Genomic DNA, 57,671 nt, shown 5'->3' with positions numbered 1-57,671 from the left:
TGGTCGGATACATATAATTCATTGAAAAATGGTTGTTCATCAAACGGGCCATTTTATGCAATTATGGGAGTGATAATGTGTCTACAAAAACAAAGGAATATTTAAAAGCGAGTATAATTGTTTTGATTCTTATATCATTAATATTCGTCCTAAATTTACCCAAAAATATACTTTCTACTCTCGTAATAATTATTCCAATCGCTATATTTTCCAATGAAGTATTTCCCCGTCAGAATAAAGAAGGGAGAACAAAGGAGTACATCATAGCTATTTTGTTTTTCTTGATTTTTGCAACTCCTATTTATATCCTTGATCTGCCGAAGAAACTCTATCTTTTTATTGGTGTTATGTCTGTTTCATTTATTATACTTTATGAAATATTTAATTTGATACCGAACAAAAGGGATGAAAAATAAAAAAAAACTGCAATCGGGCGCGATTGTTGAAGAAGTAAAATTAAGAGTGGCTGCGGCTACTCTTAATTGAGCGGTCGCCTTTTTTTATTTGTCGAATTACAGAGGTATTCAAATGAATAAGGACGAATAGAGAATAATGCCCTGTTCTTGTTCAACTAACAGGTAGTATATTAGAGCTTAATTGGAGAATTTAAAATTAACAAGATAAGGAGTGGTGTATTTTGGAACACGAATTAAAGGAGTTTATCGAGAAGTGTGATAAAGCAATAAAACAGGAAGATTTTGATACTCTGAAGAACTACTATACTGATGATGCGATTCTGGTAGTGAAACCAGAAATGATTGCCCGAGGAAAAGAAGAAATCAAACAAGCATTTATTGAAATTGCGAAATATTTTAATAATAGTCTTGTCCCAGCACAGGGAGAAATGATTATTCTAGAAGCCGGAGATACTGCATTAGTTATTTCTCAAACACTACTTGATGCCGATAAAAATGAAACGGAATATTCTATGGATAGAAGGGCGACATATGTATTTAAGAAAAATTCGCAAGGCGAATGGCTTTGTGCAATCGATAATTCATATGGTACAGACTTAATCAATAAGTAGACTTTTGTTATATAGGACCAAAGCAAAATCGGCTCCTCCACAGATTGGATTGTGGATGGGCCACTTTTTTTGTTTAAGCGAGTTTGCAAGGTTCCAACTTTACCCATAGAATAAAGGCTAAAGAATTGAATAATAAATTAATAGTAGGGGCGTCTTTATTGGTATTTTAAATAATCCTGTAACTACAAATAAAGAAGATGCAGGAATCTTGGAAGGACGGACAATTATGAAGGAAAAGAGTGAGATTTTTTAAAAGTTATATTCTTTATTATTTGGGTCAGGGATGGCCAAAGATTTGAGACCTGTAAATTGCACGACACTGCTTGCGATAGCGTCATTCATAGACGACAAGGGAAACTGTTGCCCGACACAAATACACATTGCCGAAGTCACAGGCATGTCTACAGCTACTGTGAATAAGGTCGTTAATGCTTTACTAGAGTTCAAAGTAAATGGGAAATCAATAATTACTCGTGAATTTGTTCAGCAAGCACAATTTACATACTCCTACTACACTTTTCACCTGATTTGACGCTTTACATAGGTAACATAGGGGGAAACAGGACGCACAGGACTTCAGATTAAAAAGATAATATATTTCTTATTAAACCAAAGGGTCAGGTTAGTTGAACAAGTAATAAGATTTTAGAATAGATAAAACTATGACTGGAGGGTAAAAATGAAAAGAATAATGTTAATGGTTTTAATCCTAATAGCAATTATTACTGCTTTAATTATTCCCTTTTTAAACAGGGCAGATTTTCATGGGGAAATATGGGGTATAGAAGAAAGTAAATTTGTATTGTATCCAATTAACATTGATCCTACAGAACAGTATGATGTTCCTGAAATTCACTTCTCTAAAGACACTGAAGTTGCAGGGGAAATCAAGAGTATCGTGAATTTAAAAAAAGGACAAGAAGTGAAATTGTGGGTAGAAGTTATCGAAGGTCAGAAGGTTGCAAGCAAAATTAAGGTTATTAAAGAGTAATCTTATTAAACTAACGAATGCTTTAGTTCAACAACAGGAAATCGTCAATTGACGGTCTTTTTTATATGCCCAAATATCTAACTTGTACCGTTACAAATGTTAATTGGTAATATTTTTTAATTTCTGGTTTATGGTTGTAATGAGAACCTGTGTTCTTTATACTTGTGAAAAAGGGGGATATTTATGAGTGGAAAACGTGATTTGGTACTGTTTATTGCTACGAGTTTAGATGGTTACATAGCTACAAAAGATGAGTCTTTAGAATGGCTATTTAATGTTGAAGGGGAAGGTGATAATGGATATTCAGATTTTTATGAGTCGGTAGATACAGTTTTAATGGGCAAAAAAACATATGATTGGATAATGAAACATGAAACAGGGGAATTCCCATATAAAAACAAGGCGTGTTATGTGTTTACAAGGTCGCCAATTGAAGATACGGTCGATGTAAAGTTTACAAATGAAGATATCATTAGTTTTACTAATAAACTGAAAAGTCAAGAAGGGAAAAACATTTGGATTGTTGGTGGAGGAGAATTGTTACAATCTTTTATAAAAGAAAAATTAGTTGATGAACTAATAATAACAGTTGCCCCAAGCATAATCGGAAAAGGAATACCGTTATTTAAAGAAGGAGATTATCAACTAGACCTTTCTTTAAAAGGTACAAGGAACTTCAATCAATTTGTTGAACTACATTATGGAGTTCAAAATTAATAACGTGTTCTTGAACTAACGTGATAACAGGAGGTCGTCTATTGGCGGCCTTTTTATTTGGTTAAAATTAACATTTTATTTTAGTTGTAATGAGAACATTCATTCTCTATGCTGGAGGTAGAAGAGGGAACAAGTGTACGCAATCGATTAGTCAAGTCAGTGGAATACAGCGAACACCTAGATATGCTGTACATGGCTGCAGACGGTTCAATCAGTAAAAGAAGAATCAACGTACTACAAGTCGGCGAGGTATCGTTCCGTGCATACTGTTTTCTACGTAAATCCAAACGAACTTTTACAATTGATAACGTGCTCGCGCTTGTTCCCGTCGTACATAAAGAAAGAATGGTGATCTAATGCCGTTAATCCCAGGAGATGCATTACCTGTAACCGCTATACTAAAAGAGACAGTTTTCGCTCGAATGCCTTGAACACTTTCGCCAACAATCATGCCATCTAGTAAGCTAGGATTATTAGTTTACTGGAGGTAAGGACTTGGAGGAAAAGTTAGTGTTATACATCGAAATTCAGCAACTATACAAACGGAAAATGAAGATTGCACAGATTGCAAAACATTTGAAAGTAACGCGTGGAACTGTTTATAAGTATTTGAATATGTCATTTGAGGAAGCACAAGAATATTTGGGGAATCCTTTGAAGAAACCTAAGAAATTGGATCCCTACAAGGATTGGGTTGTCGCATGGCTAGAAGAATACCCACATTTAAGTGCAGCACAAATTCAAGATTGGTTAATCGAGCGCTATCCTGATTTGGTAATCGGAGAAAGCACAGTTCGTACCTATGTAAAAGAGATCCGTGAGATTTATCAAATTGAGAAAAAAGCGATTGTTAGGCAATATGAGGCCGTTCCTGAACAGCCGATGGGCAAACAGATACAGGTGGATTGGGGAGAAACAAGACAGAAAACGACGACGAAAAAAGAAGTGAAATTATACTTCATTGCCTTTGTTTTAGCACATTCGCGGTATAAGTACATGGAGTGGCAAGACCGACCTTTCACTACGAAGGATGCCATTCGTTGTCATGAAAATGCCTTTCGCTTTTTGGGTGGTCGTACGGAAGAAATTGTGTATGACCAAGATCACTTACTATCAGTCAGCGAAAACGCTGGGGATATCGTGTTAACAGCAGAATTCCAAGCGTATGTAAAAGATCAAAAGTTCCGTGTTCATTTATGTCGAAAAGCCGATCCTGAATCAAAAGGAATGATTGAAAATGTAGTGAAATACATAAAGGGAAATTTCGCAGACAGCCGTGTTTTTAAAGATATTGAGGACTGGAATGAACGTGCGCTCCAGTGGTTGGAACGCACAGGAAATAAAAATGTGCATAACACAACAAAAAAGAGCCCAGTCGAAGTGTTTCTCGTCGAAAAGCAACACTTAGAACCAGTCTCTTCACTACTTTCAAATGAAAGTACACATGCATATATTATAACAAGAAATGTAGGCAAGGACAATACGATTCGCTTTGCGTCCAACCGTTACTCAGTTCCATTAGGAACTTATGGAGTATCACCAGAGAATCAGGTTGTTTTAGACATACAAGGTGAGCAACAAGATACGTTGGTTATTCGTAAGCAGTCAAACGGTGAAGTGCTGGCCGAACATCAAATTAGTAGCGAAAAAGGAAAGCTTATTCAAAATCGTAATCATACCCGAGACCGTTCTAAAGGAATTGAAGAGTTAAAGAAAACCGTCATTTCATATTTTGAAGAACAAGAAGACGCATTGATGTATGTGGACGAAATTTGTATGAAATACGTGCGTTATCGTAGAGATCAATTAATAATTCTACAAAAGGTGATTAAAGAAGAACCCGAATGGATTGATTCAGCACTTCAAAAGTGTATGCGTGAAAAATTATATAGTGCGAATGACTTTAGAGACGTAGTGCGTTACTTGAAGCAATCGAATCTAGAGGAATCAGCCCTACTCCATGAGCAACAGAATGTTTCAATGACTCCAACGAATATTCAAGTAGAAACACGCCCCTTAGAAACGTATACACGAATTCTAGGAGGGATTGTCTCATGAATAAAACGGTGAAAGACTTACAGAATCATTTTCGTCAGCTACGGCTGTCAGAAACGGCAGAGGAGCTCCCGCAGCTCCTTCGCGAAGCTGAAAAAGAATCATGGACTTACTTAGAATTTTTGGAAGCTATCACATCATTTGAGCTAGGCAAACGCGAGGAAAAAAGTATAGGATTCGTATTAAATGGGCGCGCTTCCCCTACATTAAAACGTTACAAGAATTTCAAGTAGAGGAGCAAACAGCTCTTACATCTCGTCAACTGACACAGTTACAAGAGTTCAGCTGGTTAGAGCAGCAATACAACTTAATCTTATTAGGCCCACCTGGTGTTGGCAAAACATTTCTAGCGATAGGGTTAGGCTTAGAGGCTATTCATAAAGGGTTCCAAGTGTACTTTGTGACAATGGGAGAATTAATTCAGCTTCTGAAAACCCAAGAATTTGCGCATAAATCGCAGGTTCAAATGAAACGACTTCAAACATCTGATTTAGTGATTATTGATGATTTAATGTACATGGCAATGGATCAGCGTGAGGCAAATCTATTCTTCCAGCTCATCAATTATCTATACGAACGAAGTTCGATTATTCTAACGTCGAATAAGAGCCCAGAACAATGGACGGAGTTAATGGGGGATCAAGGGATTATGACAGCCATTCTAGATCGGCTGTTACATCGTGTCGAAGTGATTCACATGAATAGTGATAGCTATCGAATGAAAAATAGGCAGCATATATTTTAAGCGAAAGTGTTCATTTCAAACGAGCAGAAACTGTCGTTTTGACCTTGACGGTTACATTACCCTATTTCGAGAATATGATTTACCTACCGATGATTATAAGTATCTTGGAGAGAGACCGAGAAGTGATTGAAACAAGTACATTCAAATTAAAAGGGCCTTATATCAATATCGTCGAAAATTCATTAAAGACTGTTCGAGCTGAATCGAAAGATACAAATACTTATGCAAGAAACAGAAATTTGAAGTTGGTTAAAAAGGGGAAAGACGGTTCCTTCACCGAATATGCATTTATCCATAATGGCTACGAAGACATAAGGCGCTACATGAACATACGGCTACGCAACAGGACGGAAGAACTGATTAATGAGTACTTCGCTAAGTCGGAAAACCTAAATCTGAAAGGATGATGAAATTGACAGCAATTCCGAAACCTAAATCAAAGTCAACTGCAGTGGCAGGACCTAAACTATCTGAAACCGATTTTCTTGAAATTGGCGAGAGGATTGGCGAATCAAAAGAATTCAATGTAGAGGTAGATGTTACGGTTTATGCTCAAAAGCGGTATGAGGCAGTTACCGGAGTCGTTAAAGAAGTTGATGGACAACAAGGTAAATTGACTATGCAAGTTGGTTACGACAATGTAAAAATCAATATGAATAATATTGTGAGCGTGAAATGATACTGGATAACAATCGCGATAGAGGCATGCAGAAGTGGCAAGGCTTGATGTTAACAGAACATGTAAAGTTGATCCGTGAGTTGAGTGAAAATAATAACTACATACAGCAGTCATTACTCGATGATTGGGAGCTGCAGCAAATTCAAGAGGAATTGGAAGTCGCATATAAACGACAATGTGCAGCACAGGTTACCGTTTGGCGAAAAGGGGAGCATGTAACTTACATCGGGAAAATATCGGAACTTGACCATCGGCTTAATATAATTTCAATCGAGGGACCGTTTGGCGAGGACAGGGTGCCAGTTGTGGATGTTGTTAAAGTGGAGTGTATGGATTAAAAAACAACGACCAATCCGATTAGGGAAAGGTCTTTTTTAAAAGGATAACTGTTTTGTATTATTTTTTTGCAGCATTAGCTTTCTTAATTGCTTGATATGAATAAGCTTTAGCTGTGCTTTGGTTGAACTTTACATCAGTTGCTTTGAAAGTTGTTTTCATAACTTTGATATCTTGTGCGCGTTCAGACTGTGTCATAAGCAGGTACTTAGTAGTTTTACCAGAAAGGTTGTCATTCCAAGTAGAGTCAGTATGGTACCATTTTCCACCGACTTTTACCGCGTTCCAAGAATGAGTATCTCCTGCTACTAATCTAGACTCTAGACCAAAGCGATGATGCAACTCAGCTACTAAATCAGTATAACCATTACAAGTAGTTCCGTTTTCACCGAAGACTAATAGAACATGAGCATCTGTCACTTGCTCTCCGTAAGCCATACGTTTGATGATGAAATCATTAACTGCTTAAACTACATCGTATTCAGTCTTTAAAGAATAGTTTGCTACAATGAATTTTTCAGCATCGTCCATACGTTTGTTCCAAGCAAGTTCGTCAGCTGCATCACGATGATTTACCACACTCAAAGTAGTATTGTAAACATCATCTTTTACTTTTACAGTATCTATATCAATATTTCTACCATAGAATGTGTACCCAGAAGCTATCTCGCTAAAGTCACTTGTGCTAAAATAGTAATCAACAAAAGTCCAAGTTAAATCAGTTTTGGTTTTAACAACTACATTTTTAGGTTGATGGGCAGGACTGTTGTATAAATCTTTAGCAATAACTTTTAACTCAGCTAATGTTTTAAACTCAGATACTTTTACTTCAGGTGCTTTAGCTACTGCTGCTTTCTTGACTGGAGCAACAACTTTCACAGCAGGTTTTGCTACAGGCTTCTTAGCTTCCACAGAACTAGCTGGAACCCAGTAACCTTCTGGAGTTTGTACTAGACCAGTACCTGAAGCTTGTACAGTTGTATGGGCAGGAAGGAGTACAAGCAATCCTGTTGCTAGAACTACTCCAGCTGTTAGTGTTTTTAGTGTTTGACTCACTTTCATTCGAATCTCCTCTTTCTCATTTTGTTCTCTATAAAAAACCTACTCCTTTCTCATCATCAACCTATTTGTTCATTCTCCTCGATGTACTCGTCCGACTCGCCCCGTTTATACAGCTTTAGATAATCTTTTTCTGATAGTTTAATAGTAAGACATTATTGTGGAATTAGCTATATGGAGAGGGAAAGAAAGCAGCCACCAACTCGATTGAGAAGGTGGCTGTTGTTATTTGAGTATCTTCTATAACTAATTTACGAGAGAACAAGCTCACTCCTGATTATATTAATGCGCATCATATGTGGGTCTATAAATTTAAATAAATTATAAAAACCACAGAGAGTAATAATATGAATACTGCGTAAACCTTCGAGGCTTTCCAAAGGGAAATCATAGTAAATACACTAGCAATGAATATTAGAGCCTGGCCGAAATAAAAAATAGTACTCACGTCTATTAATACACTCAAAATAAGTAGAAATAATCCTACAAGGAAAAAAACAGTCGTAGTGATTGTTCTTAGCACTGGATGACTATCAAGCTCTTCATTGTTTTTCTTTGCCTTAGAGTGGCTAGTGAAGACACCAACAACCATTAAGATGAAAAATATTATGTATAGTGTTATGTTTTCAGAATTCAAAACTCACCCTCCTAAAATAAATAAAAACCACGTTAGAAACTCATAACGTGGTTTTATTTAACTGTCTAGTTACTAATTGCGCACTGTACATAATAATAACCTAATGAAATTCCAAGAGCGTTGGCATTAGTTTTAGCTCCATTTTTAATGAGTACATCTGCAGCAACTCTGTATCGTGCAGATTTAACTGCCTCCCACACAGTAGCGACTGCATTAAGGCCTAGATAGTCCTTGTAATTATTTACTAATTTTTTCTCGAAGCATGCCTTTTGCTTACGCACCGTTTCTTGCATATCCGGAAACTCTCCGCCAGGATTTAACATAATAGTCATTTCAGGCTCTACATAACATTCTGTACCATGCTGTTCCAATTGAAGTTGTAATTCATCTAATTCGGCAGATGAACCAAAGTTTTCTTTTAATACTTCAAAATCAAAAGATTTGATATTTCCTGCCTCATCATAAATTATAGCTTGTTCTATTACAGAGTCAAATGTTTCATCTAGTTCGTTTGTGAGTTCTCCACCATTTACGAGCTTGTCCATGTTTATGTCATTCGCAGGATTTTTGAAGTTTGCCTCTGCAACGTGTGAAGAAATTGTGGTTAGAGTTAATACAGCTAACAAGAATGTAATGATAATTTTTCTCAAAAATTTACTCTCCTTTCAAATATTGGGAATTGTAGCTGATTCTTAATATTTACAATACTACCAATAATTCGACTATTGTAAAATGATACCATTATTTTAATAGAAATAATATATATTCATTTTTCATATTTTAGTATCTATAAATCAACCATAGTCATAAGAACCCTGTTTTATAACCTTACACAAAGACGGGTCAATGATTAGTTTTAGTCGTCTCACAAAATCAGCTAAGTGTTTTTAATTTTTATTGAATATTTATATAACCCTTTAATGGGAAACCCTCACAACGTTCGTAGAAATTATTTAATCTTATACCAATCTTTCTTCTATAGAATCAATTTCATAACTACGCGATCCCTTACGGCTCTGAGTATAAAACGACAAGAAAGTAGAGCACCTCCCCAAGTCCTGTTTAATCAGAGTTACCACACACATTAAGGTGTGGCGGTTTTCGTATATTTACTTTTATATGTAAGGATTTTGTTTGGACGATAAGAATTTTAACCCCACTTTAACCCCAATGACATTTTTACAACAAAAAAGCACCACCCAATTAAGGATGATGCTAGTCTGTGAATAATTGGTGCTTACAGCTTTATAAAGCTCAGCCGCCTTTGCCGTATGGTCTTAGAAAGTTTTAAACCACCACTTCTCAAAGTGGGTGTTCGCAGAAACAATCCTGTATGCCCCAGTTATCGAAAGAACTGGGTATGCCATTCCTGTATCTAGGTAAAACTCCCGATTACAGCTTAAGGGTTAAAACTTAATATTTATACGCACAACGCAGCTTGTAAATATAGTGTACATCATCGGCTTGATATTTTCAAATGAAATTGTTGGAATCCATTAAGAAATATTTGAATGATTTCTGATCCATGCACTGCAACAACGTTTATGAACAAACTAAAAACACTTGTGACTTTAGCTGTGTGTATTCTTGGTTTTTATTATGGAATAAATATGTCGAAACTATATTAAAAAGAACGTTCGTTTGGTATAATGAAGATAGGATTGAAAGGAGAAAAACCCATTTTCAGTGGAAGACGAGTGTTCGAGAACTCTATAGAGCTGGAACTTATATCTTTATGAATAGCGATGTAAACGGAGCAGTAACTATTTTGCGCAAATGGACTCATACATACGCTTTAGTGGCCAAGAAGAGAATTAGAATGGTGGGAATTTGGAAATTGAAACATAGCGAATCTTTTTGCTTTAATGAAGAGGAGTTCAAACTAGTTAAGAAATGAATTTAGCTGAAAAAGGAGAATAAGCATGACAGGGAAAACACACATCGTAGGCGGCATTGCAGCAAGTCTTGCTTATGCACAATTTACAAATCATGATCCGATTATAATGCTTGGAGCGGGGATAATTGGCGCGTTACTTCCTGACATTTGTCACAGTGGTAGTAAAATCGGAAGAAAATTTAAGTTGTTATCGAAACTTATCAATATGCTATTCGGTCATCGTACATTTACACACAGTTTATTGTTCTTAGTGATTATCGCGACGTTACTGAATGCCTTTATCCCAAATGAAGCTGTGAAGGCTGGACTTTTAGCGGGGATGGTGAGTCATTACATATTAGATATGGCGACGAAAAACGGAATCAAACTGCTTTTCCCACTTAGCATGACAGTTCGCTTTCCATTGACGACAAGAACCGGAAGCAAGGTAGAGAGCATCGTGTTCAGTCTTCTATCTCTTTTATCATTCTATTTTGGCTATGAGGCATTCAGTTATTATCTATAATTGAAGTTGGTTTAAAAAAAATGATGTTCTAGCTCGTTTTTTGTTAGAATGGAAAGGGTAAAAGAGAGGGAGAAAAAAATGGCAATACAAAAATTTAGAAAAACGGTCTTATTTGAATATATACAGATCATCTTTGGGGCTGCACTCGTTGGTCTAGCCTTCAATATATTCCTGTTACCGTCCAGGCTAGCGGCAGGTGGCGTTTCAGGGATTAGTACAATACTATATGAACTCTTCCAATTCAATCCAGCTTACGTTCAATGGCTCATTAATATTCCACTACTAATACTTGGGGTCTTGCTTGTCGGCAAGGAATTCAGTATGAAAACGTTAGTTGGGACATTTTTTGTTCCGTTTGTCATCTGGCTCACAACGGACATAAAGCTTGCAGTAGAAAACCCATTATTAAGTGCGATTTACGGCGGGATTATGCTTGGTGTAGGTCTCGGTATTGTATACAGGGCTAACGGTTCGACAGGTGGTACTGCTTTAATCGCTCAATTGGTTAAGAAATATACGGGCCTTTCGAGTGGTTTTTCACAGTTGCTTGTAGATGGATTAGTTGTAGTCACATCGGCATTTGTCTTTAACTTTGAACTTGCTCTTTACGCGATGATAGCAATTTACGTTACGAGTAAGGTGATTGACTTTGTTCAGTTGCAAACGTCGCCGACCAAATTGGTTCTCATTATTACGGATAAAGAAGAGAAAGTCCAAGCCATTATAAAAAATGATATTAATCGCGGATTAACGAAGATTAAAACAATAGGCGGGTATTCCAATCAAGAAAAAACAATGATTTTATGTGTCGTTGAACAATCGGAAGCTGTCTACTTTAAAAAATTACTTCAAACACAAGAACCAACCTCATTTGTCATCTTCTTGAATGCGTCGGAGATACTTGGCCGCGGTTTTTCTAAAGCACAATTTGATGAAGATAATATGAAATGAAATTGGTGAAAATGACCTGTTGCGAATTATTCGCAACAGGTCATTTTTGTTTATTATAAAGGTTTTTCTACCCCATTTGTCGAAATAGACTGTATGTTGCAATCATTCAATTGATAGGGGGAATAGAAATGACTTACAAAGTGGAGCAAGTTGAGGATTTAAAGGCAATTGATATCTCTCATTTAGTGAAAGAAAGCGAAACGGAAGGGTACCGATTTTTAACACGACTGGTCAATGATTATGAGGATGGAACAAATACGTTCAACAAACCGGGTGAAGCATTGTTAGCTGTTCAAAATGAGGAGGGTGAGGTAGTAGCGATAGGTGGAGTAAACCAATCACCTTTTTCCGAAGATACACAAGTTGCACGTTTGCAGCGGTTTTATGTATTAGATGATGCTAGGCGGCAAGGTGTAGGATCTCTTTTACTGAAAGAAATTGTTGATCATTCACGCGATGCATTTAAAGAAGTGACAGTGCGGACAGAATCTTCAAAAGCAGATGCTTTTTATAGGGCAAACGGATTTGAACTGGATGACACTGCTTCTGAGACGACACATTTGATGAAGTTGTAAGTGAGATATCCCTCAGTCTACTCGAATAAATTCAATACCAGGTGTAGAAGTGATTCCGAATCATTTCTGCACCTGGTTAACTTTCGTAGTGTTTGTATAGGGAAATATATCGCCGCCATGTCACGGAAGAATTGAGGGATTTACTGTGGAGAAATGGAAAACGATTAAGTCAGAATATCACTTTAAAACTCCTTTTGGCAATTTGAGGAAAGACATGTGTCAGCTTCCGAATGGGGCAATCATTGATGATTATTTTGTCCATGAGTATGAAGATTGGGTAAATGCCATTGTATTAACGGAAGATAAACGTGTCGTATTCGTAGAACAATACCGTCATCCTGGTGAAGGATTTTTTTTAGAAATTCCTGCGGGGAAAATTGAAGAGGGAGAGTCACATGAGGAGGGGATTTTGAGGGAGTTACGCGAAGAGACGGGTTTTATTTCAACGACGAAACCGATAAAACTTGGTGAGTTTATGATAAATCCGGCTACTCAAACAAATAGGATTGTTACCTTTCTAATTTTGGATGCATTCAAAGAATGTGAGCAGGAATTGGATGAAACTGAGGAGATTGAGGTGAAACTCATTTCTTTTGATTTAATCGAAGAAATGATTCAAGAACAACAAATTACACAACTTTTTTCAGTAAGTGCCTATTACATGGCCAAGAATATGTTGAATAAATCAATTGTCCTGTCTTCAGAAAAGAGGTAAGTGTATGAAAAGTAATAATCATGCTCTAATCATTGGCGGAACGGGTATGCTTGCCGAAGTTTGTCTTCATCTTGCACGTGAAGGTTATTCTGTTTCTGTCATTGGGCGTACATTGTCGAAGTTTAAACGATTGCAAGTAGAAGGTTCGCCAAATTCTATATTCCCACTTATAGCTGATTATAATACAGATGATGTATATGACGAAATTAAAAAAGCGATTCTGGAACGTGGCTCGTTTGAACTAATTATTAGCTGGACACCGAATTACAGTGTACTAGAGCGGATTTGTGAGATGAACCCAGGGGACACACCGTTTAGTCTGTTCCATGTAAAGGGAAGTCGGCGGTATTTCGAAGATGACCCTATCCGTATTCCAAGCAAGTGCAACTATCGGAGAGTCTATTTAGGATTTGTAATGGCAGACAGTGGCTCACGTTGGCTTACACATGCTGAGATTGCGAACGGAGTTATTAAACAGATTGAGGCAGATGAAGAAATGGGGATAATAGGTCAAATCCATCCCTATGAAGCACGTCCTAAATGATTTTTTGAAAAATGTTGAGCTGTTGTTTCAGTCTTATTACAACGTTGAAAGGAGTGAGTGAGATATTAATTCGGAAAGCAGAGGTAGAGGATGCAACAGGAATTGCAAAAGTCCATGTGGATAGTTGGAGGACGACATATAAAGGAATTGTGCCGGATCCTTTTTTAGATAATCTTTCTTACGAGCAGCGCGAGCTGACTTGGAAAAAGGGGATAAAAGAGAATAACGTATACATAGCAGAAAATGAAAATGGTCAAGTTATCGGATTTTCTACAGGTGGAAAAGAGCGTACCGGGAAATACGAGGCATTTATTGGGGAATTATATGCGATTTATATATTGAAAGAGTACCAAGGAAAAGGAATTGGTCGATTACTCGTTCAATCTGTCGTGGATGATTTAAAAAATAAGAATTTGAACTCGATGCTTATATGGGCGATAGAAGAGAACCCGGCTTGCCGCTTCTATGAAATGTTAGGTGGAAAGAAGGTTGACACTGAAGAACTCGAAATTGCAGGAAAGAAGTTGAGTGAAGTCGCATATGGGTGGGATGATATAGCTATTATAGGGCAAGAACGAGGTAACGGATAAGTTCAGTCATTTATCTGGATTAGTCATTTTTTACAAGCAGCTTTTTAAATATTTCAGGGGAAAGGGAAAGTACAATGGAGAATTTAGAAGAAGCAATTCAGTTAAGAAGTGAAGGGAAGCTTGAGAAATCAAATGCGTTACTTTCCAATCTAGTTTTGGAATTCCCAGACAATGCACTAGTAAATTATCAATATGCATGGAGTTTCGATGTTCTTGGGTTAGAAGCAGATGCTGTACCTTATTACGAAAAAGCCATCCAATTAGGCCTAGATGATACAAATGCAATAGGCGCATTTATAGGATTAGGTAGTTCATATCGCGCATTAGGCAAGTATGAAAAATCGCAAACAGTTTTGGAAAAAGGAATTGAAAACTTCCCGGAAAACAATGCTGTGAAAACGTTCTACGCAATGACATTATACAATGTTGGTAAGCATCATGAAGCCATGGAGATTTTACTAACCAGTCTAGCTTACACGACAAATGATGGTGAAATCTTATCATATAAAAGAGCAATTGAGTTCTATGCTGATAAACTCGACAAAACTTGGTAGGTAGACTGCTATAAAAAGGGGATAAAAATAATATCTATATATTGAATTAAAGAATCCCATTGAATCTACTGTGGTGCTCAATAAGGAGAGAGTTGTATTTCGGGATGTGGATTGAGAAAACTTGGCGCTTTGAGGATGCCTTTGGACGTAAGTCTAGATTAGCGCTTCGCATCCAGTTTTACGGCTTCGGCGACGCCTTTGCCGCGCCTGCGCTAGGTTGTTCATTAGTGAGTGAGTGTAATTCGGAGTGTGGATTGTAGATCGCTTGGCGCTTTGGGGATGCCTCTCGCCATGAGCCTGGATTGGCGCTCCGCATCCAGTCTCATGGCTTCGGCTACCCCTTTGCCGCGCCTGCGCTGGAGTTTTCATTATTGAAAGTGATTTTGAGATGTATAGACTTAGATTATAATGTGATTACTATTTGATACTAATCTCATTGAAGAAAGACGTACTACAGACTGCAGGTCTTATCTCCGACAATGAAATACACTTTCTAACATAGATTTATCCAGCGAAGGCGCGACTTCGTGCTAGCCGGAGCGATAAGACTGAAAGGGATCTTCTTTCTGACTTATCGCGGGAGGCATCCACAAAGCGTCGAAGCGGTATTGGCGGGAAATCTAATTAGTTCTAAGTATTGGGACTTTTTCAGTGGCCTCCCAAAAGCCCTTTTAAAGAGCATAAGCCGTATTCATTTGTTCAACATATATATTAAGGAATGATTAAATTGGGTGAACGATTTACAATCACTGATGTGGAAAGAGAAAAAGTATTGGGAAATTACTTCAAACAAGGTTTGCAAGGACCGCTTGACGTATTTCCGAGTAAAGAAAAAAGGAAGTACATTATTGCCCAAGAAATAATTAAGCAATTTGAAGTAGATAGAATTTATGTGGAAAAAGAAATAAATGACAAATTGGCGACGATTTATCCTGATTTTGCCACAGTAAGAAGATTTCTGATAGATTATCGTTTCATGGCTCGAAGTGTTGATGGCAAGGAGTATTGGATTGAAGTCTAATCATATGCAGATACATAGAAATGTAAGACGGAAGATGTAAATTTAGTCATTGAAAAGGTTTTTGGTGAGCATGAAGATTTAATCCAGTTTTTTTGTACGAGTATGTGAGCAGTGTGAATGAAAGAGGAGTAGTTTATGGTCATTACAACTGAAAGAGAAATTGTTGTTTTAATTCAAGAGGATAAGTGGATGATGGACCTATTGAAATACGCCAAATCATTGAATTTGCCTGATTGGTGGATCTGCGCCGGATTTGTTCGATCTAAAATTTGGGATGTGCAGCACGGTTTCAATGAAAGGACGACGACTCCAGATATTGATGTCATCTATTATGATCGAACAAATAGTGAAAAAAGTGTGGAAAAGGAATATGAGGAAGTGTTGAAAAGACTTCTACCTGCTATCCCTTGGTCGGTCAAAAATCAGGCAAGAATGCATAGTGTAAATAATGTCATCCCCTATACTTCGTCTGTTGATGCGATTTCAAGGTTTCCTGAAACAGCAACAGCTTTGGGGGTGAAATTGGATGAAGGAAACAATGTCATATTAACAGCGCCTCATGGTATAGAAGATGTTGTAAATTTGAGGGTGAAACCGACCCCTTATTTTTTTGATAAGAAAGAACGGATGAAGATTTATGAAGAAAGGATTAAGAAAAAGAATTGGCAAGTTGTATGGAGCAAGCTTGAGATTATTAGTTTGGACAGTGACTAGGAGGGCTTTTATGGAATTTACAGTAAGCTACGCTTCATTTACGACTGCAGTTTCTGATATAAATAAAATTATTTCATCAAAAAGCGTTATTCCAATACTCTCTGGAATAAAAATAGAAGCCAACGAGTATGGACTTAAGCTTACGGGTAGCAATTCGGATATTTTTATTGAAAGAACTATCCCTTTACTAATAAGTGGAGAAAAGGTCGTGGATATCAAAGAATTTAGAAGTGTAGTTGTTTTATCGAAATATTTGAACGAAATTGTGAAAAAACTCCCCAATGATATTTGTATTAAATTAGGACGCAATGATTCAATCACGATAAAATCGGGGGATATTGAAACAAAACTAAATGGATTCAATGCGAATGACTATCCAAAACTTCCGGAGATGGATCGCAATACTAAAATTGAAATACCATTTGGGAAATTAACGGAGGCTATAAAGCAAACTGCATTTGCGGTTTCAAAAAGTGAGGCTAAACCGGTACTAACTGGAGTGAAGATGGAGTTTGAAGAAAACAAACTCATTTGTACAGCAACAGATTCACATAGATTAGCACGTAGAGAAGTGACTATAGAATCTAAAACAACAGAATCATTTGTAGTTCCGAGTACAAGTTTGTCAGAACTGACGCATCTTAAAGAGGCGGATTCGTCAATCGTCGAGATTTCTTATACGAATAATTTCATTGTGTTTGGAACCGCTAACAGTTCACTTTATTCAAGGTTAATTGAGGGTGTCTATCCTAACACTGGATCTTTGGTGCCAACCGAATCAAAGGCATTGATAACCATGAATACTCAAGTATTAATAGAAGGAATGGATCGAGCTTGTGTATTTTCGACTGAATGGAAACACAATAACATCCAATTGGAGATTGTGGATGATGCTACTATTAAAATATCTTCCAATTCTACTGAAGTCGGGATGATCGAAGAGCTTCAAAAAATTATACATATCGAAGGACAGAACGATATCCAAATGTCATTTGATGGTCGTTTTGTACTTGACGCACTAAAAAGGATACAAGAAGAAAATGTCACGATACGTTTTGATGGCTTGATGAAACCGATTGTCATTCAGCCGCAAAATGATTCAACTTGCCTCCATCTAATTTCACCAGTACGGTCTTATTGAAATGAATAAAATTCTCTCGATCTAGGTAGGAGAGCTTGGGTATATACGAGATTTATAATTATTTGTAGCGAAAGGGGATTTCAAGGTGAATGTAGCAGCACAAAATTATTGGGACGAATTTTGGAAGAACGAAGAGAAGCCTACTTCTGTCAACGCATGGATGTTTGGTGGTTTACCAGATGAGCTTGCACAGCTTGTAATTGATGGGGAAAAGACAGCAACATGTTCAGGTCATGTCCTTTATGAACTGGAGAACGAGCCATTACCCAGAATAGATGAGTACAGCATTATTTTAAATAGCGACGAAAAACCAGTGGCAATCATTAAGACCATTGCAGTATCGCTTGTACCGATGAATGAAGTTTCGGAAGAGTTTGCACTTGCTGAAGGGGAAGGGTCATATGAAGATTGGAAATTGGCTCATGTGAGATTCTTTACGAGTGAATTACGAGAAGTTGGACTTGAGTTCACTGAGGACATGCTCCTTGTTTGCGAACGATTTACGCTGATTGATGTAAAAGATAATAACTTAGGATAGACATATAGCCTTATACAAGGCAACGATAAATGATCGTTTAGGGGGAATAGTTATGTTGGCAACAACTTTAGAGAGTTATTTAGGAGATAAGATACTAGAGCTATCGAAGGAAGTTAGGCAAGAGATGTTGACGCAAATTGGAAATCCAGATGGTTTTTTGCGTGACCAGTTAATCTATCGAAGTTTTGGAAAAGTAATAGCTTCCAATCAATTAAATTCAGAAGAAATTCAGAATCTACTTGAGACGGTATTACAGGAAGACTATCTATTTTACGGGATTGGCGAGTCTGGAACTGATTCAGTATTTACACGTTCTTTTTCTGCACTCGTCATTGCTGCAGTTATTGAATATGACATTGAGAAACAAATAGTAAATCCAGAACTTGTTCAGTATACAGTGAACAAGGTTATACGCTATATGAGGGAAGAAAAAGACACACGAGGTTTTATCCAGGGGAATGGTTGGGCGCATGCCATCGCACATGGCGCAGATGCCTTGGATGCCTTGGCAAAACATCCTCTACTGAAAAAAGAGGATATCAGTCGAATTCTTCATGCAGTTCAATATTCCTTGTTAAGGCAAGTTGATTATTTGGATGAAGAGGAAGAACGCTTAGCTATTATAATAGCTTCATTAATAAAGCATCAAGATGCTGAGAAGGTTATACGAGTATGGATTGAAGAACTGGCCGGACTGGTAGAATCTGAAATGCTTGAAAATAAAGGATCACTTGACGCCTATCACGTACAAAGAACGGTAAAGAACTTTTTGAAATCAGTCTTTGTAATTTTGAGTTCGAAGGGAATCGGCAAGAAAGTGAACAGCGACGTTTTTAAAGTACTCGAAAAGTGGATGTGGATGTATCTAAATTAGTCAAATAGTCTTCAGATACTGCAGTGGTACTCAAGTAATCTATCGTCCAGTTTTACGTTAAGTGCTAATATAAATATCTTTTCGAGACAATCAGCATACTATCTAAGGTAGCGTAATGATGCTCAGGAAAGGTGGAGACATATGTATTATCCTTATGCCCAACAAATGACCTGCCGACAACCGCGGGTTATGACTGTTACAGGAATTGGGAGTCTTAAACTAGCACCGGATATTGCTCAAATCCAGTTGGAAGTCAGTACTGAAAACAAACAACTGAACCATGCACAAAAGGAAAATGCTTATGAGATGAATCAAGTCATCGATTCGTTATTGAAAATGGGGATCGACAGGGAGAATATACAAACGGTTTCGTACACTATAGTTCCCCAATACAACTATATCGAAGGCGAACAAGTATTTAGAGGATACGAAGTTACGAATGCGATTACAGTAAAAATTACAGATATTGATCAAGTTGGAAATATAATAGACGTGGCGGTCCAAAACGGGGCAAACAGGGTATCAAATATCCAGTTCAAGGTTGAAAATGAACAATTGGACTATCAAAAAGCATTGAGCCTTGCACTTAAAAACGCATTAGCCAAGGCGCAAACAATTGCTGAGACAATGCAACTGCAACTTGATCCACATCCAATTAAAATTGTTGAAGAATTAAGAGCAGAACCCATCGCATATCGAATATTTGCTGCGAGAGAAATGACTAGCTCCACACCGATTGAACAGGGGCAGATTTCGATTAACGCTACGGTTAAAGTGCAATTTCGGTATTGAAATATCAGCGTAAAATAGATGGATACTATTTTACGTTGAAAAAACGACAGCTAACCTAATCACAACTAAAAATTAAGGGAGTGGGGAAAACATGGGAATTAAAAAATCTTCTAATTACCTATCACCTATTGCGCGGATATTTGACAAGTTTTCACGGCAACAAGACGTATCGTTGATTTATGGTGAACCGATTAATTTTGAAAACAAAAAAGTCCTACCGGTAGCAAAGATTAATTATATTGTTGGCGGGGGAGGCGGCTATTCTGGTGAAACAGGAAACTCTTTAGGTGCCCAAGGAGAAGGGGGCGGGGGACATATCTCCGTCAGACCTTTGGGTGTTTACGAGATAGATGCGGAGAAGGTGAAGTTCAAACCAATCATTGACCTCAAATTTACTTTAACACTAGTTGCTGTTTTTACAATTGGCCTAGTTTGGTTATTAAAAAGGGCTCGCTGAAAATTAATTTGTACGGGGGGAATAATTGAATGTTGTATCGCAGAAAAACGTACACGGTTGAACCAGCGATGTACGAAACGTTTACCCACTTTTTCCACACCTATTTGCTTCCGAATCAGCTGACGCATGGAGCGCAGCTGGTTGGACGGTGGGTCAATGAAGAACGGACGGAGATAATGGCAATGTGGGCATACGATAATAGGGCTCATTATGAGACAGTGGACGCTAGCATTCGGGCATCGGAAATGCATGCTGAAGCGCAAAATTATCGGAAATCATTAGCTCCATTATTTATTTCATCAAATGAAGACTTTTTCACTTCGACGGGGAATTATGGACAATCTAGACAAATTATTGTTGTAAATGGCTACATTGTCAATGAGGAAGGACATGTATTACTTGTACGGAACAATCACCGAAATGATACATATGAAATGCCGGGTGGGCGACTTGAGCTTGGTGAAACCTTGAAAGAGGCGGTTAAACGGGAAGTACTAGAAGAAACAGGTATCCACGCAGAAATTGGTGATATGACAGGAGTTTATCAAGATATCACGTTAGGCGTCATCTGTATGGTTTTTCGTGGAAGAGCGATGTCAGGCGTACCAGCTGCACAACCTCCTGAAACGATTGACGTACAATTTGTTGACTTTGATAAAGAGCAAGTAGGAGACTGGATAAAACGCCCGCAATTTGCATCTAGTGTGGATGATGCTCGAAGTAGCGATACGATTGTTTATGAAAGTTATGAAGTGAGACCGTATAGATTGATTGAGCGCTCATGAATAATCTCACTTGGGTTGGAAGTGAAAAGGACTTTGTCGATGAACGAGATGTACGATGGATTAATCGTGTAGCGGTTGGTCGATTTGGAGGTAATTCTTTAGCGGGACAAACCAAAAATGAAGATGGCTGCGTTATTTGGCAAAACGAGGATTGGGAATTAGCGGCTATTTTGGATGCACATAAAAGTGCTGAAAGTGCGGAACTTGTTATACAAACACTCGGGCAGCATAAAGAAAAATTGGTAGAGATTTTAGATATGAAAGGTCCTCCACGATTTAAACGTTTGGAAATGAAGTTACTTGAAATTTTTCAATCTGAACAATTTTTGAATGAATGCAGATGTGCCATGGGAGAAACGGCTTGTCTTATCGTTGTCAGGAAAGCTAATTACGTTTGGTGGTTTTCGGTTGGAGATTGTTTAGTATATCTGTTCCATTCGGAATTAATTGCCCTAAATCAGTTTCAACTTAACCAAAGGCAATTCTTTGAATGGATTGGTCAAGTGAATACGTTTGAGCAAGCAGTACCATGCTACACGTCAGGGACAAGGGAAATGAGAAAAGGGAACAATCTTATTTTTTTGACGACTGATGGTTTAGTGGAATGCCCGGGGGAACCTTTTTTGGATCCGTCAGATCTCGTTGCCGTGCTGAATGAAAAAGAACTTGATAAAGGGATTTCGCAGTTATTGATGGAAATCGAAAGACAAAATGTACGAGACAGTACGACAATTATCGCATGGAATGTCGAAGTAGAAAAGGAAGGCAGCATCCCGAGCGATTATCTCGGATGAAGGAAAAATGACGGGAGGAATTAGATATGGAAGCATCTGAATTAATTGAAATCAAAACCCTTTATTATAACTTAATTCTTGCATGGAATAATCGCGATGCTAAGAGCATGGCTGATCAATTTACAGAGCAAGGCGAATTGATTGGATTTGACGGAAGTCAAGAAATTGGGCGAAATACTATTTTTGCACATTTAGAACCGATATTTGCAGATCATCCAACACCTCCATTTATCAATGTCGTTAAAGATGTGTACTTTCTGAGTGCTGAGGTTGCGATGTTGCGTGCAATCGTCGGGATGATACCTCCGGGCGGAACAGAACTTGACCCAAATTTGAATGCTCATCAAACACTAATTGCAGTAAAAGAAAAGGATGGATGGAAAATAAAACTTTTCCAAAATACACCGGCCCAATTTCACGGAAGATCTGACTTGGTCGAGCGGATGACCAAAGAATTGAAGCAAGTATCTGATGTAGGCTGAAAAAAGTGCCCCGCACCAAGATAATACCAGTGCGGGGAGTGTTTTAGTTACTGTTCATGACAAAGGTAATCATTTTCTCTTCTTTTCATTTGAGTTCATTCGTTCGCGTTTTGGTTTCAGGGAACGGAGTTCAGCAAACTCGCGGGCTATTTCTTCATTCATGTCGCCCGGTTTTATTTTTTGGTTTTTCGGCGTTTGTGGTAAAGACCGTGCATTATTTCCGCCAGTTTTATTGTCATCTCTTCCCATTGTAACAACTCCTTTCATTTTTTCAGTGCTACGTTAATATGGCTTTCTAAAGAAATATTATTCAGCAATTTTCATGCTGAATTAACGTGAAAATTAAAATAAAAATGTTTGTTTTGATTATTATCGTCAAAAAAGACGGTTTACAATAGTAGTTTTAATAGTATAATAGTAAATAATTGAATATTCTTATCAAGAGAAGCTGAGGGATATGGCCCTGTGAAGCTTCAGCAACCTCTGACTTAGTCAGGAAGGTGCTACCTCCAACAAGATTTTTTCTTGAGAGATAAGAACAGAGTGCCCTAATTAAACCCTCTTTCCTTGTCTTATAGAAAAGAGGGTTTTTTATATTGAATCATTTGATTCAAACTAAAGTGAAAAGGGAGAGACGACACATGCCGATCAATGTACCGAAACAATTACCAGCAGGAGAACTATTGAAGAAGGAAAAAATATTTGTAATGGATGAAGAACGCGCAACGTCCCAAGATATACGGCCTATGAACATCGCCATTTTAAACTTAATGCCTGAAAAAGAAAGAACAGAGTTGCAGCTGCTACGTCTATTAGGGAATACACCGCTACAAGTAAATGTTACATTTTTGAACACAGCAACTCATGATTCTAAAAACGTTAGTAAAACGCATTTAAACGCATTTTATACAACATTTGAACATGTGAAACATCGTCGTTTCGATGGACTGATTATTACGGGTGCCCCGATTGAGCATTTAGAATTTGAAGACGTTAATTACTGGAAAGAAATAACGGAGATTATGGAATGGTCAAAAGAAAATGTAACCTCTGTTTTACATATTTGTTGGGGTGCCCAAGCAGCACTCTATCACCATTATGGAATCGGGAAATTTGAATTGCCGAAAAAATGCTCAGGCGTTTTTACGCATCGACTATCCGACCCAACGATTAATCTTGCACGTGGCTTTAATGATGAATTTAAAGCACCACATTCACGTTATACATCCGTTTCAACAGAGGAAATAAAAAATGATCCCCGTCTACACTTGCTTGCCAAATCAGAGGAAGCAGGGGCATTCATCGTCATTTCTAAAGATAATAAACATATTATGATCACAGGTCATTTGGAATACGATGCGGATACGTTGGCGGAGGAATATGCACGTGATTTGCAAAAAGGAGTCGGTATTGATATCCCGGAAAATTATTTTCCGAATGATGATCCAAGCAAAGAGCCGTTGAATACATGGCGTTCCCATACGCATCTACTCTTCTCCAACTGGCTAAATTATTATGTGTATCAAGAAACACCTTATGAATGGGAATAACTAGTTAATGACAAATGTATCAATTAAACCACGTCTGTAGATTAACCATCTATTTGCATAAAATACTGGTGAGTAGGGCTTGATGACCTTCATTTTCACTGCATTATTTTCGGCCCGCTTTCGACTAACTATTCATGACAGACTTACTGAGGGGTCCGAGTGTGGCTAGAAGTGACTCCGACACTTCTAGCCACACTCTTTTTAGTAATACTATTGCGAATAGTTGCCTGTCGCGTTCCTACACTATTCAAGTGGAAAATGCAGTTGTTTTGGAAGAATAGAATAGATGACATTCTATGAAGGATGTAAGTGCCCGAAGATGCAATTTCGGGCACTCTTGGACGATGTACAATGCGTTCCTTTCTTACTTTTAGCAAAGATTATACATCTAATCATGTGATACCTTATAGCAAGTGCCACTTCTTTACTAGAGAAAAGAAAAAACCATATAGAAAGCTTCAGCCGCCAAAATTGCATCTTTGGCGGCTTTTCTCCGACTTGGATGTCAGCTATTCTTTCATCAAAAAAAGCATAAGCACTACAAGTACTTTTGCATCCAGACATCCCGCTAATTGAATAGAAGTCATCCAATCCGAAGCAATCCAAAAATGCAACTATACAAGTAGCGCCCGGAAGGTAATTATGTTATTCACTGGTTAGTTTTGGTTAATCATCAGACGTGACTCAATGACCCTTTTGTCGTGAATTGCATAAGCTAATACGACGAGGGGGTAAGTGAGATGGGGTTGTTTATTAACAAAAATGGGCACCCGGATGTTTTTAAAAATAATGCAGACATTTTAGGGAGGAACCAAGAACACTATAAAATAGATCCGATAGCGGAATGGATGAAGGAACATAGGGAAGCGTCTCATTCGGTTGGTGAACAGTTCAATATCATGGAAACCTTACTAAAGCAACAGAAAAACACACAATCCAATCAATTGAAATCAATCAATAATCGTTTGAATGAAATCAAGGAAAGTGATTTCCGACATGAAAAGTTTGGAAAAGATGTTATGAAGTCGTTAAAAAAAGTAGAAACTAAAAACGAAATGTTACAACGTACGTTGATACATGAGCGAATAATGAATCGAGAATTCATCGGGAAAGTGAATGAGGTCAGCCAGTCAAATGAAGAAATTGTCAATAGTATAGAAATACTGACTTCTGCAAATGAGGAAATCGTAGTCAAAATGAATGAACAATTAGATTATCAAAAGCTGTTGTCAGAGCAATTATTGAAACAAGAAGATATACAAAAAGACGTGATCAGCAGGCTGGACAACCAAGAAGGATTGCTAGGGAAAGTGATAAGGCAACTGGATTATCTACGCTCAGTCCTATACGAGCGAACCAACTTTTTATCAGAGAAAATAGAAGGTAGCTACAGCATGACGTCTTCGTATCTATCCAAATTATTGACCAGATCGGATCCAGTTTCGGCACGTTTTATGTTGAGCCAAAAGCAGGAAGAAAAAGAGGAGAACGTTGATTGAAAGGTATAGCTATTTAATGATGGAAAACATCATTACAATTAAGCAACCCTCAAGTGCAAATCATATACCTAGGAACTGCTTAATTGTCTTTTCAGTTATGGGCTTAGGGATTCAGCACATATTAGCCATCCTTGAATAGAATGTTAAGGACAACGGGATAATCGAATTGGAGGAGATTGGGTGACGAATCAGAATCGACAAAATCAAAACCAACATTGGCATGAACATTATCAGAACCCACAATACCGGAGGATTACAATAAATCAGGCGATGGCCATTGCATTAGAACGGGTTCCAGGCCAGGTCGTAAAAGCGGAATTAGATTACGACGACGGAATGTTAGTATATGAAATTGACATAAGAACGGCAGAAGGTCATAAGTATGAAGTTAAAATTGATGCGAATACAGGTGCAATCCTCAGGGTGAAACTAGATTAATGAAACAATATGTGAAAAGCCACGAATGGTAACCGATACCATTCGTGGCTTTTCATTTTTTTGATGTTTAGGAAATTATGAAATCTCGTACTGTGGATAAGTTGTAACTTAGTGATTTTACGTCTAGACTCCAACGCCTAGCCCCTGGAGACGTGGGTCATGCAGCTATTGAAAAGGATATCGCGATCCTAAGGTTGCCTTCCTCTGTCGCTTCTATCCTATAAGTCCTCCGGGAGGGATTGAACTACATCCCTCTTACTTGTCGGGGCTGGGTATGTGTTTACGATTTAGTCCATGAAACAGATTAGAAACCCTTTTGCTATTATCACAACTCGAGATTGTTATTACTTTCCAAGGCCTTCGGATTCCATAATTGCATCGACTTTTGCAATTGCATCCGCTTCATCTTCACCATCCGCCGCAATTGTAATGGTAGTGCCTGAAGCTACTCCAAGTGACATAACACCTAAAATGGATTTCAGATTTACTTTTTTACCGACGTATTCCAGTGTAATATCCGATTTGAAAGAACTAACCGCACTAACGAGAGCGGATGTTGGACGGGCGTGTAAACCAGCAGTACCTAAAATGGTGTATTGTTTTTCTATCAATGTGTATTCCTCCTAATTGTTAGTATCAATTACTGTATTATAAAGTTGGTGACTGACTATGGAAGATTATGATTGATTATGAAAGGGATTTCAAGTAATATGAGTTTACAGCTAATTAGAGGTGGTGTTCATATGTTGACAAATGAACGATATGAATTGATTTTGAATTTATTGACTGAGAAAAAGACAGTTAAAATTCAAGAGTTAGTCGATGCGACATCCGCGTCAGAGTCAACAATTCGCAGGGATTTGAACGATCTCGAAGACTTAAATAAATTGGATCGTATCCATGGAGGCGCTACAATAAGCGAGCGAATCACAAAAGAACTTAGTATTTCGGATAAAGCATCCAAAAACCTTCAAGAGAAGATTCAGCTTGCTACTTATGCCGCTTCTTTTGTCCAAGATGGGGATTGTATTTTTCTTGATGCAGGGACTACCACTTTGCAGATGATTCCTTATTTAAAGAATAAAAAAGTGACCGTTGTGACGAATGGATTGACACATGTTGATTCATTGATGGAATACGAAATAACGACTTATTTGACGGGTGGCTATATAAAATCCCGCACTCGTGCCCTTGTGGGACCTCAAACAATCCAGACGCTTGGCGACTATCAGTTTGACAAATGCTTTCTTGGCGTCAACGGATTCCATTTGGAAATCGGCTATACAACGCCAGATCCAGAAGAAGCCGCTGTTAAAAGGCTTGCTTCTACACTCTCGAGAAAAACATATGTCGTGACGGATCATTCAAAATATAACAAAGTAAGTTTTGCTACTATTATGCCACTCGATAAAGCCGTATTGATAGTAAGTGATTTCGAAAAACAAGCTATCAACTTATTGGAGCAAAAAACAACAGTAAAGGTGGGGAAATCATGATTTATACGTGCACAATCACACCCTCGCTTGATTATACTACCTATTTACCCGAATTCAGGAGCGGTAAACTGAACCGTTCTAAAGATGTATATTACTATCCCGGGGGAAAGGGAATAAACGTGTCACGTGTGTTAAGCCGATTAGAAGTTAGCAACATTGCTTTAGGTTTTGTAGGTGGGTTCACAGGTGACTATATTCAACAATCTCTACAGTCAGAAGGGGTTCATACGGACTTTATCCAAACTGAAGAAATTACGCGCATCAATGTGAAAATCAAAGCCGATAAAGAAACAGAGTTGAATGGTCCTGGTCCTGATATAACACTAGAACAGCAACAGCAATTGATGGCGAAAGTGCAGAACATGAAAAAAGGTGATTGGTTCGTTCTTGCAGGCCGTCTTCCTGAATCAATAGCGAAAACTTTTTTCGAGGATATCGCAACTATCTGCAATGACAATGGCGTACATTTCGTTCTTGATACATCGGGTCCTGCATTAAAAGGATTGATTGACATGAAGCCATTTCTTATTAAACCAAACGAACAGGAGCTTGGTGAATTGTTCGATACGGTAATAGAAAACAAACAGCAAGCACACCATTACGCTAAGAAACTTATTGAAAAAGGCGTCGAACATGTCATCGTTTCCATGGGTGGGGAAGGGGCACTGCTCGTTACGAAAGAGGTTGCTGTTTTTGCGGAAGCGCCAAAAGGGAAGGTTGTGAATACGGTGGGGGCTGGTGATTCACTTGTATCCGGGTTTCTTGCATCCTTCACGAAAGAGGGGGATCCAGTTAAGGCATTCCGATCGGGTGTTGCAAGCGGAAGTGCAACAGCTTTTAGAGTGGATCTTTGTGAGAAAAAAGATGTACTAGCATTGCTGGACCAAGTATTGATTAGTTCATTAGATAAGGGGGATGTGAAATGATGAAAATCACACAATTATTAACTGAAGCTACAATTATTTTGGATGTGAAAGCTACATCTAAACAGGATGTATTGACAGAACTGATAAATCAGTTCGATCGTGCAGGAAATTTGAATGATACAGGGGTATTTACACAAGATATTTTGGCCCGAGAAGAGCAAGGGACGACGGGAATCGGCGATGGAATTGCGATTCCACATGCGAAATCAGCAGCTGTTAAGGTGCCGGGAATCGCATTTGGCCGTTCTTTACCAGGTATCGACTACGCATCGCTGGACGGCCAGCCGGCTCATCTGTTTTTCATGATTGCTGCGAGCGAAGGAGCAAATAACGACCATTTGGAAGCGCTATCAAGACTAGCTACATTTTTGATGGATTCAAATTTTAGAGAAAAAATTCTAAGTGCTTCGTCAAAAAATGAAATACTACAAGCGGTCAATGACAAGGAAATCGAGTTGGAAGGACCTGAAGAGATAGTTGAATCAAAACCATCACTTTCATCTACATCGAAAATACTTGCCGTTACTGCGTGTCCAACGGGGATAGCGCATACCTACATGGCGGCACAAAAACTAACTGACAAAGCGAAAGAAATGGGCATTTCATTGAAAGTGGAAACGAACGGTTCGTCTGGCGTGAAAAACCGTTTGACAGACGCGGATATTGCGGAAGCGGATGCTATTATTGTTGCCGCAGATACCAAAGTTGAAATGGCTCGTTTTAACGGTAAGCCGGTCATACAGACGAAGGTCGGCAAGGCAATCTATGAAACGGAAGAATTGTTGAATCGAGCAATCATTAAAGACGCACCAATCTACAAACATGATAAGTCTAAAGAGGATAGTGACACTTCCGAAACCAAAAGCGGTTTTTATAAACATTTAATGAATGGTGTGTCCAATATGCTACCGTTTGTTGTTGGTGGCGGAATTTTAATTGCGTTATCGTTCTTCTGGGGTATAAATTCAAGTGATCCGAATAGTGCAGATTACAATGCATTCGCAGCAATGCTAAATACAATAGGCGGTGGAAATGCATTCTTCTTGATGGTTCCTGTATTAGCAGGATTCATCGCGTCGAGTATCGCGGACCGCCCCGGATTTGCTCCAGGTATGGTCGGTGGGTTAATCGCGATTACGGTTACAGGTGTTGACGGTGTCAGCGGGGGCTCTGGATTTCTAGGCGGAATCATTGCCGGTTTCCTAGCAGGGTATGTAACAGTTCTTGTTAAGAAAGCATTTGCGGCATTACCCGATGCACTTGAAGGATTAAAACCGGTGTTGTTCTATCCAGTGTTCGGTATTGCGATTACTGGACTCATTATGATGATGATCAATCCTCCTTTGACTAAATTATATACGGGTATGTCAGTATTTTTGGAAGGGCTTGGTGGAACAAACCAGGTGCTAGTCGGTATATTATTAGGTGCGATGATGGCAATTGACATGGGTGGACCGATTAATAAAGCCGCGTACACATTCGGAATTGCGATGCTCGATGCACAAAACTTTGGGTTCATTGCAACGGTTATGGCAGCAGGGATGGTGCCGCCGCTAGGCATGGCAATTGCAACGACATTGTTCAAAAAACGATTTACAAAACAAGAGCGTGAAGCGGGAAAAACAGCTTACGTCCTTGGAGCTTGTTTTATAACGGAGGGTGTCATTCCGTTTGCAGCGGCAGACCCGGCACGTGTTATTCCAGCATCGGTGGCTGGAGCTGCATTAACTGGTGGGCTTACAATGCTATTTGATATTGGGTTACGTGCACCGCATGGTGGCGTATTCGTTATGGGGCTTGTCGATGGTGGTATTGGAAAAGTATTGCTGTATGCATTAGCGATAGTCGCTGGGGCCATGGTTACAGGTTTACTTGCGGGAATATTGAAGAAGAACAAAATGCAGTCGATATAAAAATAGAGAGAGCTGTCCAAAAAAAAGTCATTCGCAGATGGCTGTTGGCGGAGCTCTCTTTTTTTTTTTTTCATGTAAACGCCTAGTCATTTACATGTATAGGCAATGGGCAATAGTGGAACACTCTCTGTAAAGCGGAGGTGTGAACTTTGGATGACTTTTTTGAAGTGGACTTTTGGGAAATGATTATGAGGGTGACAGTTACATTTTTTGTCCTGCTAATACTTGCACGATTTATGGGGAAAAAACAAATTTCTCAACTGACGTTTTTCCATTACGTAACCGGTATTACGATAGGTTCCATCGCGGGAGAAATCGCGGGAGTATCCAAAACCCCACTATTGGATGGACTCATAGCGATGGTTTGGTGGGCATTCCTGACGATACTAATGAGCTACATTGCATTTAAATCTAAAAAGGCGCGGATTCTACTTGATGATCAGCCTACTATCGTTGTATATGAAGGGAAAATAGTTGAAGCTTCCTTGAAGAAGCTACGTCTCCACCTTAATGATTTGGGTATGATGCTACGTGAACAATCTATTTTTTCGGTTAAAGATGTCCATTATGCAATACTTGAAACAAACGGTAAGTTAAGTGTTTTAAAAAAAGCTGGACTAGAAGCCGCCACGAAAAAAGATGTAAATGCTACTGTACAGGTTCCTAAATATATACCAACCGAAGTAATAGCAGAAGGGAAAATTTCGAAAGGGAATTTAGCGGAACTAAATTTGACGGAAGAGTGGTTGTATGAACAGTTGAAAAAGCAGGGTATTGGCAATGTGAAAACTGTGTTTTTTGCTGAAGTTCAAACAGATGGAAGTCTTCACGTAGATATGAAAGCTGAAGGTGAAAAATAAGGAAAAACGCCGCGGAAAACATAGAACTTTTCGCGACGTTTTTTTATTGAGTCTTCTCACGTCTGTTGATTAACCATTTTCTTGCATAAAGAGCAGATATGAAAGGCTTGCCTCCCATTTTCAATGGATCATTTCCAGTCCGCTTTTGGCAAACTAGTCATGACGGCTTTTGGGGAGGAATTGCAGTTCATTCCTCCTAAGTAATCCTGTTACGAATAGTTTCCTGTCTCGTTCCTACTTATCAAGACATCTCGGTAATCGTATAGAGGTCGTGCAATCTAGAAGTAACTGTACACGAAGCGCCTAGTGTTTGATTCAGTTAGTTACTGGTTGTTTTTAATTAATCAACACATATGGAGTCTTCTATAATTAGTGGACAGCACACATAAGAGCAGATACTCCCGACTCAATTGCTGCTTTACTTACCGCCTGTGTAACGGCTTTTACAACTCTTTCATCAAAAGGATCAGGAACAATATAATCATCGCGTAACTCCGATTCATTGATCAATGATGCTATAGCGTAAGTCGCAGCCAGCTTCATGCTTTCATTTATTTCTGTAGCCCTTACATCCAGTGCCCCTCGGAAAATACCAGGAAACGCGAGGACATTGTTCACTTGATTTGGATAATCGGATCTGCCGGTCGCAATGATACGAACTCCATATGCTTTCGCCAAAGCAGGCGCGATTTCGGGGTCTGGATTGGCCAAAGCAAAGACGATTGGGTCGATGTTCATGCAGTCGATAAGTTCCTTCGTCAATAAATTAGCAGCAGAAACACCTATGAATATGTCAGCATCCGTCATAGCAATTTGTAACGAGCCCGTTAAGTCGTTAGGATTTGTAATCTCGGCAATTTCATCTTTAGTGGCATTCATGCCATTAGGGCGACCTTTGTAAATAATGCCTTTTGAATCACAGATGACAATCTGCTCAAATCCAATATTCTTGAGATGTTTCACTATTGCAATACCTGCAGCACCGGCACCATTGATCACTATTTTAACTGTCTCCATACTTTTATTAACTACCTTTAGAGCATTTAATAAACCCGCACCAACAACGATTGCAGTACCATGCTGATCATCATGGAACACAGGGATATCGCACTCTTCACGTAATCTTTTTTCAATTTCAAAGCAGCGCGGAGCGGATATATCTTCCAAATTGATCCCGCCAAATGTCGGGCTGATAGCTTTAATTGTTTGAACGATGATATCAACATCTTTAGTACCTAGACAGATTGGAAACGAGTCAATGTTAGCATATCTCTTTAACAGCATCGCTTTCCCTTCCATTACCGGAAGTGCTGCTTCGGGTCCTATATCACCTAAGCCTAACACGGCAGTTCCATCTGTAATCACTGCCACTAGATTCCCTTTGATTGTATAGTCGTATACCGCATAGGGGTTTTTTGCGATTTCTAAACACGGATCTGCTACTCCTGGAGAATAAGCTAGGCTGAGATCTACACTGTTTTCAAGCGGGACCTTCGATACAGTTTCCATTTTTCCTGTATGAATACGATGCATCTCTAAAGAAGATTGATAACGACTCGTCATTAAATATACCCCATTCCACTTCGTATTTTTTTAACTGTTGTTATAAATTTTTACCATGAACTCGAAAAAAACACAAGTCAGAAAATTCAACACAGTTAGATAATTGTGGAAATGTAGCGCTTACATTAGCTTTGTTGCAACGTTTAAGATTAATATATTTTATTTTGATGAAAATCAGTAATACGCTCAAAATAACAAATTCACTATATATATTGAATTAAAGATTCCCATTGAATCTACTGTGGTGCTCAATAATGAGAGAGTTGTAATTCGGGGTGTGGATTGTAGAACGCTTGGTGCTTTGGGGATGCCTTCCGCCGTAAGCCGGGATTAGCGCTTCGCATCCACTCTTACGGCTTCGGCTACCCCTTTGCCGCGCCTGCCCTAGGTTGTTCATTATCGAGAGAAATGTGATTTTGAGATGTATATGCTGAGATTATAATGTGATTACTAGTTGATACTACTTATAGTCAAGAAAGATGCACTCCAGGTTTCAGATTTCATCCCTGAAAATGAAATGCGCTTTCTTACATAGACCATCTAGCGAAGGCGCGTCTTCGTGGTAGCCGGAGCGATAAGACTGAAAGCGGTCTTCTTTCTGGCTTATCGCGGGAGGCATCCACAAAGCGTCGAAGCGGTATTAGTGGGAATCCTAATTCATTCCAAATACAATGGCTTTTTCAGTGGCCTCCTAAAAACCTTTGTAAAGCGCATACGCCATATTCATTTGTTCAACATATATAGACTTCAATCAAGTGAGAAATGGAGCGAAGAGGGAGGAAAAGTATACAGATTATCACGTCTGTCGATTAACGAAAAAGCTGCGTAGGACGCGACAAAGTCGCATTCTACGCAGCAAGAAAATCTGATGATTGTATAGTAGTCGTTCAGTTCAATGCAATCCGAAGCACCTGTACATAGAGTAAGAGTACCTAGTGTTTTATCAAAAAAGTAAGCAGTCATCTGTTTGACCTATTTAGAAAACAGGCGTTTCGCGCTTATGATATAAGGTAAGAAAGTATAAGTTTATCTACATGGATTGGTGTCTAGACTGCAGACGCCAGCTCCTCGAGTCGTTTCAGAATTGTCGGGGCTAAAACGGCGTCTTGCGCTTTTCCTTACGTCTAGACTCCAGCGCCTAGCTCCTCGGGTCACTTCAGTCTTGCTGATAAAGGCAAAGAACGCCTTTATCTTCAAGCCTTTCAGTGCCTGTCGGAGCTGAACAGGCACTTGCGCTTTTTCATACTCAAATTATTTCCCATTCACGTTCTTCAGCTATAGCTTTTAACCGTGGTTCAGGTCGAACGGCGACTGGGTTCCCGACAAGTTCTAGAACAGACAAATCGGAAAAACTATCTCCGTAGGCGAAACTATTTTGCCAGTCGATTTCTTTTCCTTGTAGTACTTCTTGAATCTTCTCGTTTTTTCGAGGACCTTGTATATGATAGATTGGCGTCCGCTTATCGGTTTTGCCCTCCTTCATAGGAATTTCGGTACCGATGATGGTGTCGAACTGCAACTCCTTTGTGACGGATTGCAAAAGGGACGTGTAGGCACCAGAAACAAGCATTATATGTATGTTTTCAGCAGCATGCTCTTTTAAACGTGTGATGACTTCAGGATTAAAACCTTCTCGTACCCGATCGGTTAATTCCCCGAAATAGGCATCTAATTCTGTAATGGACATTTGCCCAAGCGCATTCAAGTAGATTTGCATAGAACGTTCTTTCATCTTGGCTTCTGGAACGAGTTTTAACTTGTGTCCGATATAAGGTGGAAGGATGGCCCGATAAAATCGTTTGTAGTTTGGATGATGGACGGGGTGGTATCTTAAATGGTTCATTAGTAGTTGAAAAGTTTCATCTGAATACAGTGTTCCATCAAAATCGAATATCGCAACTCGCATAAAAATCCCCTTTTTCCTGCTATTTGTAATTAATTCCTTGATTTTATCATACAGCGTTTGTAATGTAGAGGCAATTTGAGGATAATAAGAAGTGAGAGCGAGGAGTTTGTTAATTATGAAAAAAAATCATAAGAATTCAGCAAGCAGAAAAGAAGATACATCCGTTTATACAGTGAAAGAACCAATGGAATTATTACCTTTTCTATTGGAAATGATGTCTAAAAGTAGCCGTAACTCGGTGAAATCTATACTGACACGTGGACAGGTCACGGTGAATGGCAAGATGGTAACGCAACATAATCATCCACTTCAGGCTGGACAACATGTTGAAATCCTTAAAAATCGAGCGGCGATGAAAGAAGAGACGTTGGTCGGTGTCACTATCTTGCATGAAGATGACGATATCATTGTTATTAATAAAGAAGCAGGTCTGTTATCAGTCGCTTCAAAAAATCCGGAAGACATGACCGCTTACAGACAGCTAATGGACTATGTAAAAGAAACCAATCCAAGAAACCGAGTTTATGTCGTTCACCGCCTTGATAGAGATACATCGGGTGTGATGTTGTTCGCGAAAAATGAAGAAGTGAAAAATGGATTGCAAGCTGCGTGGAATGAAGTCGTGAAAGAACGTACGTATACGGCACTTGTTGAGGGTGCTGTTAGAAAAAAAGAAGGTACGATTTCATCATGGCTTAAGGAAAGTAAAACATTCAAAGTATACTCAAATCCAACTGATAATGGTGGGCAACATGCTGTAACACATTACAAAAAGCTCCAGTCGAATAGTAACTACTCGTTACTTGAAGTTCAACTGGAAACAGGTCGTAAAAATCAGATTCGCGTTCATATGGAAGACATTGGTCACCCAATTGTTGGCGATAAAAAGTACGGATCTAGCGTTAACCCGATTAAACGGATTGGCCTTCATGCTACGGCATTGGCACTTTTACATCCGCGTACTGGAGAACTCGTCCGTTTCAAAGCGGATGTGCCATCTTCACTAATTTCGAAGTCAAAATGATCGGTTGGTGTGTTCATGAAAATTATATCTTATGATGATTTACAACAAGCTGAGATGGTTCTTTCATTTGGTAAGCAAAAATTGACTGTTTCCGTCTTTATGATAGACGGGTTATTAATTGATACTGGACCAGCTAAAATGAAAGCAAAACTCATACCTTTGTTTGAACAGTGGGATATAACGAAAGTGATCTTAACGCACCACCACGAAGATCATACGGGATTGGCATATTGGCTTCAAGAAAATAAGGAATTCCCGATTTACATTCATGAATCGGGAATTAAAGACTGTGAAAATCGTATAAAGTTGCCTTTTTATCGTAAAGTTTTTTGGGGAGATAGAGAACCGTTCCAACCGATTGAATTGAATGACACGATTACAACAGATAACTACAATTGGGATGTCATTCATACACCTGGTCACGCACATGATCATGTTGCGTTGTTTAATCAGGAAAAAGGTTGGATGTTTGGCGGTGATCTGTATATACAACCGACTCCGAAAAGTTTGTTTGCCTTTGAATCTGTTCCGGAAATTATTACATCATTAAAGAAAATATTGACGTATGATTTTGAAACGTATATTTGCTCCCATGCAGGGGTAAAAGTTAGAGGTAGACAGGCGATTGAGAAAAAGTTGGATTATTTGGAGGGCATACAACAAGAAGTTCAATCGCTCAACAATCAAGGAATGACTTCGCATGCAATAAGAAAAAAACTATTTCCCAAAAGTCATCCGATGCATTACTTATCCTTCTTTGAAAATTCACCAAAACATATCGTCAACTCGATTTTAAAATGAGTTGCAGGCATTGCAATTATTGGGTGTTAATAAAAAAATCAGGTGCATACTAGAATTCTAGTGTGCACCTGATTTTTTTGATTATTGAAGCGTGTTATTTGGCATTCCGGGTTGACCTTGTGAAGAGGCGAACGAATTCAATAATTGTTGCATATCTTGTGCGGCAAGCTGTGGCACTTGGTAATAATGATGTTTGTTTTGATAAATCGCCAGTTCATAAGCCATTTCTATACAGTTAGGTACAGAGTCAGCAAGTACGCGACGAACAACGGGGTTACATGTTTCGGTTGCAGCCATCGTTTTCATCGATGCTCCAGCCTTTGCGGAGCCTAGTAAAAAGCCTGAAATGATTTCATCCGATATGTCTGCCACGGACTGCATCGGTTTTTTCGGTTGAGATGGTTTCATACCATATACGAAGTCATTACCTTGTTTCATCTCATACCTACCTGTAGGATGCGATGGATTTTGTCCAGTTTTGAAACATTCAACTGTAATGTTATATTCGTCTAAAGCAAAGCGGTATTGGCGATCCAAAATATCAAGTAACTCGGGATCTTTCACATGTGTTCGTAATAGCATTGCTTGGTTCAGACATGCGACAGTCCCAGATAATGCCTCGTGGACGTCAAATAATTCATGACCACCATGATTCAACTGTGGCGGAACGCTTCCCGTATGCATGTTTTCGTGAGTTTGATCGTTCGATTGACCGAATGGATTTTGCGTCACTGTATAAATTCCTCCTTTATGGTTGTTGATTTTCATCAACCATAGTATGGATGATCGTGTGAAAACTATGCGTGGAAATTGTGAAATGAAAACAATATAAGCATAATCTCCTTCTAACTAAAATAGTCTAGAGTAGAGGACATTTTTATTTATGAAAGGCAGATGATAGGTATGCAGATTCATGTGGTTCAAAATGGTCAAAGTTTATATGGAATTGCCCAAGCTTATGGCATCAATTATCAAGAAATTGCACAAGCAAATGAACTACCAGATCCATCACGTATCGTTGTAGGCCAAGCGTTAGTCATACCAATTACAGGCAGCTATCACTGGGTCCAGCCAGGTCAGTCGCTTTATGTCATCGCACAAATGTACGGTTTGACAGTCAATGAGCTCGCAACAATTAATCGACTATCGCCATCCCAGAACTTACGTGTGGGACAACGTCTTTACATTCCAGCGCGACCGAAAAAAACGGCTGAGTCATTACTCTATGTTGAGCCAAGGACTCCAGTAACCGAAGTAATGATTGATGAAGTTAGACAAAGAGTCGATGCACTAACGTACTTAGCCATGTTCAGTTACGAAGCGCAACGGGATGGGTCATTGAAAGCACCTTCGATTGATGATATACCGAATATAGCGAGTGCTGCAGGGGCGGCGAATGCACTTGTAGTAAGTAATTTGGAGAACTTTGCATTTAATGCAGATCTTGCTCATGTATTATTTACGGATCAGGCGGCACAAAATCGGTTGTTCGGCAATCTCATTCAAGTGGCTAATGAAATTGGTTATAAGGACATACATTTTGATTTTGAGTTATTACATCCAGAAGATCGTGAACTTTATAATAGTTTTCTGCGAAATGCAAGAGATCGATTCCATCAAGCCGGTTTCACAATTTCGACCGCACTTGCACCCATGACAAGTGATGTTAGAACTGGGATTTACGGGGCACATGACTATCGTGCGCATGGAGAGATTGTGGATTTTGTTTCTCTTATGACGTATGAGTGGGGCTACACATACAGCGACCCGCAAGCTGTCAGTCCAATAGGTCCTGTTCGGAATGTAGTCGAGTATGCTGTTAGTCAAATTCCGAGCGAGAAAATATTCTTGGGCCAAAATCTATACGGTTATGATTGGTCTACACCATATCCGAGTCAAGGTGGATCTGCTGCCAGAGCGATAAGCCCTCAACAGGCAATTTTGATTGCGACAGATCGAGAAGTTGATATCGAATACGACTATGTAGCGCAGGCACCCAATTTCGAGTACACGGATGATACAGGAGTACGTCATGTAGTTTGGTTTGAAGATGCACGTAGTATCCAAGCTAAATTTGACTTGATCAAACAGTTCAACTTACGCGGGATTATGTATTGGAAACTTGGTTTAGCTTTTCCACAAAACTGGTTGCTGTTGGAAGACAATTTCGCCATACGAAAAATTACTTAAAAAAAAGAACCGCTGTGCTTAAGCACTCGCGGTTCATTTTTTAAGATTAATTACTCTTTATTGATATAATTGATGAAACTCGTCAGAAACTCTACATCCGGATTGAAAAGTAAAACAGGTAGGAAAACGAAAGTCATTAATATCATTACGTTCGCACCGATAAATGTACGGAGAATCTTTTTAAATTTCATTGTCCTAACCTTCTTTCTCCTAGTTGTAATTTTCTAATAGCTATTGACAGCTACACTGATAAGTATATGCTTCATCAATCGTTATTTGAATAACTAAATAATACTCTCTCTTCGGAAAAAAGTAAATAATTTTATTTTCCATACATAAATAGGACATAATGTTGTATAATTACTTATTCGACACTAGAAAAAAGTTGTATATATTCATTTTTTCAGCGATAATACTAAAAATGGTAACATGAGTTTGAACTATCATTTAGTAGTGGAAGTAGGGATTTAATAGCTTCCACCTTTAACTTAAAGCAAGAAAGGGATGAGTGAAAAATGACGAAGTTGAATGAAACTTACAATGATAATAAAAAAAGAGCGAATGATTACGTCCATGAAGTCTATGAATTGATCAAGAAAAGAAATCCAGATGAAAAAGAGTTCTTACAAGCAACTAGAGAAATTTTCGATTCGCTTCGACCTGTCTTTTCCAAGCATCCCGATTATATAACAAATGGCATTTTAGAACGTATTACGGAACCGGAACGCATCATCATTTTTCGGGTTGCATGGGAAGATGATCAAGGTAAAGTACATGTAAATCGTGGTTTTCGTGTCCAGTTCAATAGTGATCTCGGACCGTATAAAGGCGGTATCCGATTCCATCCTTCTGTAAACAGCAGCATTATGAAGTTTCTCGCATTTGAACAGATATTTAAAAATGCGTTAACAGGCCAGCCAATTGGTGCGGGTAAAGGTGGTTCTGACTTTGATCCGAAGGGGAAATCAGACCGTGAAATTATGCGTTTCACTCAAAGCTTCATCACGGAATTGAGCAGATATATCGGTCCTGATACCGACGTTCCAGCAGGAGATATTGGAGTAGGTAAGAGAGAAATAGGTTATATGTTTGGTCAGTATAATCGCTTGAAAGGCGGTTATGAAGCAGGCGTGTTTACTGGGAAAGATCCAAAACATGGTGGTAGCCTTGGTCGCAAAGAGGCGACAGGGTATGGAACAGTCTACTTTGTTGAAGAGATGTTAAAAGAAGCAGGTTTAAGTTTTGAAGGTAAAAAAGTTGTTGTTTCAGGGTCGGGTAACGTTTCCACTTATGCAATTGAAAAAGCAATGCAGTTAGGCGCTACTGTACTGGCTTGTAGTGATTCAGACGGTTATATTTATGATGAAAATGGAATCGACCTAGATACAATCAAGCGTTTGAAAGAGGTTGAGAACAAACGAATTTCGGAATACGTCAAAGAACATCCGGAAGCAAAGTATTTTGAGGACTGTTCTGCAATCTGGTCAATTCCATGTGACATTGCACTTCCTTGTGCGACGCAAAATGAAATTGATGAGATAGCTGCCCGTATACTGATTGCGAATGGTGTAATTGCAGTCGGAGAAGGTGCGAATATGCCTTGTACGTTGGAAGCGATGGCAGTTTTCCACGAGCATAAAACTTTATTCGGTCCAGCAAAAGCTGCGAATGCAGGTGGTGTTGCGGTATCAGCGATGGAAATGTCCCAAAATAGTATGCGTCTTTCTTGGACAGTTGAAGAGGTTGATGAAAGACTTCAGACGGTCATGAAAAATATCTATACGAGCTGTTTGGATGCAGCAGAAGCATATGGACATCCCGGTAACCTCGTAGTCGGAGCGAATATTGCAGGATTTTTAAAAGTAGCAGATGCAATGGTAGCCCATGGTCTTAGTTAAGCTTATGACAGTCCCATAAAAAGAGTACACAAGCTGAAAATTGTGTACTCTTTTTTATTTCGGAAAAAATTCAACAAAACTATTGTGTAAAATTGAAAATATGTTATTATAAAAATACAAAGTGTTGCATAAACATGCAACTGGATGAATGAATGGAAGGGGATTTTAATTATGAGTAAGAAAAAAGTAGTTTTAGCATATTCAGGTGGACTAGATACATCTGTGGCAGTACAGTGGCTAACAGAACAAGGATATGATGTAGTTGCAGTTTGTCTTGATGTCGGCGAAGGAAAAGACTTGGACTTCATCCAGGCGAAAGCGTTGCAGGTTGGAGCTGTAAATAGTTATGTCATTGATGCGAAAGAGGAATTCGCACAGGAGTATGCGTTGCTCTCACTCCAAGCTCAAACTTATTATGAAAACAAATATCCACTTGTATCGGCACTATCACGTCCGCTTATTTCGAAAAAACTTGTTGAAGTGGCTCATAAAGAAAATGCTACTGCAGTTGCACACGGCTGTACTGGAAAAGGGAATGACCAAGTACGTTTCGAAGTGGCAATTAAAGCATTGGATCCATCATTGGAAGTTATTGCCCCTGTCCGTGAGTGGAGTTGGTCGCGTGAAGAAGAAATTGCTTACGCAAAAGAAAAGAATATCTCGATTCCAATCGATTTAGAAAGCCCATATTCTGTCGATCAAAACTTATGGGGACGTGCTAATGAGTGTGGAATTTTGGAAGATCCTTGGGCAGCACCACCTGAAGATGCATTCGGTCTTACAGTTTCAATTGAAAATGCACCAGATACGTCTGATGTTATTGAAATTGATTTTGTAAAAGGTGTGCCTGTCAGTATTGACGGTCAGCAATATCCACTCAGTGAACTGATTCTAAAACTAAATGATATTGGTGGAAAGCACGGAGTAGGAAGAATTGACCATGTAGAAAACCGTCTTGTTGGTATTAAATCACGTGAAGTGTATGAATGTCCAGGAGCAATTATATTGTTGAAATCACATAAGGAATTAGAAGATCTGACACTTGTTAAAGAGTTGGCTCATTTCAAACCAATTATTTCACAAAAGTTGAGTGAATTAATTTATAATGGCTTGTGGTTCTCACCACTGAGAGATGCATTAGAAGCGTTCATCAAAGAAACACAGCAATACGTTAATGGGACAGTGCGTGTGAAGTTGTTCAAGGGGCATGCGATTGTAGAAGGCAGAAAGTCAGCTAATTCACTTTATGACATGAATCTTGCAACGTATACGTCTGATGACTCCTTTGACCAATCTGCAGCGGTTGGGTTCATCAAGCTTTGGGGATTACCTACAGAAGTTCACAGCATGGTAAACAAGAAGCAAACAGTGAAAAATTAAGCACTATCCATTCATGTCTGTTGATTAACCAAAGTAACCAGTGAGTAACATGATCGCTTACTGGAAGCTATGTGTATAGTTGACTTTGAGTTACTTTGGATAGAATGACTTCTATATGATTACCGAGATGTCTGAATATGTAGGGATGCGACTTTGTCGCATCCCTACATATTTTTTCGGTGATCGTATGGTGGTCCTTCATCCGTCGCGCTTCAAATGCATTAATACACAGAGTGCTGAAACTTTCTATATATGTTGAATTAAAGAATCCCATTGAATCCGCCATGGCACTCAATAATAAGAGAGGTGTTATTCGGGGTGTGGATTGTAGAACGCTTGGCGCTTTGGGGATGTCTCTCTCCCTAAGCCTGGATTAGCGCTTCGCATCCAGTCTTACGGCTTCGGCGACCCCTGTTAAGGCGCCTTCGCTCAGTATATATACCGAATTTAACATATATAATTATAGTCAAGAAAGACGCAATCCAGGTTGCAGATTTTATCCCAGATAATGAAATGCGCTTTCTCAAATAGACCACCCAGCGCAGGCGCGTCTTCGTGGTAGCCGGAGCGATAAGACTGAAAGTGGTCTCCTTTCTGGCTTATCGCGGGAGGCATCCACAAAGCGTCGAAGCGGTATTGGCGGGAATTCTATTTAGTTCTAAGTAATGGGACTTTTTCAGTGGCCTTCTAAAAACCTTTGTAAAGCGCATACGCCGTATTCATTTGTTCAACATATATATAGTTTTTTCTTTTTTTAGTAAAGAAGTGTCACTTTCTATAAGGTAACACATGATTACATGCATACTCTTTGCTAAAGGTAAGCAAGGAACGCTTTGTACAATGTGCGAGAGTGCCCGAAATTGCATCTTCGGGCACTTACAATCTCTATAGAAAGTCATCTATTCGTTTCATTCAAACTTAACCGCTTTTTTCACTGGAACATTGTAGGTACGCGACAGGCAACTATTCGCAACAGGATTACCGAAATAGTGTGGCTAGAAGTGACGGAGTCACTTCTAGCCACACATGTCTCTCGTTAAATGTGTCGTGATTAGTTCGCCGAAAACGAACCGGAAATAATCCAGTGAAAATGGATTTTTCCAGGCCCTACTCACCAGTATTTTATGCAAACAAATGGTTAATGACAGACGTGCTATCCATTCAAAGAACCATCTACTTTTTAAAGGTAGATGGTTCTTTGAACTGTATGATTCTTTGGGTGTAGAGAGGGGACTAGTCGGATATCATCAATTGCTCTGAAAAGGTGAATTCTTCCAACTTATTTTTGAGTAAAGACATAGACTGTGATAGTATGAAAAAATGTGAATATGAAAAAAATTCAACTTTAGCAAAACATTTCTAGTTCACGATTCGAATTTAGGAGGAGAATAGTATGGAAGAGAAAGCTGTGAAGAAAAAGTCACCCAAGTTATTAATGATTATGTTATTAACTGGATTGGTCATTGTAGGCGGTAGCGTGTCGGCATTTTTCTTGGTGAATAAGTCACCTAAAGTACAATATTTTTTAGCGGAAGCAGAAACGTTTAAACAAGTGGGAACTATTTTTGAAGACCGTTATAAGAACGAACTAAGATGGTTGGAAGTTCAAGAGGAAAAGCCAGTTGAAACGAACTTTGATCTTTCCGGCGAATGGAATGATTCGTCTGTTGACCCTGAAATGCAGGAAGTACAAAGCATTGTCAATAGTGCTAAGATATCTAGTAAACAAGTCTATGATCCGGTCAAAAAAGAACTCGAAGTGGATCTTAGGGGAGAACTAGGCAGTGTTAACATGGACTTCGGTTCAGTTTTTGTGACAACTGAGAAACTAGTGGCTTCATTTCCATTCATGGATGAACTAATTCGCTTCGATGATAAGGATTTCGGTAAGATAATGAGAGAAACGGATCCAGATTATGAAGGAAATGAAAATCTCGGTCTATCCCAATTATTCGAAGGTGGATTTTCGATGACGGAAGAATCACGTACATATGTCGAAAACGAATATATCACGTATCTCATTAAAGAGATTCCTGAAGAGGCATTTACGAGCACAAAAGAAGAACTTACAGTGTTTGATAAAAAAATAAAAACTAAAAAAACCAAGATGGATCTTACAGAACAACAAGTTAAAACGTTATTAAAAGATTTATTGGAAAAAGCGAAATCAGATGAAAAACTTAAAGCTATACTGAAAGAACAATTGACACTTACTTCATTTGCTGGGGATACTTCCGACAATGAACTTGCAACTATGATGGATGATTTTGAAAATGGGCTTGATGAAGCGATTGAAGGTGTGGACGCTATTAAACTTCCTAACGGACTGCAATCGACAATCTGGCACCATTCAAACAAAATTGTGAAACGTGAATTCGCAATGGGTGTTGGAGAAGATAAGACGGATGTCGATACGTTAATGATTAATGGAACTCAATTGCTAGATAAAACAAGTCAAAAGTGGGATTTCACAATGGGGGTAGAAGATTCCTTCGGTGATGAAAACTTTGTGAAAATTATTGGTGATTTAAGTTGGAAAGATCAGAAGGCAACTGATTCCATAACATTTTCGATGGATGATATGAAGTTCATCTATAAAGGAAAAGAACAACTGGAAGATAAGAAACGTACATTTACTCGTTCGTTTGGCTTTACAGATGGAAATGTCGATCCAGCCGTTATCTGGAAAGGGAGTGCTACACACGAAAGCGATTCTATGAAAGCGAATCATGAATTTACTTTCAGTGAAGAAACAATGGGCGCTGATATGTTCAATCTCATTTTAAAGCAACAAGGAAAAGTTGTGAAAAAAGTAGATATGCCAGTAGAAACAGAGGGCACAGTGAATATTGGTAAAATGAATAAGGATGAATTTGATGCATTCACTGAAGAAATCACGGTGAAAGTCCAAGAATGGATGTTCGGATTTATGGAGGATTTACAAGGTGAAATAGGCGAGTTTTAAGAATGGAAGTGACCATTATGCTATCCATGAGAAGAATACTATTTTTCATGCGCCAATATAATAAACAGTTGAAGAAGAAGTGGGCAACACTTCTTCTTCTTTTTCTATTTCCAATTATTTTGATAGGCTCACTGTTGTTCCTGGTGGCTGGTTTACTGCTGCCTGAAGAAGATTCACCAATCCGGGTGGCTTTGGTTGATGAAGACAGAACGCAGGAAACGATACTGTTTAGTGGGCTACTGGAAGAAACAGCCTCGGATAATCAGTTCATCCAAATCATATCAATAACGAAAGAAAATGCTGTGAAACTTATGGAGCAAAACCAAATCAGTTCCTATTTTACATTTCCGAGCGGATTTACGGAGGATTTGTATGAAGGTCAATCCGTGACGGTTCCTATTGTTGGAAACCCATCGCGTCCAACAGATAGTTTTCTTGTGAAAGAGTTAGTGGAAAGTATGATGCGTTACATCTCTGTAGCTCAGTCGACTATTCTTACCGTCAATGAGTACGCAAAAAAAACGGATATGCCCAAAGAAGAACGACAAGAAATGATGTTTCAACAGTTTATGGATTTCAGTTTGTACACACTTGGAAAAGATAAGCTAGTTGATGAAGAAATGATTACAAATGTGGCGACGTCATCACCAACGCACTATTACATATTGTCCGGCTGGTTTATAACTATGTCAGTCTGGCTTTTCGCCATCTATACTATTTTAGGGAAAGAAGAGCATTCCTCGATGCTAATTCGGATGAAACTGTTCGGTGTAACTACGTGGCAACGTATCCTCGCAAGAATTCTGGTCTCTTTAGGATATAGCCTTGTCGTTGCGGCAGTAGCCTTTTTCATTATCGGTGAGTTTGTTGGATTTGAACTTTTCTTTATTGATTATTTCCGGTTTGGTTTATTTACTATTCTTAATGCTTTATTGTTTTTAGTTGGCATAGCGCTAATCGATGTCTGGATTTCATCTCGAAAAGTCATTCTTTTATTACAAAGTTTCTATACGTTCGTACTAATTTTCACAAGTGGTGCAGTTATACCGACGCTCTACTTTCCGCAAGTGATACAAGGTGTTTTACCGTATATCTTTTCATACGTTAGCTTGAATTGGATGATTGATATTGTATTGGAAGGGCGAAACTATGCGAACTTCATAACACTAACTGTCATTGCTACTATCGGACTACTCCTTCTTTGGCTATCAACAGTCGGAAAAGAGAGGTGGATTCGATGAAAAATGTTGTGTTTATCCGCTTGATGCGTTTGAAGAAGGACTGGAAAAGTCTTTTATGCTGGATGCTTCTGCCAATCGTTATGACAGTGCTAATTATGCAAGGTGTTGTGACTTGGCAAGAGGAGACTAGAGTGCCGATAGCTCTTGTCGTTGAGGAACAGACTGAAATGGCAGCGCGTCTAGTTGACGATATCGCGAGTACGGAGCTTCTCCATATCCAGTTCATACCCTTGGATGAAGCACTACATAAACTCGAACAGCATGAGTTGGATAGTGTGTTCGTTATTCGCAAGGGGTATGAAGATCATATACTGGCAAACCGGCGAAATCAGCTTATCGAGGCATACTCTTCCAATCGGTCTTTTGCTTATCGAGCTGTCGTCGAAACGATTACGTCCTATGCTCAACAAGATGCAGCCCGTTCAAAAGCAGCTTTCGTTATCAAACAATTATTCTCTGATTATGGTATGGAAGATGAATGGAGTTACGAAGAAGTTATTGAGAGTAGTCGCGAAAGGGAAAAAAGTGAAGCACTGCTCCGATCGAGTTTTTCTTATTATGATAAGGAAAATACCGCTGAAGAACAAACGTTACCGCTACTGAAAGCATGGGGTGTTTGGGCATTCTTCGCAATCATCACGACATTCTTCCTATTCGACTGGATGCTAAAAGAAAATCGACCATCGATGCGTCAGCGCTGGTTATTCACTGAAATCTCTTTTAAAAAGTATGCATGTTTATCATTGCTGTTTTTTACAGTTATCATTTTCCTCATGGATCTTGTCACGGCGTTCATCTTCTCATCATTATTCCAGGAAGCATGGACAATTCGAGTTCTGATTTCACTATTTACTTTCCGGCTGACGATAAATTTGCTGGCGTTTCTACTCGCAAACGTCTACAAGCAATTGTTTATGTACTATATAAGTGGCCTGGGGATTGCGTTGCTGCTGATTGTAGTCGGTGGGTCAATCATACCGATGGATGGGTTGAAGGGAAAGTGGCCGTGGATTGAAGAACTTAGTCCGGTCCAATCGTTACTGGATGGGACGATACCTCTGACATGGCTTTTCGTTATGATTGCTTTGCTCACTGTTTGGATTCATAAAGGAGGGAAGGCAAATGCTTAACGTGACGGGACTACAGAAAAAGTACAAGGAAAAGACCGTTTTAGAAAATGTGTCTTTTCAAATGAAGCCGGGAGAAATTGTTGGTCTCGTTGGGGAAAATGGTGCAGGAAAATCAACCTTGCTTCAACTATTGGCGACAGTTATTCAGCCGACACAAGGCGATATTCAATTGGATGAACTTTCTTATATGACTGATGTAAAGGGCATCAGGCGCTTAATCGGTTATGTCCCTCAAGATATATCGATTTGGGAGGAACTCACAGTAGAGGAAAATATGCTTTTTTTTGAACAGCTGTCGTGGAAAAAACGTACAAAGGAGGAATGTCGGCAACTTTGTTTGGACATGCAATTGACGCATTGGAAGGAAGGAGTTCAATCGTTATCGGGCGGTATGAAAAGGAAATTGAACCTAGCAATCAGCCTACTCCATGATCCGACTTTCTTGTTGTTAGATGAACCTACAGTTGGTATCGATCTTAAATCCAAAAAGGAGATAGGTTCATATTTGCATAGGTTGGCGAAAAATGAAGGGAAAATGATTATGTACACTTCTCATGATATGGACGAAATTACTACCGTTTGTGACCGAGTTTATGCAATCGGAAAAGATCCGTTTTATATGAATTTATTGATGGAGAATAAAATTTTCGTAGAACAGTTGAAATGAGTGATTGTAATGAAAAAATCAAAGAAAATAGCTATAGCTTGTGCAATTACACTTACTATTTTTAGTCTGTTTTTATGGTGGCTAACGGGCAAATGGATGGATGAGGGATTAGAACCTGCAGCAGATGGCACGAATGACTATGTAATCGTACTCGGTGCTAGAGTGAAAAAAGATTCTCTATCGCTATCATTACAGTATCGTTTGGATGCTACGCTACAGTACGCTAATGAGTATCCACATGTGACGATAATCTTATCGGGCGGGCAAGGTCCGGATGAGCCTATTAGCGAAGCGGAAGCGATGAGACGGTTTCTAACGGAGAATGGCATCGCCGAGGAACGGCTTATTTTAGAAGCGGCGTCTACTTCCACTTATGAAAACATTTTATTCTCGAAAAAGTTGTTGCCGTCTGAAATTAGTTCGATCACAATCATCACAAGTGATTATCACCTGGCGAGAGCACGGAAAATTGCGGCTAGCCTTGGTCTTGAGTCAGATGCAGTGTCGGCTGAAACGCCGAAAGTAGTGGCAGCAAAATTGACTGTGAGAGAACGTATCGCCCTTGTGAAAACGTACATTGTAGGGAAATAAGAAAAGCGCAAGGCGCCTTACAAATGAACGCAGCCTAAGTTCGCCACGTCCTGTGGCAACAGCTGCATGACCTACATCCTGTAGGCCCGCGACAGGCATAAGTCGATCCAGTGAAGTGGCGCTCTTTGCCACGTAACTGGATTGCTTATGACCAGAGCGGCTGGCGCCTGGAGTCTAGACACCAAGAAAAGCGCAAGGGGCCGTTTAGACGCGACAGGCATAAGTCGATCCAGTGAAGTGGCGCTCTTTGCCACATAACTGGATTGCTTATGACCAGAGCGGCTGGCGCCTGGAGTCTAGACACCAAGAAAAGCGCAAGGCGCCTGGTGAAAAACTTATAATTTCTTAACTTATAAACGTGCAACCGCCATTTTTAATGATGGTTGCACGTCTGTTAATTAACCATCTTCTTGCATAAATAACAAGTAAGAAGAGGCTTGAATATCGCCATTTTCACTGGATCATTTCCGGTTCGCTCTCGGCACACTATTCAAGATATGAGTAACGGAGGAGCGGGGGTGGCTAGGAATGACAACGTCATTCCTAGCCACCCCCTTTTCGGTGATCTTATTGTGAATAAGTACCTGTCGCAAACCTACACTATTTAAGTGAAAAATGCAGTTGCTTTAGAAGTAAAGAAGAATTACCTTTTTCACAAGTGATCAGTGCCCGAAGATGCAATTTCGGGCACTCTGGTACATTGTACAAGGTGTTCTTTAGTAAGGCTTATACTTTACATCATATAAGCCTCTATCGAAAGGACACTGCCTAAAATAATAAAAGACCATTGAGATAGCTTCAGCCGCCAAAATTGCATCTTTGGCGGCTTTTATCCAGTGAGGAGCCCCCTCTATTCCCTCGTTCCCAAAAGCAGTAGCACTTCGTGTACCTTTGCCTTTGGAGAGCGACGGATGAACGGCAACCAGACGATTACTGAAGAAAATGTATAGGAATAGCTCAGTTATGTATAGAAGTTGTTCAATCCAAAGCGAGCCAGAAGCAACTGTAAACCGAGCGCCTAGTAGTCAATTAAGTTATTAATTGGTTACTTTTGGTTAATCAACACGTCTGTGATGGTTGATAAGAATTCGTTTTTCATGGGAATAAATAGTACTACATGCTGAAAAAAGTGTTTTCAATGCTAAACGACGGTATTTAATCACAGCGAAGGAAAATTAGTATTCTATGTCGAATTAGTCAAGAATAGTATTGGGTGGCACGGTTAAATACGAAGGTGGTGTGACAAGGAGTTATATCGAGGTAGGGTGTTCGCAAAAACATAAAATAGGAGGCAGGTTATGGTGAAATCGAAGTTCAAATTTCGAATGCTTTTTGTAATTGCTCTTATGATCCAAATGATTGTTGTACCGTACCGTTTTTCAGCAGCTGAAATAGATGCGAGTGCTCCTTCTTGGATGTTGCCAATCGATTATCTTGCTATAGGTGATTCGTTGGCGGCAGGTGTCACTCCTAACAATGAATTAGGGAAGAGCTATGCAGATTTCTTAGCGGTGTCAATGATGGAGATAGGGGCTTTGAAAACATATAACAAAGGATTCTCGTATCCAGGCTATAAAACAACAGACGTTTTAAATGATATTAAACTGAACGTCACAAAGGATATCCACGGCATTGGCTTTGAAGAGAAGACAGCTAAACTTCAACAATCCATCAAAGATGCAGAAGTTATCACAATTAGCGCCGGTGCAAATGATATTTTACCGCTTTTCAAACAAGATCCGACGATAGGTAAGGCCATTATTGATCAGAAAATGGCGCTGACGACGCTTCAGCAAGTAGGTACAAACTACAAATCGATTATGGCTCAAATCAATGAAATCAATCCTGATGCGCAAGTGTATGTCATGGGTTACTATAATCCGTTTCCTTATATGTCGGAAGACCTGCAGCCATTGCTCAAACAATTACTAGATATGTTGAATAAAGCCATTACAACAGGCCTAGTGGGGACGCAAGCAATCTTCGTGCCAACTGGTGACGTAATTGCGTCAGACTACAAGACCTACCTTCCAAATCCGGAAAATATCCACTTAAGTGAAGCAGGCTATAAAAAAGTGACTGAGCAATTTTGGGCGAATATGCTACCAGCTAATACATGGATCACAGGAGGTAGCCTCGTCGCCGATCCGCCGGGTCCAAACTCGGTGAAATTAAACTGGCAACCAGCTAGTGATAATGTAGCCGTAACGAGTTATGAAATATACAGAGGTGAAGAAAAACTAGCAACTGTAGCTGGAGACATTACGACATATAAAGTAGAAAATCTTACTGCAAATACAACGTATGTTTTTTCAGTAGTGGCAGTAGATCAAGCTGGAAACAAAAGTGTTCATAATCCAACAATCAGTGTAGCGGTTGCAGATTCATCGACACCAACACCAATATTATTCTCGGATATCGCCAATCATGGCTTGAAGAATTATATTGAACATGCAGCCGTAGCTGGAATCATTGGTGGCTACCCGGACGGGACATTCAAACCTGATCAAAACTTAACACGTGTGCAAGCCGCTACAATAATTGTACGCGCATTAGGTCTGAAAACGGATGAAGTAGCCCCATTTGGTGATATTGGTAATTATGCAGATAAGACCAAAGCTGACATCAATGCCGCTTATAAATATGGAATTATTAAAGGGAATAAAGGAAACTTTAATCCAACTGATTTAGTAACACGCGCACAATTAGCTCTAATGATTGAACGTGCATATGGAAGCGTAACAGGAAAGGCGTATAAGGCCTCTACTAAAGCACCTTATTCTGATTACGGTAACTATAATGCGGAAGTAGTAAATGCCATTTCAATGCTTCATGAATTAGATGTTGCAACTGGATTCGAAGGAAAATTCATGCCGAGCAGCTCAACTACACGTGCACAAGCTGCAAAAATGGTTGTTAATTTTATCTCTATATTTAAACAAGCGGAGTAATAGTGTGTAAAAACGGTCCAGTCCGTCTCTAGTTAGTAGAGGCGTACTGGACCGTTTGATTAAAAAGATAAGAAAAGTCACATCTGTTGATTAACCATTTATTCGCATAAAAAACTGGTGAGAAGGGCTTGATATCCTCCATCTACACTGGACCATTTCCAGCTCGCTTCCGAAGGAGTATTCATTCTCTTCTGTAATTCTATTGTGAATAGATGCCTGTCGCGTTCCTACACTATTCAAGTGAAAAATGCAGCTGCTTTGAAAGAAATGAATAGATGACTTTCTACAGAGATTGTAAGTGCCCGAAGATAAAATTTCGGACACTTTAGTACTTTGTACAATGTGTTTCTTGCTTACTTTTAGCAAAGAGTATGCATCTAATCATGTGATACCTTATAGAAAGTGACACTTCTTTAAAATAAAAAAGAAAAACCATAGAGAAAGCATTAGCCGCCAAAATTGCATCTTTGGCGGCTTTTCTCTAGTGAAGAAGCCAGCTATTCTTTCGTCCAAAAAAACTTCAGCACTACGTGTAGTTATGCATTTGGAGCGCGGCGGATGAAGAACCACCATACGATTACCGAAAAAAGTGTGTAGGGATCTCGGTAATCGTATAGAAGTCATTCAATCCAAAGCAATCAAAATGTAACTATATGCACAGCGCCCAGTGTGTGATCAAGTTATTTACAGGTTATTTTTGGTTAATCACCAGGAGTGAAGAAAAGTATAAGTTTTTCAACATGGAATAGTGCCTAGGCACTTGCGCTTTTCTTAATTCACATCATATTACTAATTGCGTGAAAAGTAGGTTTTTCATTATCGAATGTAGTGATATACTTGAATCCAATCGACTGCAACAATTGCAGTGATTCACTGAATTGGAATGCAATGTCTTCAGGTTTATGTGCGTCGGAACCAAGTGTGATGATTTCGCCTCCGCATTGTTTATATAGTTTCAAAATATCATCACTTGGCATGCCGTTTGCCAGTCCGTAGCGGACACCAGAAGTATTCAACTCAATACCTTTACCTTCTGGAATAATAACGTTAAAAATTGCCGTCAATTCAGTATGGAAAGGGTTATCACACGGTTTTTTTTGTGTACCTCTTCACGAGATCAACATGACCGAGGATATTAAATTGTTTATAGTTTTTTACACAATATAATAACTCTGCGTAATAAATACCATACGCTTCTTCTATGGTTTTATGCTCGAAAAATTCTCCGTAGTGTAATCCTTTTTTCTCAACGGTATGCATGGAGCAAATGACGAAATCGAATACTTCCTTAGCCATAAGCTCGTCGTATTTGTCCAGTATATGTGGTTGTACACCGATTTCAACGCCTTTTTTTATACGAATATGCCCTTCATATTTCTTCTGCATTTCTATCAATTTGCTTGCGTACTCCTTTTTATCAAAGTCGAAAACGATTGTATCATCGGGATATTCATAGTCGATATGTTCTGTAAAACAAATTTCAGTCAATCCTTTTTGAATCGCTCCCTTAATCATATCTTCCATTGGAACTGGGCAGTCTGCTGAGAACGAACTGTGCATGTGATAATCGAACATTAATAATCATTCCTCCTGTTGACATTTCGTTGGTATACCTTTATAGTACTAAATAACTTTAGTCTAGTAAAGTAGTGAAGTAAGGGGTGTTGGAAATGGTTAGAAACGAAGTGTATCCTGAACGAATGTTAAGTGATAGTGAAAAGTTTGAAAGAATCATTAAGACGATCAATAAGCGCTTTACCACATATGGCTATAAACGCATTAAAACGTCGGCTTTTGAACAATACGATTTATATTCAAAAGTAAAAAGCTCAATCAACCAAAATGAAATGATTAAAGTAATCGATCATACAGGGCAAGTATTGGTATTACGACCCGATGTCACGATTCCAATCACAAGAGAACTGGTACAAAATTTCCCAGACCTTTCGAGTGAACTTCGCTATTTTTATGTACAAGAGGTGTTCCGTCAGCCATTTGATAAAAATGACAGTATCGAACGCACACAAGCAGGCATTGAATATTTTTGCGATAGTTCACCTGAAGCGGATGCAGAAGTAATTGCACTAGCGTGTCACTTAATGAAAGATTTAGGATTTAATGATATTAAAATAGAATTAGGGCACGCTGGATTTTTCAATGAACTTGTCCAAAAATTACCACTTACTTCACTTCAAATTGATCAATTGAAGTCATTGATACAAGCGAAAAACGTTGTAGAAATTGGACCTTTTCTGCAGAACCTAAACATTGACGATGATGTGAGAGAAGTAATCGAACGGATCCCGTTTTTATACGGTAACCCAGTTGATGTGAGTGAACGGACAACAGGGATCGCCTTAACGGAAAAAATGCAGGACACCCTCGATTACTTAATGGATGTTTACAGTATATTGAAAATGTACGGATTAGAACAGTATATCGTCATGGATTTGGGATTGATTAATCATATGGGTTATTATTCAGGGGTTATTTTCCAAGGATATGTCGAAAGATTTGGGAAACCTGTTTTAATGGGCGGGCGCTACGATGAGTTAGGAAACGAGTTTGGTGCTAGACTTCCAGCGATTGGGTTTGCATGTGAAATTGAATCGTTAGTTAAAGCGGCAGATAGCAAGGAAGTTACATCCCGCTTTCCAATCGATGTAAAAATAACATATGTAGATAGCCAATTGGAACAAGCCATTGCCATCTCCAATGAATTACGGGAACGGAATTATAGTGTGCTGTCATTTTCAGAGCAAAAGGAACAGGCGGATCCACGACAGAGTGTTTACTCGATACGTTTGGAGAAAGAAAATAATTCATTTCTATATAAAGATAAAGTTACACCATTTCCGGACTTAAAGGCTTTGCTGGAATTACTCGTAGGGGGATTGAATTGAAATGACACATCTTACAATCGCCATGGCGAAGGGGCGTACTGCTGATAAAGCGTTAGCGTTTTTTGAAAAAGCAGGCATTCGTTTTTCAGAATATCATGATAAAAGCAGGAAGCTTGTTATCTATGATGATGAAAATAAAGTGAAACTCATTTTCGTGAAAGCAGTTGATGTTCCAACCTATGTCGAAAAAGGAGCAGCAGATATCGGAATTGTTGGTAAAGATACGATTATGGAAGATCCAGTTGATGTCTATGAACTGTTGGATCTTGGAATTGGTAAATGTCAGCTGGTTGTTGCCGGATTTCCGGATAAACAATTTCCGAGTAGTGCATTGCTGACAGTTGCTTCAAAGTATCCAGCAGTGACAAAAGCCTATTTTGACAGCAAAGGCATTCGTATTGAGACCATCAAGTTGAATGGCTCTATCGAACTGGCTCCGCTTATTGGTATGGCAGATGTCATCGTTGATATTGTTGAATCGGGCAAGACACTAAAAGAAAATGGATTAGTCGTCTTGGAGACAATTGCAGATGTCAGTGCACGATTGATTGTTAATAAAGCAAGTTATGCGACAAGAACCAGTCAAATCCAGCAAGTCATTTCGGACTTAAAAGCTGCATTGGAGTGATAATTTATGCGAATTGTAACGTTGGAACAATATACAAAAGAGAAAGAGCAGCAAACGGCAGTACAAACAACTAATTTTGAATTTGACCGAACTGTGCTTGGAATTATCGAAACAGTCCGTGAAGATGGGGACCAGGCATTAAGAAGCTTTACCGAACAGTTTGACGGCGTGTGGCTAGATAACTTGATTGTAACGCCTGAGGAGTTTGCGGAGGCGCGGACGTTGATTACAGGGCAATTCCTAAGTGCTCTTAGAAAAGCAAAGCAAAACATTACTACGTTCCATGAAGTTCAAAAAGAGCAGTCTTGGTTTATTAATCAAGAACAAGGAATTGTTCTTGGCCAGAAAGTGACGCCTTTAGACAGTGTCGGTATATACGTACCTGGCGGAAAAGCGGCTTATCCATCGACTGTTCTTATGAATGCTATTCCGGCAAAAATTGCGGGAGTCGGAAGGATTGCAATGGTGACACCACCTCAAGCGGATGGCAAAGTGAATCCACATGTGCTCGTAGCAGCGCAAGAAGCCGGTGTCGATATCGTCTATAAAATTGGTGGTGCTCAAGCGATTGCAGCATTGGCGTATGGGACGGAAACAGTAAAAAAAGTAGTGAAAATCACGGGGCCTGGAAATGCATTTGTTGCACGGGCGAAAAAATGGGTTTTTGGTGACGTAGCCATCGATATGATTGCAGGACCGAGTGAGATTTGTGTTGTTGCAGACAATAGCGCTGTCTCAGTGTTTGTCGCTGCTGATCTATTATCACAAGCGGAGCATGATGAACGGGCAACAGCTGTATGCGTAACGACGAGTCAATCATTTGCTGAAGCACTTCAAAAAGAAGTGATAAAGCAAACTGAACAAGCAGATCGTAAGGGAATTATTGAAGTTTCAATCGCTGATAATGGGCGCATTATCTTGGTTGAATCGTTGGAGGAAGCATACGACTTTGTTAATAAATTGGCGCCGGAACATTTACAACTTATGGTGGAAAATCCGATGGAGCAATTACCGTTCATTCACAATGCAGGAGCAATCTTCTTAGGAAACTATTCACCGGAGGCATTGGGCGATTATATGGCAGGTCCGAATCATACATTGCCAACGAGCGGGACATCGGCATTTTCATCGCCGTTAGGTGTCTATGACTTTATGAAAAAATCGAGCATTATTCAGTATACGGAGCAAGCATTGCAAGATGTAGCCGAAGACATTATCACAATTGCGAATGCGGAAGGCTTAACAGCCCATGCAAATTCAATTCAAGTAAGGAAGGCGGATTTGAATGCGGAGTAAATCGATTTCAAGACAGACAGCGGAAACAAAGATTAATTTAGACTTTGCGATTGATGGAAGTGGAACAACAACTATTAAAACAGGAGTGGGCTTTCTCGATCATATGCTGACATTGTTCACAAATCACGGTCGATTCGATTTGGCTGTTGATTGTGATGGCGATATCGAAGTAGACCAGCATCACTCCGTCGAAGATATCGGAATTGTATTGGGACAAGCGTTCTATGAAAGTATCGGATCAAAGGAAGGCATCGAGCGTTATGCGACAGTGTCAACACCCATGGATGAAGCATTATCAACAGTTTCTATCGATATAAGCGGGCGTCCATTTTTTGTTTATAACGTTGAGGGATTGAAAGATAAAGTAGGGGAATTCGACACAGAGCTTGTTGAGGAGTTTTTCCAAGCATTCACAAGCCATGCCAAAGTGACATTGCATATCAATTTGCAGTACGGGAAAAACAGTCATCATATTATCGAATCAATTTTCAAAGGATTCGGACGTGCATTGCGCATAGCAAGTGCGATTAATCCAGATGTAAAAGGAGTTCCATCTACGAAGGGAATGCTATAAGAATAGTACCTTTGTGTGCAGGTACTACTCGAATAGGCATATGTACTAAGCGAAGGCGCCTTACAAGGGGTAGCCGAAGCCATAAGACTGGCGGCAAAGCTGCTCGGCTTAGGGCGGGGGGCATCCCCAAGCGCCGTAGCGGATTCAATGGAATTCTATATATAAGGGGGAACACCAATGATTTTATTTCCAGCAATTGATATACGTGATGGTAAATGTGTTCGGCTAATTCAAGGTGATTATGACCAAGAAATTATCTATAATGATTCACCAACAGCGATGGCGCTAGAGTGGGAAAAGCAAGGTGCTGACTACATTCACGTCGTCGATTTAGATGGTGCGAAAACAGGTAATTCATTAAATCGCGAAGCCATTCAAGCGATTGCTAAAAACGTATCGATACCAGTTCAAGTAGGTGGCGGAATTCGGACGATGGAGATCATTGACGCACATATTGCATCCGGCGTTAGTCGCGTGATCATCGGAACGGCAGCGATTCAAGATAAACCATTTTTAAAACAAGCCGTAGAAAAATACGGTGATAAAATTGCAGTTTCCATCGATGCAAGAAAAGGATTCGTTGCAACGGATGGCTGGACGGAAACAAGTGATGTATTAGCAGTTGACTTGTTAAAAGAACTAGAAGTAATCGGTGTGAAAACAGTCATTTATACAGATATTTTGAAAGACGGAATGATGCAAGGACCTAATTTTAACGAACTGGAAATGATGGACAATGCGTCTTCCATCGACATTGTGGCTTCAGGCGGCGTCTCCACGGAAGAGGATATCATTCAGTTACGGGAACTTGATTTATACGGAGCAATTATTGGTAAAGCATTGTATGAAGGTAAAATATCTTTAGAAAAAATATTAGGGGGACAACGAGGATGACAAGCAACCGGATAATACCATGCCTAGATTTTGATAACGGGAAAGTCGTAAAAGGGAAAAAGTTTTTAGAAGTTAAAGAAGTTGCAGATCCACTGACATTGGCTAAGAAATATGTAGCTGACGGTGCAGATGAACTTGTGTTTTACGACATTGCCGCTTCGACAAATAATCGAGCCATGTTCCTTGACCTTATTGCGGAAATTGCGAAAGAA

Annotated in this window: 62 protein-coding genes, 1 other RNA gene, 1 pseudogene and 1 riboswitch (1 of these 65 running past the window's edge); of the genes and pseudogenes, 52 read left to right on the top strand and 12 right to left on the bottom strand. The window is 39.2% G+C overall.

Translation table 11 applies throughout. The features are described from left to right. The first annotated feature begins 77 nt into the window (after positions 1-77). The 11 genes and pseudogenes from MKZ26_RS08015 (at position 78) to MKZ26_RS07970 (ending at position 6,552) form a co-directional block, all read left to right on the top strand. The gene (locus tag MKZ26_RS08015; RefSeq protein WP_340765620.1) at positions 78-416 is read left to right on the top strand and encodes a hypothetical protein; all 339 of its coding nucleotides are present in this window, start codon (positions 78-80) and stop codon (positions 414-416) included. Between the two features lie 221 nt (positions 417-637). Continuing rightward, complete coding sequence (locus MKZ26_RS08010; protein ID WP_340765618.1) at positions 638-1,027, top strand: YybH family protein; 390 nt, start codon at positions 638-640, stop codon at positions 1,025-1,027. A gap of 283 nt (positions 1,028-1,310) precedes the next feature. After that, entirely contained in the window at positions 1,311-1,559 is a 249-nt protein-coding gene (locus tag MKZ26_RS22340) for a helix-turn-helix domain-containing protein (protein WP_445683409.1), read from the top strand. Positions 1,560-1,706: 147 nt separating this feature from the next. Continuing rightward, entirely contained in the window at positions 1,707-2,018 is a 312-nt protein-coding gene (locus tag MKZ26_RS08005) for a hypothetical protein (RefSeq protein WP_340765617.1), read from the top strand. A 183-nt stretch (positions 2,019-2,201) separates the two neighbouring features. Beyond that, a complete protein-coding gene (locus tag MKZ26_RS08000) occupies positions 2,202-2,735 on the top strand; it encodes a dihydrofolate reductase family protein (protein WP_340765614.1) in 534 nt (177 codons plus the stop codon). Between the two features lie 108 nt (positions 2,736-2,843). Next, positions 2,844-3,092: a transcriptional regulator gene (locus MKZ26_RS07995; RefSeq protein WP_340765611.1), complete on the top strand. Its 249-nt coding sequence runs from the start codon at positions 2,844-2,846 to the stop codon at positions 3,090-3,092. Positions 3,093-3,245: 153 nt separating this feature from the next. Next, positions 3,246-4,793: an IS21 family transposase gene (gene istA / locus MKZ26_RS07990; protein WP_340767593.1), complete on the top strand. Its 1,548-nt coding sequence runs from the start codon at positions 3,246-3,248 to the stop codon at positions 4,791-4,793. Continuing rightward, a pseudogene (istB, locus tag MKZ26_RS07985) lies at positions 4,790-5,535 on the top strand (IS21-like element helper ATPase IstB). The gene istA and the pseudogene istB overlap by 4 nt, the downstream one beginning before the upstream one ends. 89 nt (positions 5,536-5,624) lie before the next feature. Then, positions 5,625-5,942, top strand: a complete 318-nt coding sequence (locus MKZ26_RS07980) for a hypothetical protein (protein WP_340765609.1) — start codon at positions 5,625-5,627, stop codon at positions 5,940-5,942. A gap of 5 nt (positions 5,943-5,947) precedes the next feature. After that, positions 5,948-6,214, top strand: a complete 267-nt coding sequence (locus tag MKZ26_RS07975; RefSeq protein ID WP_340765607.1) for a YolD-like family protein — start codon at positions 5,948-5,950, stop codon at positions 6,212-6,214. A 47-nt stretch (positions 6,215-6,261) separates the two neighbouring features. Beyond that, positions 6,262-6,552 carry a YolD-like family protein gene (locus MKZ26_RS07970; protein WP_340765605.1) on the top strand — a complete coding sequence of 97 codons (291 nt, stop codon included), beginning with the start codon at positions 6,262-6,264 and terminating at the stop codon, positions 6,550-6,552. A gap of 58 nt (positions 6,553-6,610) precedes the next feature. Here the strand turns inward: MKZ26_RS07970 and MKZ26_RS07965 are convergent, their stop codons facing one another. The 4 genes from MKZ26_RS07965 to ssrS form a co-directional block, all read right to left on the bottom strand. After that, positions 6,611-6,970, bottom strand: coding sequence for a transglutaminase domain-containing protein (locus MKZ26_RS07965; protein ID WP_340765604.1), 360 nt, complete (start codon positions 6,968-6,970; stop codon positions 6,611-6,613). Positions 6,971-7,015: 45 nt separating this feature from the next. Then, positions 7,016-7,612, bottom strand: a complete 597-nt coding sequence (locus tag MKZ26_RS07960; RefSeq protein WP_340765601.1) for a hypothetical protein — start codon at positions 7,610-7,612, stop codon at positions 7,016-7,018. Positions 7,613-8,311: 699 nt separating this feature from the next. After that, complete coding sequence (locus MKZ26_RS07955; RefSeq protein ID WP_340765598.1) at positions 8,312-8,896, bottom strand: hypothetical protein; 585 nt, start codon at positions 8,894-8,896, stop codon at positions 8,312-8,314. 601 nt (positions 8,897-9,497) lie between these two features. Continuing rightward, positions 9,498-9,689: non-coding RNA, 6S RNA (gene ssrS / locus MKZ26_RS07950), on the bottom strand. Positions 9,690-10,168: 479 nt separating this feature from the next. Between ssrS and MKZ26_RS07945 the strand changes: the two genes are divergently transcribed. From MKZ26_RS07945 to MKZ26_RS07865, 17 genes are all read left to right on the top strand, one after another. Then, positions 10,169-10,648 carry a metal-dependent hydrolase gene (locus tag MKZ26_RS07945; protein ID WP_340741696.1) on the top strand — a complete coding sequence of 160 codons (480 nt, stop codon included), beginning with the start codon at positions 10,169-10,171 and terminating at the stop codon, positions 10,646-10,648. A 78-nt stretch (positions 10,649-10,726) separates the two neighbouring features. Continuing rightward, positions 10,727-11,599: a YitT family protein gene (locus MKZ26_RS07940; protein ID WP_067206981.1), complete on the top strand. Its 873-nt coding sequence runs from the start codon at positions 10,727-10,729 to the stop codon at positions 11,597-11,599. Positions 11,600-11,727: 128 nt separating this feature from the next. Further along, positions 11,728-12,174, top strand: coding sequence for a GNAT family N-acetyltransferase (locus MKZ26_RS07935; RefSeq protein ID WP_338653142.1), 447 nt, complete (start codon positions 11,728-11,730; stop codon positions 12,172-12,174). A 145-nt stretch (positions 12,175-12,319) separates the two neighbouring features. Continuing rightward, positions 12,320-12,889, top strand: coding sequence for an NUDIX hydrolase (locus MKZ26_RS07930; protein WP_340765596.1), 570 nt, complete (start codon positions 12,320-12,322; stop codon positions 12,887-12,889). A gap of 4 nt (positions 12,890-12,893) precedes the next feature. Continuing rightward, positions 12,894-13,433 carry a short-chain dehydrogenase gene (locus tag MKZ26_RS07925; protein WP_340765594.1) on the top strand — a complete coding sequence of 180 codons (540 nt, stop codon included), beginning with the start codon at positions 12,894-12,896 and terminating at the stop codon, positions 13,431-13,433. 62 nt (positions 13,434-13,495) lie between these two features. Continuing rightward, entirely contained in the window at positions 13,496-14,023 is a 528-nt protein-coding gene (locus MKZ26_RS07920) for a GNAT family N-acetyltransferase (RefSeq protein ID WP_340767621.1), read from the top strand. Positions 14,024-14,097: 74 nt separating this feature from the next. Further along, positions 14,098-14,577, top strand: a complete 480-nt coding sequence (locus tag MKZ26_RS07915) for a tetratricopeptide repeat protein (protein ID WP_340765592.1) — start codon at positions 14,098-14,100, stop codon at positions 14,575-14,577. 727 nt (positions 14,578-15,304) lie between these two features. Next, on the top strand, positions 15,305-15,598 hold the full coding sequence (locus MKZ26_RS07910) for a DUF2087 domain-containing protein (protein WP_340765590.1): 294 nt from the start codon (positions 15,305-15,307) through the stop codon (positions 15,596-15,598). Between the two features lie 135 nt (positions 15,599-15,733). Continuing rightward, positions 15,734-16,312 (top strand): nucleotidyltransferase family protein, encoded by a 579-nt coding sequence (locus tag MKZ26_RS07905; protein ID WP_340765587.1) that lies wholly within the window; start codon positions 15,734-15,736, stop codon positions 16,310-16,312. 10 nt (positions 16,313-16,322) lie between these two features. Further along, positions 16,323-17,453, top strand: coding sequence for a DNA polymerase III subunit beta (dnaN, locus tag MKZ26_RS07900; RefSeq protein ID WP_340765585.1), 1,131 nt, complete (start codon positions 16,323-16,325; stop codon positions 17,451-17,453). 85 nt (positions 17,454-17,538) lie between these two features. Further along, entirely contained in the window at positions 17,539-17,991 is a 453-nt protein-coding gene (locus tag MKZ26_RS07895; RefSeq protein ID WP_340765583.1) for an ASCH domain-containing protein, read from the top strand. A gap of 52 nt (positions 17,992-18,043) precedes the next feature. Further along, positions 18,044-18,865 (top strand): DUF2785 domain-containing protein, encoded by an 822-nt coding sequence (locus MKZ26_RS07890; RefSeq protein WP_340765581.1) that lies wholly within the window; start codon positions 18,044-18,046, stop codon positions 18,863-18,865. Between the two features lie 141 nt (positions 18,866-19,006). Continuing rightward, positions 19,007-19,657, top strand: a complete 651-nt coding sequence (locus MKZ26_RS07885; RefSeq protein WP_340765580.1) for an SIMPL domain-containing protein — start codon at positions 19,007-19,009, stop codon at positions 19,655-19,657. 91 nt (positions 19,658-19,748) lie between these two features. Beyond that, positions 19,749-20,114 carry a hypothetical protein gene (locus MKZ26_RS07880; RefSeq protein WP_340765578.1) on the top strand — a complete coding sequence of 122 codons (366 nt, stop codon included), beginning with the start codon at positions 19,749-19,751 and terminating at the stop codon, positions 20,112-20,114. Positions 20,115-20,143: 29 nt separating this feature from the next. Beyond that, positions 20,144-20,899 carry an NUDIX hydrolase gene (locus tag MKZ26_RS07875; protein ID WP_340765577.1) on the top strand — a complete coding sequence of 252 codons (756 nt, stop codon included), beginning with the start codon at positions 20,144-20,146 and terminating at the stop codon, positions 20,897-20,899. Further along, positions 20,896-21,693 (top strand): protein phosphatase 2C domain-containing protein, encoded by a 798-nt coding sequence (locus MKZ26_RS07870; RefSeq protein ID WP_340765574.1) that lies wholly within the window; start codon positions 20,896-20,898, stop codon positions 21,691-21,693. The genes MKZ26_RS07875 and MKZ26_RS07870 overlap by 4 nt, the downstream gene beginning before the upstream one ends. Before the next feature lie 26 nt (positions 21,694-21,719). Further along, positions 21,720-22,175, top strand: a complete 456-nt coding sequence (locus tag MKZ26_RS07865; protein ID WP_340765572.1) for an SgcJ/EcaC family oxidoreductase — start codon at positions 21,720-21,722, stop codon at positions 22,173-22,175. A gap of 69 nt (positions 22,176-22,244) precedes the next feature. On the opposite strand, the gene MKZ26_RS07860 is transcribed toward MKZ26_RS07865, so the two are convergent. Beyond that, positions 22,245-22,424 carry a hypothetical protein gene (locus tag MKZ26_RS07860; RefSeq protein ID WP_067207021.1) on the bottom strand — a complete coding sequence of 60 codons (180 nt, stop codon included), beginning with the start codon at positions 22,422-22,424 and terminating at the stop codon, positions 22,245-22,247. Positions 22,425-22,607: 183 nt separating this feature from the next. Further along, a riboswitch (SAM riboswitch) is annotated at positions 22,608-22,714 on the top strand. A gap of 102 nt (positions 22,715-22,816) precedes the next feature. On the opposite strand from MKZ26_RS07860, the gene metA reads away from it, so the two are divergent. The 3 genes from metA (at position 22,817) to MKZ26_RS07845 (ending at position 25,662) form a co-directional block, all read left to right on the top strand. Continuing rightward, on the top strand, positions 22,817-23,725 hold the full coding sequence (gene metA, locus MKZ26_RS07855; RefSeq protein WP_340765570.1) for a homoserine O-acetyltransferase MetA: 909 nt from the start codon (positions 22,817-22,819) through the stop codon (positions 23,723-23,725). A 740-nt stretch (positions 23,726-24,465) separates the two neighbouring features. Then, positions 24,466-25,224 carry a hypothetical protein gene (locus MKZ26_RS07850; RefSeq protein WP_340765568.1) on the top strand — a complete coding sequence of 253 codons (759 nt, stop codon included), beginning with the start codon at positions 24,466-24,468 and terminating at the stop codon, positions 25,222-25,224. Between the two features lie 180 nt (positions 25,225-25,404). Then, complete coding sequence (locus MKZ26_RS07845) at positions 25,405-25,662, top strand: PepSY domain-containing protein (RefSeq protein ID WP_340765566.1); 258 nt, start codon at positions 25,405-25,407, stop codon at positions 25,660-25,662. A 344-nt stretch (positions 25,663-26,006) separates the two neighbouring features. Here MKZ26_RS07845 and MKZ26_RS07840 read toward each other — a convergent pair whose 3' ends face one another. Next, the gene (locus tag MKZ26_RS07840) at positions 26,007-26,273 is read right to left on the bottom strand and encodes a phosphocarrier protein HPr (RefSeq protein ID WP_067207033.1); all 267 of its coding nucleotides are present in this window, start codon (positions 26,271-26,273) and stop codon (positions 26,007-26,009) included. 132 nt (positions 26,274-26,405) lie between these two features. Here MKZ26_RS07840 and MKZ26_RS07835 point away from each other — a divergent pair, with 132 nt between their 5' ends. The 4 genes from MKZ26_RS07835 (at position 26,406) to MKZ26_RS07820 (ending at position 30,857) form a co-directional block, all read left to right on the top strand. Beyond that, the gene (locus tag MKZ26_RS07835; protein WP_067213873.1) at positions 26,406-27,158 is read left to right on the top strand and encodes a DeoR/GlpR family DNA-binding transcription regulator; all 753 of its coding nucleotides are present in this window, start codon (positions 26,406-26,408) and stop codon (positions 27,156-27,158) included. Continuing rightward, positions 27,155-28,084: a 1-phosphofructokinase gene (pfkB, locus tag MKZ26_RS07830; protein ID WP_340765563.1), complete on the top strand. Its 930-nt coding sequence runs from the start codon at positions 27,155-27,157 to the stop codon at positions 28,082-28,084. The genes MKZ26_RS07835 and pfkB overlap by 4 nt, the downstream gene beginning before the upstream one ends. Further along, the gene (locus tag MKZ26_RS07825) at positions 28,084-29,997 is read left to right on the top strand and encodes a PTS fructose transporter subunit IIABC (protein ID WP_340767620.1); all 1,914 of its coding nucleotides are present in this window, start codon (positions 28,084-28,086) and stop codon (positions 29,995-29,997) included. Before pfkB ends, MKZ26_RS07825 begins: the two co-directional genes overlap by 1 nt. Positions 29,998-30,146: 149 nt before the next feature. Continuing rightward, a complete protein-coding gene (locus MKZ26_RS07820) occupies positions 30,147-30,857 on the top strand; it encodes a DUF421 domain-containing protein (RefSeq protein WP_340765562.1) in 711 nt (236 codons plus the stop codon). A gap of 369 nt (positions 30,858-31,226) precedes the next feature. On the opposite strand, the gene MKZ26_RS07815 is transcribed toward MKZ26_RS07820, so the two are convergent. Continuing rightward, complete coding sequence (locus MKZ26_RS07815) at positions 31,227-32,420, bottom strand: NAD(P)-dependent malic enzyme (protein WP_340765561.1); 1,194 nt, start codon at positions 32,418-32,420, stop codon at positions 31,227-31,229. A gap of 1,246 nt (positions 32,421-33,666) precedes the next feature. Further along, positions 33,667-34,326, bottom strand: coding sequence for an HAD family hydrolase (locus MKZ26_RS07810; protein WP_340765559.1), 660 nt, complete (start codon positions 34,324-34,326; stop codon positions 33,667-33,669). 115 nt (positions 34,327-34,441) lie between these two features. Here MKZ26_RS07810 and MKZ26_RS07805 point away from each other — a divergent pair, with 115 nt between their 5' ends. Then, positions 34,442-35,350, top strand: a complete 909-nt coding sequence (locus MKZ26_RS07805; protein ID WP_067207048.1) for an RluA family pseudouridine synthase — start codon at positions 34,442-34,444, stop codon at positions 35,348-35,350. 15 nt (positions 35,351-35,365) lie between these two features. Further along, positions 35,366-36,151, top strand: a complete 786-nt coding sequence (locus MKZ26_RS07800; protein WP_340765556.1) for an MBL fold metallo-hydrolase — start codon at positions 35,366-35,368, stop codon at positions 36,149-36,151. An 81-nt stretch (positions 36,152-36,232) separates the two neighbouring features. Here the strand turns inward: MKZ26_RS07800 and MKZ26_RS07795 are convergent, their stop codons facing one another. Further along, a complete protein-coding gene (locus MKZ26_RS07795; protein WP_445683408.1) occupies positions 36,233-36,883 on the bottom strand; it encodes a spore coat protein in 651 nt (216 codons plus the stop codon). Positions 36,884-37,054: 171 nt separating this feature from the next. Between MKZ26_RS07795 and MKZ26_RS07790 the strand changes: the two genes are divergently transcribed. Continuing rightward, positions 37,055-38,341 carry a LysM peptidoglycan-binding domain-containing protein gene (locus MKZ26_RS07790; RefSeq protein ID WP_067213876.1) on the top strand — a complete coding sequence of 429 codons (1,287 nt, stop codon included), beginning with the start codon at positions 37,055-37,057 and terminating at the stop codon, positions 38,339-38,341. A gap of 50 nt (positions 38,342-38,391) precedes the next feature. Here the strand turns inward: MKZ26_RS07790 and MKZ26_RS07785 are convergent, their stop codons facing one another. Further along, positions 38,392-38,532 carry a hypothetical protein gene (locus MKZ26_RS07785; RefSeq protein ID WP_340765554.1) on the bottom strand — a complete coding sequence of 47 codons (141 nt, stop codon included), beginning with the start codon at positions 38,530-38,532 and terminating at the stop codon, positions 38,392-38,394. Between the two features lie 324 nt (positions 38,533-38,856). Between MKZ26_RS07785 and gdhA the strand changes: the two genes are divergently transcribed. From gdhA to MKZ26_RS07745, 8 genes are all read left to right on the top strand, one after another. Further along, a complete protein-coding gene (gdhA, locus tag MKZ26_RS07780) occupies positions 38,857-40,239 on the top strand; it encodes an NADP-specific glutamate dehydrogenase (RefSeq protein WP_067207053.1) in 1,383 nt (460 codons plus the stop codon). A 168-nt stretch (positions 40,240-40,407) separates the two neighbouring features. Beyond that, positions 40,408-41,619, top strand: coding sequence for an argininosuccinate synthase (locus tag MKZ26_RS07775; protein WP_340767618.1), 1,212 nt, complete (start codon positions 40,408-40,410; stop codon positions 41,617-41,619). A gap of 1,393 nt (positions 41,620-43,012) precedes the next feature. Then, a complete protein-coding gene (locus tag MKZ26_RS07770) occupies positions 43,013-44,584 on the top strand; it encodes a DUF6583 family protein (protein ID WP_340765551.1) in 1,572 nt (523 codons plus the stop codon). Positions 44,585-44,586: 2 nt separating this feature from the next. After that, positions 44,587-45,825: an ABC transporter permease gene (locus MKZ26_RS07765; protein ID WP_340765549.1), complete on the top strand. Its 1,239-nt coding sequence runs from the start codon at positions 44,587-44,589 to the stop codon at positions 45,823-45,825. Continuing rightward, on the top strand, positions 45,822-46,955 hold the full coding sequence (locus MKZ26_RS07760) for an ABC transporter permease (protein WP_340765548.1): 1,134 nt from the start codon (positions 45,822-45,824) through the stop codon (positions 46,953-46,955). The genes MKZ26_RS07765 and MKZ26_RS07760 overlap by 4 nt, the downstream gene beginning before the upstream one ends. Further along, the gene (locus MKZ26_RS07755; protein WP_340765546.1) at positions 46,948-47,622 is read left to right on the top strand and encodes an ABC transporter ATP-binding protein; all 675 of its coding nucleotides are present in this window, start codon (positions 46,948-46,950) and stop codon (positions 47,620-47,622) included. Before MKZ26_RS07760 ends, MKZ26_RS07755 begins: the two co-directional genes overlap by 8 nt. A gap of 9 nt (positions 47,623-47,631) precedes the next feature. Then, positions 47,632-48,213 carry a YdcF family protein gene (locus tag MKZ26_RS07750; protein ID WP_340765544.1) on the top strand — a complete coding sequence of 194 codons (582 nt, stop codon included), beginning with the start codon at positions 47,632-47,634 and terminating at the stop codon, positions 48,211-48,213. A 1,298-nt stretch (positions 48,214-49,511) separates the two neighbouring features. After that, on the top strand, positions 49,512-51,164 hold the full coding sequence (locus MKZ26_RS07745; protein ID WP_340765542.1) for an S-layer homology domain-containing protein: 1,653 nt from the start codon (positions 49,512-49,514) through the stop codon (positions 51,162-51,164). Positions 51,165-51,940: 776 nt separating this feature from the next. On the opposite strand, the gene MKZ26_RS07740 is transcribed toward MKZ26_RS07745, so the two are convergent. Together MKZ26_RS07740 and MKZ26_RS07735 are read right to left on the bottom strand one after the other, a co-directional pair. After that, on the bottom strand, positions 51,941-52,180 hold the full coding sequence (locus MKZ26_RS07740) for a hypothetical protein (protein WP_340765540.1): 240 nt from the start codon (positions 52,178-52,180) through the stop codon (positions 51,941-51,943). Between the two features lie 67 nt (positions 52,181-52,247). Beyond that, positions 52,248-52,739 (bottom strand): histidinol-phosphatase HisJ family protein, encoded by a 492-nt coding sequence (locus tag MKZ26_RS07735; protein ID WP_340765538.1) that lies wholly within the window; start codon positions 52,737-52,739, stop codon positions 52,248-52,250. 95 nt (positions 52,740-52,834) lie between these two features. Between MKZ26_RS07735 and hisZ the strand changes: the two genes are divergently transcribed. From hisZ to hisF, 6 genes are all read left to right on the top strand, one after another. Then, entirely contained in the window at positions 52,835-54,067 is a 1,233-nt protein-coding gene (hisZ, locus tag MKZ26_RS07730) for an ATP phosphoribosyltransferase regulatory subunit (RefSeq protein WP_340765536.1), read from the top strand. Position 54,068: 1 nt separating this feature from the next. After that, the gene (gene hisG / locus MKZ26_RS07725) at positions 54,069-54,695 is read left to right on the top strand and encodes an ATP phosphoribosyltransferase (protein ID WP_187047147.1); all 627 of its coding nucleotides are present in this window, start codon (positions 54,069-54,071) and stop codon (positions 54,693-54,695) included. A gap of 6 nt (positions 54,696-54,701) precedes the next feature. Then, positions 54,702-55,991, top strand: coding sequence for a histidinol dehydrogenase (gene hisD / locus MKZ26_RS07720; protein WP_340765535.1), 1,290 nt, complete (start codon positions 54,702-54,704; stop codon positions 55,989-55,991). Beyond that, on the top strand, positions 55,981-56,565 hold the full coding sequence (gene hisB / locus MKZ26_RS07715) for an imidazoleglycerol-phosphate dehydratase HisB (RefSeq protein WP_340765533.1): 585 nt from the start codon (positions 55,981-55,983) through the stop codon (positions 56,563-56,565). Before hisD ends, hisB begins: the two co-directional genes overlap by 11 nt. A 177-nt stretch (positions 56,566-56,742) precedes the next feature. After that, a complete protein-coding gene (gene hisA, locus MKZ26_RS07710) occupies positions 56,743-57,459 on the top strand; it encodes a 1-(5-phosphoribosyl)-5-[(5-phosphoribosylamino)methylideneamino]imidazole-4-carboxamide isomerase (protein WP_340765530.1) in 717 nt (238 codons plus the stop codon). Then, positions 57,456-57,671, top strand: the 5' portion of a protein-coding gene (gene hisF / locus MKZ26_RS07705) for an imidazole glycerol phosphate synthase subunit HisF (RefSeq protein ID WP_340765528.1). 546 nt of this gene lie beyond the right edge of the window; the window shows 216 of its 762 coding nt (coding positions 1-216); its start codon is at positions 57,456-57,458; its stop codon lies beyond the right edge, outside the window. The genes hisA and hisF overlap by 4 nt, the downstream gene beginning before the upstream one ends.

The organism is Sporosarcina sp. FSL K6-6792, assembly GCF_038004885.1.
Classification (GTDB): Bacteria; Bacillota; Bacilli; order Bacillales_A; family Planococcaceae; genus Sporosarcina; species Sporosarcina psychrophila.
Note: the sequence above shows the minus strand (reverse complement) of the source record. Positions and strands in the feature narration are given on the sequence as shown.

Bases quoted from the DNA above. Each gene is read 5' to 3' on its own strand.
- MKZ26_RS07815 (WP_340765561.1), bottom strand. From the start codon at position 32,420: ATGACGAGTCGTTATCAATCTTCTTTAGAGATGCATCGTATTCATACA.
- MKZ26_RS08000 (WP_340765614.1), top strand. From the start codon at position 2,202: ATGAGTGGAAAACGTGATTTGGTACTGTTTATTGCTACGAGTTTAGAT.
- MKZ26_RS07995 (WP_340765611.1), top strand. From the start codon at position 2,844: ATGCTGGAGGTAGAAGAGGGAACAAGTGTACGCAATCGATTAGTCAAG.
- MKZ26_RS22340 (WP_445683409.1), top strand. From the start codon at position 1,311: ATGGCCAAAGATTTGAGACCTGTAAATTGCACGACACTGCTTGCGATA.
- metA (WP_340765570.1), top strand. From the start codon at position 22,817: ATGCCGATCAATGTACCGAAACAATTACCAGCAGGAGAACTATTGAAG.
- MKZ26_RS07905 (WP_340765587.1), top strand. From the start codon at position 15,734: ATGGTCATTACAACTGAAAGAGAAATTGTTGTTTTAATTCAAGAGGAT.
- MKZ26_RS07870 (WP_340765574.1), top strand. From the start codon at position 20,896: ATGAATAATCTCACTTGGGTTGGAAGTGAAAAGGACTTTGTCGATGAA.
- MKZ26_RS08005 (WP_340765617.1), top strand. From the start codon at position 1,707: ATGAAAAGAATAATGTTAATGGTTTTAATCCTAATAGCAATTATTACT.
- MKZ26_RS07745 (WP_340765542.1), top strand. From the start codon at position 49,512: ATGGTGAAATCGAAGTTCAAATTTCGAATGCTTTTTGTAATTGCTCTT.
- MKZ26_RS07825 (WP_340767620.1), top strand. From the start codon at position 28,084: ATGAAAATCACACAATTATTAACTGAAGCTACAATTATTTTGGATGTG.
- MKZ26_RS07945 (WP_340741696.1), top strand. From the start codon at position 10,169: ATGACAGGGAAAACACACATCGTAGGCGGCATTGCAGCAAGTCTTGCT.
- MKZ26_RS07735 (WP_340765538.1), bottom strand. From the start codon at position 52,739: ATGTTCGATTATCACATGCACAGTTCGTTCTCAGCAGACTGCCCAGTT.
- MKZ26_RS07970 (WP_340765605.1), top strand. From the start codon at position 6,262: ATGTTAACAGAACATGTAAAGTTGATCCGTGAGTTGAGTGAAAATAAT.
- MKZ26_RS07805 (WP_067207048.1), top strand. From the start codon at position 34,442: ATGAAAAAAAATCATAAGAATTCAGCAAGCAGAAAAGAAGATACATCC.
- MKZ26_RS07915 (WP_340765592.1), top strand. From the start codon at position 14,098: ATGGAGAATTTAGAAGAAGCAATTCAGTTAAGAAGTGAAGGGAAGCTT.
- MKZ26_RS07810 (WP_340765559.1), bottom strand. From the start codon at position 34,326: ATGCGAGTTGCGATATTCGATTTTGATGGAACACTGTATTCAGATGAA.
- MKZ26_RS07785 (WP_340765554.1), bottom strand. From the start codon at position 38,532: ATGAAATTTAAAAAGATTCTCCGTACATTTATCGGTGCGAACGTAATG.
- MKZ26_RS07935 (WP_338653142.1), top strand. From the start codon at position 11,728: ATGACTTACAAAGTGGAGCAAGTTGAGGATTTAAAGGCAATTGATATC.
- MKZ26_RS07880 (WP_340765578.1), top strand. From the start codon at position 19,749: ATGGGAATTAAAAAATCTTCTAATTACCTATCACCTATTGCGCGGATA.
- hisA (WP_340765530.1), top strand. From the start codon at position 56,743: ATGATTTTATTTCCAGCAATTGATATACGTGATGGTAAATGTGTTCGG.
- MKZ26_RS07890 (WP_340765581.1), top strand. From the start codon at position 18,044: ATGTTGGCAACAACTTTAGAGAGTTATTTAGGAGATAAGATACTAGAG.
- hisB (WP_340765533.1), top strand. From the start codon at position 55,981: ATGCGGAGTAAATCGATTTCAAGACAGACAGCGGAAACAAAGATTAAT.
- MKZ26_RS07925 (WP_340765594.1), top strand. From the start codon at position 12,894: ATGAAAAGTAATAATCATGCTCTAATCATTGGCGGAACGGGTATGCTT.
- MKZ26_RS07800 (WP_340765556.1), top strand. From the start codon at position 35,366: ATGAAAATTATATCTTATGATGATTTACAACAAGCTGAGATGGTTCTT.
- MKZ26_RS07755 (WP_340765546.1), top strand. From the start codon at position 46,948: ATGCTTAACGTGACGGGACTACAGAAAAAGTACAAGGAAAAGACCGTT.
- MKZ26_RS07760 (WP_340765548.1), top strand. From the start codon at position 45,822: ATGAAAAATGTTGTGTTTATCCGCTTGATGCGTTTGAAGAAGGACTGG.
- MKZ26_RS07770 (WP_340765551.1), top strand. From the start codon at position 43,013: ATGGAAGAGAAAGCTGTGAAGAAAAAGTCACCCAAGTTATTAATGATT.
- MKZ26_RS07765 (WP_340765549.1), top strand. From the start codon at position 44,587: ATGGAAGTGACCATTATGCTATCCATGAGAAGAATACTATTTTTCATG.
- MKZ26_RS07940 (WP_067206981.1), top strand. From the start codon at position 10,727: ATGGCAATACAAAAATTTAGAAAAACGGTCTTATTTGAATATATACAG.
- MKZ26_RS07750 (WP_340765544.1), top strand. From the start codon at position 47,632: ATGAAAAAATCAAAGAAAATAGCTATAGCTTGTGCAATTACACTTACT.
- dnaN (WP_340765585.1), top strand. From the start codon at position 16,323: ATGGAATTTACAGTAAGCTACGCTTCATTTACGACTGCAGTTTCTGAT.
- MKZ26_RS07875 (WP_340765577.1), top strand. From the start codon at position 20,144: ATGTTGTATCGCAGAAAAACGTACACGGTTGAACCAGCGATGTACGAA.
- MKZ26_RS07790 (WP_067213876.1), top strand. From the start codon at position 37,055: ATGCAGATTCATGTGGTTCAAAATGGTCAAAGTTTATATGGAATTGCC.
- MKZ26_RS07860 (WP_067207021.1), bottom strand. From the start codon at position 22,424: ATGGGAAGAGATGACAATAAAACTGGCGGAAATAATGCACGGTCTTTA.
- MKZ26_RS07865 (WP_340765572.1), top strand. From the start codon at position 21,720: ATGGAAGCATCTGAATTAATTGAAATCAAAACCCTTTATTATAACTTA.
- gdhA (WP_067207053.1), top strand. From the start codon at position 38,857: ATGACGAAGTTGAATGAAACTTACAATGATAATAAAAAAAGAGCGAAT.
- MKZ26_RS07885 (WP_340765580.1), top strand. From the start codon at position 19,007: ATGTATTATCCTTATGCCCAACAAATGACCTGCCGACAACCGCGGGTT.
- MKZ26_RS07850 (WP_340765568.1), top strand. From the start codon at position 24,466: ATGGGGTTGTTTATTAACAAAAATGGGCACCCGGATGTTTTTAAAAAT.
- MKZ26_RS07960 (WP_340765601.1), bottom strand. From the start codon at position 7,612: ATGAAAGTGAGTCAAACACTAAAAACACTAACAGCTGGAGTAGTTCTA.
- hisZ (WP_340765536.1), top strand. From the start codon at position 52,835: ATGGTTAGAAACGAAGTGTATCCTGAACGAATGTTAAGTGATAGTGAA.
- hisD (WP_340765535.1), top strand. From the start codon at position 54,702: ATGCGAATTGTAACGTTGGAACAATATACAAAAGAGAAAGAGCAGCAA.
- MKZ26_RS07835 (WP_067213873.1), top strand. From the start codon at position 26,406: ATGTTGACAAATGAACGATATGAATTGATTTTGAATTTATTGACTGAG.
- MKZ26_RS07980 (WP_340765609.1), top strand. From the start codon at position 5,625: ATGATTATAAGTATCTTGGAGAGAGACCGAGAAGTGATTGAAACAAGT.
- hisG (WP_187047147.1), top strand. From the start codon at position 54,069: ATGACACATCTTACAATCGCCATGGCGAAGGGGCGTACTGCTGATAAA.
- pfkB (WP_340765563.1), top strand. From the start codon at position 27,155: ATGATTTATACGTGCACAATCACACCCTCGCTTGATTATACTACCTAT.